Annotated in this window: 34 protein-coding genes (1 of these 34 only partly in view); 16 read left to right on the top strand and 18 right to left on the bottom strand. The window is 63.3% G+C overall.

Annotated features, from left to right (window positions below; genetic code table 11):
• The coding region (locus AC1RL5_RS31490; RefSeq protein ID WP_492590175.1) for an amino acid adenylation domain-containing protein at positions 1 to 11,457 on the top strand (11,457 nt) is incomplete at its 5' end.
• Between the two features lie 605 nt (positions 11,458 to 12,062).
• On the opposite strand, the gene AC1RL5_RS31485 is transcribed toward AC1RL5_RS31490, so the two are convergent.
• Positions 12,063 to 14,534 carry a TonB-dependent siderophore receptor gene (locus tag AC1RL5_RS31485; RefSeq protein ID WP_072452473.1) on the bottom strand — a complete coding sequence of 824 codons (2,472 nt, stop codon included), beginning with the start codon at positions 14,532 to 14,534 and terminating at the stop codon, positions 12,063 to 12,065.
• 95 nt (positions 14,535 to 14,629) lie between these two features.
• On the bottom strand, positions 14,630 to 16,282 hold the full coding sequence (locus tag AC1RL5_RS31480; protein WP_011062372.1) for a cyclic peptide export ABC transporter: 1,653 nt from the start codon (positions 16,280 to 16,282) through the stop codon (positions 14,630 to 14,632).
• A 200-nt stretch (positions 16,283 to 16,482) separates the two neighbouring features.
• Between AC1RL5_RS31480 and AC1RL5_RS31475 the strand changes: the two genes are divergently transcribed.
• A complete protein-coding gene (locus AC1RL5_RS31475) occupies positions 16,483 to 17,346 on the top strand; it encodes a formyltransferase family protein (RefSeq protein ID WP_011062371.1) in 864 nt (287 codons plus the stop codon).
• Positions 17,347 to 17,400: 54 nt separating this feature from the next.
• On the opposite strand, the gene pvdO is transcribed toward AC1RL5_RS31475, so the two are convergent.
• Genes pvdO through pvdM form a run of 3 tightly spaced genes read right to left on the bottom strand, consistent with a single transcriptional unit; the run spans position 17,401 to position 21,032 of the window.
• Positions 17,401 to 18,294, bottom strand: a complete 894-nt coding sequence (pvdO, locus tag AC1RL5_RS31470) for a dihydropyoverdine dehydrogenase (protein WP_072452477.1) — start codon at positions 18,292 to 18,294, stop codon at positions 17,401 to 17,403.
• 47 nt (positions 18,295 to 18,341) lie between these two features.
• Positions 18,342 to 19,637, bottom strand: a complete 1,296-nt coding sequence (gene pvdN / locus AC1RL5_RS31465; RefSeq protein WP_145714156.1) for a pyoverdine-tailoring periplasmic protein PvdN — start codon at positions 19,635 to 19,637, stop codon at positions 18,342 to 18,344.
• A 21-nt stretch (positions 19,638 to 19,658) separates the two neighbouring features.
• Positions 19,659 to 21,032, bottom strand: a complete 1,374-nt coding sequence (gene pvdM, locus AC1RL5_RS31460) for a pyoverdine-tailoring dipeptidase-like protein PvdM (protein WP_123430433.1) — start codon at positions 21,030 to 21,032, stop codon at positions 19,659 to 19,661.
• Between the two features lie 207 nt (positions 21,033 to 21,239).
• Between pvdM and pvdP the strand changes: the two genes are divergently transcribed.
• Positions 21,240 to 22,868 (top strand): pyoverdine maturation tyrosinase PvdP, encoded by a 1,629-nt coding sequence (gene pvdP, locus AC1RL5_RS31455; protein WP_492590177.1) that lies wholly within the window; start codon positions 21,240 to 21,242, stop codon positions 22,866 to 22,868.
• Positions 22,869 to 22,878: 10 nt separating this feature from the next.
• Here pvdP and AC1RL5_RS31450 read toward each other — a convergent pair whose 3' ends face one another.
• From AC1RL5_RS31450 to AC1RL5_RS31400, 11 genes are all read right to left on the bottom strand, one after another.
• Positions 22,879 to 23,316 carry an SMI1/KNR4 family protein gene (locus tag AC1RL5_RS31450; protein WP_072452483.1) on the bottom strand — a complete coding sequence of 146 codons (438 nt, stop codon included), beginning with the start codon at positions 23,314 to 23,316 and terminating at the stop codon, positions 22,879 to 22,881.
• An 18-nt stretch (positions 23,317 to 23,334) separates the two neighbouring features.
• Complete coding sequence (locus tag AC1RL5_RS31445) at positions 23,335 to 23,634, bottom strand: DUF3349 domain-containing protein (RefSeq protein ID WP_072452485.1); 300 nt, start codon at positions 23,632 to 23,634, stop codon at positions 23,335 to 23,337.
• 172 nt (positions 23,635 to 23,806) lie between these two features.
• Positions 23,807 to 24,544, bottom strand: coding sequence for a hypothetical protein (locus AC1RL5_RS31440; protein WP_083533744.1), 738 nt, complete (start codon positions 24,542 to 24,544; stop codon positions 23,807 to 23,809).
• A gap of 83 nt (positions 24,545 to 24,627) precedes the next feature.
• Positions 24,628 to 25,365 carry a hypothetical protein gene (locus AC1RL5_RS31435; RefSeq protein WP_083533745.1) on the bottom strand — a complete coding sequence of 246 codons (738 nt, stop codon included), beginning with the start codon at positions 25,363 to 25,365 and terminating at the stop codon, positions 24,628 to 24,630.
• A 2-nt stretch (positions 25,366 to 25,367) separates the two neighbouring features.
• The gene (locus AC1RL5_RS31430) at positions 25,368 to 28,724 is read right to left on the bottom strand and encodes a toxin VasX (protein WP_177191011.1); all 3,357 of its coding nucleotides are present in this window, start codon (positions 28,722 to 28,724) and stop codon (positions 25,368 to 25,370) included.
• Positions 28,717 to 29,604 carry a DUF4123 domain-containing protein gene (locus AC1RL5_RS31425; RefSeq protein ID WP_072452489.1) on the bottom strand — a complete coding sequence of 296 codons (888 nt, stop codon included), beginning with the start codon at positions 29,602 to 29,604 and terminating at the stop codon, positions 28,717 to 28,719. The genes AC1RL5_RS31430 and AC1RL5_RS31425 overlap by 8 nt, the downstream gene beginning before the upstream one ends.
• Complete coding sequence (locus AC1RL5_RS31420; protein ID WP_072452491.1) at positions 29,601 to 31,646, bottom strand: type VI secretion system Vgr family protein; 2,046 nt, start codon at positions 31,644 to 31,646, stop codon at positions 29,601 to 29,603. Before AC1RL5_RS31420 ends, AC1RL5_RS31425 begins: the two co-directional genes overlap by 4 nt.
• Positions 31,647 to 31,733: 87 nt before the next feature.
• Positions 31,734 to 32,252, bottom strand: coding sequence for an Hcp family type VI secretion system effector (locus tag AC1RL5_RS31415; RefSeq protein WP_072452493.1), 519 nt, complete (start codon positions 32,250 to 32,252; stop codon positions 31,734 to 31,736).
• A gap of 349 nt (positions 32,253 to 32,601) precedes the next feature.
• Entirely contained in the window at positions 32,602 to 34,011 is a 1,410-nt protein-coding gene (locus AC1RL5_RS31410) for an efflux transporter outer membrane subunit (protein ID WP_492590180.1), read from the bottom strand.
• Positions 34,012 to 34,018: 7 nt separating this feature from the next.
• Positions 34,019 to 35,992, bottom strand: a complete 1,974-nt coding sequence (locus tag AC1RL5_RS31405; protein WP_093409535.1) for a MacB family efflux pump subunit — start codon at positions 35,990 to 35,992, stop codon at positions 34,019 to 34,021.
• The gene (locus AC1RL5_RS31400; protein ID WP_015636412.1) at positions 35,993 to 37,165 is read right to left on the bottom strand and encodes an efflux RND transporter periplasmic adaptor subunit; all 1,173 of its coding nucleotides are present in this window, start codon (positions 37,163 to 37,165) and stop codon (positions 35,993 to 35,995) included.
• A 326-nt stretch (positions 37,166 to 37,491) separates the two neighbouring features.
• On the opposite strand from AC1RL5_RS31400, the gene AC1RL5_RS31395 reads away from it, so the two are divergent.
• From AC1RL5_RS31395 to AC1RL5_RS31375, 5 genes are all read left to right on the top strand, one after another.
• Positions 37,492 to 37,974 (top strand): sigma-70 family RNA polymerase sigma factor, encoded by a 483-nt coding sequence (locus tag AC1RL5_RS31395; RefSeq protein WP_026020154.1) that lies wholly within the window; start codon positions 37,492 to 37,494, stop codon positions 37,972 to 37,974.
• Between the two features lie 149 nt (positions 37,975 to 38,123).
• On the top strand, positions 38,124 to 39,461 hold the full coding sequence (locus AC1RL5_RS31390) for a lysine N(6)-hydroxylase/L-ornithine N(5)-oxygenase family protein (RefSeq protein ID WP_072452499.1): 1,338 nt from the start codon (positions 38,124 to 38,126) through the stop codon (positions 39,459 to 39,461).
• Between the two features lie 548 nt (positions 39,462 to 40,009).
• Positions 40,010 to 42,775 carry a magnesium-translocating P-type ATPase gene (mgtA, locus tag AC1RL5_RS31385; RefSeq protein ID WP_492590182.1) on the top strand — a complete coding sequence of 922 codons (2,766 nt, stop codon included), beginning with the start codon at positions 40,010 to 40,012 and terminating at the stop codon, positions 42,773 to 42,775.
• Between the two features lie 204 nt (positions 42,776 to 42,979).
• Positions 42,980 to 43,696 carry an MgtC/SapB family protein gene (locus AC1RL5_RS31380; protein ID WP_015636409.1) on the top strand — a complete coding sequence of 239 codons (717 nt, stop codon included), beginning with the start codon at positions 42,980 to 42,982 and terminating at the stop codon, positions 43,694 to 43,696.
• A 328-nt stretch (positions 43,697 to 44,024) separates the two neighbouring features.
• Positions 44,025 to 44,471 carry an ANTAR domain-containing protein gene (locus tag AC1RL5_RS31375; RefSeq protein WP_072452503.1) on the top strand — a complete coding sequence of 149 codons (447 nt, stop codon included), beginning with the start codon at positions 44,025 to 44,027 and terminating at the stop codon, positions 44,469 to 44,471.
• A 76-nt stretch (positions 44,472 to 44,547) separates the two neighbouring features.
• Here the strand turns inward: AC1RL5_RS31375 and dkgB are convergent, their stop codons facing one another.
• Complete coding sequence (gene dkgB, locus AC1RL5_RS31370) at positions 44,548 to 45,351, bottom strand: 2,5-didehydrogluconate reductase DkgB (protein ID WP_210693313.1); 804 nt, start codon at positions 45,349 to 45,351, stop codon at positions 44,548 to 44,550.
• Between the two features lie 221 nt (positions 45,352 to 45,572).
• Entirely contained in the window at positions 45,573 to 46,481 is a 909-nt protein-coding gene (locus AC1RL5_RS31365) for a LysR substrate-binding domain-containing protein (RefSeq protein ID WP_072452507.1), read from the bottom strand.
• Between the two features lie 97 nt (positions 46,482 to 46,578).
• Here AC1RL5_RS31365 and AC1RL5_RS31360 point away from each other — a divergent pair, with 97 nt between their 5' ends.
• From AC1RL5_RS31360 to AC1RL5_RS31325, 8 genes are all read left to right on the top strand, one after another.
• The gene (locus AC1RL5_RS31360) at positions 46,579 to 47,454 is read left to right on the top strand and encodes a pirin family protein (protein ID WP_072452509.1); all 876 of its coding nucleotides are present in this window, start codon (positions 46,579 to 46,581) and stop codon (positions 47,452 to 47,454) included.
• A 146-nt stretch (positions 47,455 to 47,600) separates the two neighbouring features.
• Positions 47,601 to 48,227, top strand: coding sequence for an isochorismate family cysteine hydrolase YcaC (ycaC, locus tag AC1RL5_RS31355; RefSeq protein WP_011062354.1), 627 nt, complete (start codon positions 47,601 to 47,603; stop codon positions 48,225 to 48,227).
• Positions 48,228 to 48,360: 133 nt separating this feature from the next.
• On the top strand, positions 48,361 to 49,803 hold the full coding sequence (locus AC1RL5_RS31350; RefSeq protein ID WP_492590184.1) for a mechanosensitive ion channel domain-containing protein: 1,443 nt from the start codon (positions 48,361 to 48,363) through the stop codon (positions 49,801 to 49,803).
• A gap of 346 nt (positions 49,804 to 50,149) precedes the next feature.
• Entirely contained in the window at positions 50,150 to 51,322 is a 1,173-nt protein-coding gene (locus AC1RL5_RS31345) for an acyl-CoA dehydrogenase family protein (protein ID WP_492590186.1), read from the top strand.
• Positions 51,319 to 52,512 carry an acyl-CoA dehydrogenase family protein gene (locus AC1RL5_RS31340; protein WP_262212547.1) on the top strand — a complete coding sequence of 398 codons (1,194 nt, stop codon included), beginning with the start codon at positions 51,319 to 51,321 and terminating at the stop codon, positions 52,510 to 52,512. The genes AC1RL5_RS31345 and AC1RL5_RS31340 overlap by 4 nt, the downstream gene beginning before the upstream one ends.
• Positions 52,513 to 52,527: 15 nt before the next feature.
• Entirely contained in the window at positions 52,528 to 53,310 is a 783-nt protein-coding gene (locus AC1RL5_RS31335; RefSeq protein WP_492590188.1) for an SDR family oxidoreductase, read from the top strand.
• Between the two features lie 2 nt (positions 53,311 to 53,312).
• Positions 53,313 to 53,771 (top strand): MaoC family dehydratase, encoded by a 459-nt coding sequence (locus AC1RL5_RS31330; protein WP_072452519.1) that lies wholly within the window; start codon positions 53,313 to 53,315, stop codon positions 53,769 to 53,771.
• A 31-nt stretch (positions 53,772 to 53,802) separates the two neighbouring features.
• Positions 53,803 to 54,212, top strand: partial view of an acetyl-CoA C-acyltransferase gene (locus AC1RL5_RS31325; protein WP_342402311.1) — the beginning only. It continues 793 nt past the right edge of the window; the window shows 410 of its 1,203 coding nt (coding positions 1-410); the start codon lies at positions 53,803 to 53,805; its stop codon lies off the right edge, out of view.

Genomic DNA, 54,212 nt, shown 5'->3' with positions numbered 1-54,212 from the left:
GCCCACATGCTGCGCGACAGTCAGGCGCAGATCCTGCTGACCGAAAGCGCCTTGCTGTCGCTGCTGCCGTCCGTGGAATCCCTGCAGACCCTGCAACTGGATGCCCAGCCGGGCTGGCTGGATGGCTACTCGACAGACGACCCGGCGCCACGCGCGACCCCGGACAATCTGGCCTATGTGATCTACACCTCCGGTTCCACCGGCCTGCCCAAGGGCGTGGCGATTGCCCATCGCAACGTGCTGGCGCTGATCGACTGGTCGAACCGGGTGTACAGCACTGCAGACCTGCAAGGGGTGCTGGCCTCGACTTCGATCTGCTTCGACCTGTCGGTGTGGGAGCTGTTTGTCACCCTGTCCAGTGGCGGTTCCATCGTCCTGGCCCGCAACGCCCTGGAACTGCCGGAGCTGGCGGATCGCGACCGGGTGCGCCTGATCAATACCGTGCCTTCGGCGATTGCCGCGCTGCACCGCAGCGGGCAGATTCCGCCTAGCGTGCGGATCATCAACCTGGCGGGTGAGCCGCTGAAACAGGCCCTGGTGGATAGCCTCTACCAGCAGCCCGGGCTGGTGCATGTCTACGACCTGTATGGCCCTTCGGAAGACACCACCTACTCGACCTACACCCGGCGCGAGGCGGGAGGGCAGGCCAATATCGGCCGGGCCATCAGCAACACCCAGAGCTACATCCTCAGCCCGGACCTGCAACCGGTGCCGGTGGGCAGTGCCGGCGAGCTGTACCTGGCCGGTGCCGGGGTGACTCGCGGCTATCTGGCGCGCCCAGGGCTGACCGCCGAGAAGTTCGTGCCCAATCCGTTTTCCAGCGACGGTGGCCGGTTGTACCGCACCGGCGACCTGACCCGCTATCGCGCCGATGGGGTGATCGAGTACATCGGCCGCATCGACCATCAGGTGAAGATCCGCGGTTTCCGTATCGAGCTGGGGGAAATCGAAGCGCGGCTGGTGCAGCAGGCGGCGGTGCGTGAAGCCTTCGTCCTGGCCCATGACGGCGAAAACGGCCAGCAACTGGTGGCCTATATCGTGCCGAGCGACGCCGCTATGGCGGTGGCAGGGGAAGCCCAGGCCGCCCTGCGCGAAAGCCTCAAGACGGCACTCAAGGAACACGTGCCGGACTACATGGTGCCGGCCTACCTGCTGTTCCTCGAAGCGTTGCCGCTGACCCCCAACGGCAAGCTCGATCGCAAGGCCCTGCCCAAGGTCGACGCCCAGCAGATGCAGCAGGTCTACGTGGCGCCGCAGAGCGAGCTGGAGCAGCAGATCGCGGCGATCTGGGCCGATGTGCTGAAGCTTGAGCAGGTCGGTGCCACCGACAACTTCTTCGAACTGGGCGGTGATTCGATCATCTCGATCCAGGTAGTCAGCCGCGCGCGGCAGGCCGGTATCCGCTTCACCCCGCGGGATCTGTTCCAGTACCAGACGGTACAGGGGCTGGCGGCAGTGGCCGAGCAGGGCGAGGGCGGGGTGCAGATCGACCAGGGCCCGGTGCGTGGCGCAACTGCGCTGCTGCCGGTGCAGCAGTGGTTCTTCGAGCTGCCCATGAGCGAACGCCATCACTGGAACCAGTCAGTGCTGCTCAAGCCGGCCCAGCCGCTGCGCGCCGAGGTGGTAGAGAACGCCTTGCAGGCCCTGTGGGTGCAGCATGACGCCTTGCGCTTGCAGTTCAGCCAGGAGGCGGATGGCTGGTCGGCGCGTTTTGCCGATGCAGGCCAGCGGCCGGAGCTGCTCTGGCAGGTCGCAGTGGATGGCGCCCAGGCCATGGAACAGTCGGCGATCGAGGCGCAGCGCAGCCTGAACCTGCAGGACGGGCCGCTGCTGCGGGCCGTGCTGTTCAGCCTGGAGGACGGCAGCCAGCGCCTGTTGCTGGTGATTCACCACCTGGTGGTGGACGGGGTGTCCTGGCGGATCCTGCTGGAGGATCTGCAACGGGCCCACACTCAACTCAGCGCCGGCCAGACCCTGGCGTTGCCGGCCAAGACCAGCTCGACCCAGGCCTGGGCCGAGCAGATGCAGGCCTATGCCCAAGGTGCGGCGCTGCAGGAAGAACTCAAGTACTGGCAGGCCCAGTTGCAGGGCGTCGAGTCGAACCTGCCGCTGGACCGCCCGGTGACCGAGTTGCAGAACCAGCACGCCAGCAGCCTCAGTTCACGTCTGGACAAGGCCCATACCCAGCGCCTGCTGCAGGATGCCCCGGCGGCCTACCGCACCCAGATCAATGATTTGCTGCTCACCGCCCTGGCCCGGGTCATCACCCGCTGGACCGGCGAAGCCAGTGCCCTGGTGCAACTGGAAGGCCACGGCCGCGAAGACCTGTTCGACAGCATCGACCTGACCCGCACCGTGGGCTGGTTCACCAGCATGTTCCCGGTGAAGCTCACGCCCCAGGCATCCCTGGCCGACTCGATCAAGTTCATCAAGGAACAACTGCGGGCGGTGCCGAACAAGGGCATCGGCTTTGGCGCCCTGCGTTACCTGGGGGATGCTCAGGCGCAGCAGGCCCTGGCAGCCTTGGCCGTGCCGCGTATCACCTTCAACTACCTGGGCCAGTTCGACGGCAGTTTCGACGAGCAGGATTCCCTGTTCAAACCCAGCGGTGAAGCCAAGGGCGACGACCAGAGCCCACTGGCCCCGCTGAGCAACTGGCTGAGCCTGGATGGCCAGGTCTATGGCGGCGAGTTGAGCCTGAACTGGACCTTCAGCCAGCAGATGTTCGATACCGCCACCGTGCAGCGGCTGGCCGACGACTATGCCGAGGAGCTCAAGGCGCTGGTGGCGCATTGCTGCACACCAGAGCTGGCGGGCGCGACCCCGTCGGACTTCCCACTGGCGGGCCTGAACCAGCAGCAACTGGATCGCCTGCCGGTGGCGATGGCCTCGGTCGAGGACCTCTACCCCCTGTCGCCGATGCAGCAGGGCATGCTGTTTCATACCCTCTACGAGCAGGCCGCGGGCGATTACATCAACCAACTGCGGGTAGACGTGGATGGCCTTGATCCGCTGCGCTTCCAGCAGGCCTGGCAGGCGGCCATCGATCGGCATGACATCCTGCGCACCGGCTTCATCTGGCAGGGCGAGGTGTCGACGCCGCTGCAAGTGGTGCACAAGCACATTGCCCTGGACTGCACCGAACATGACTGGCGCGGCCAGCCGCAGCAGCAGGAAGCCCTGGATACCCTGGCCACCGCCGAGCGCCAGCGTGGCTTCGAGCTGGATGCCGTGCCGTTGTTGCGCCTGACCCTGGTGCGTATCGACGAGCAGCGCTACCACCTGATCTACACCAACCATCACATCCTGATGGACGGCTGGAGCAACTCGCAGTTGCTCGGCGAAGTGCTGCAACGTTATGCCGGTCAGTTGCCCAGCCACGCTCCGGGCCGCTACCGGGACTACATCGCCTGGCTGCAACGCCAGGATGCCCAGGCCTGTGAAAGCTTCTGGAAAGAACAACTGCAGACGCTGGATGAACCGACCCGCCTGACCCAGGCGCTGTCCCGGGTCGCGGACATTGCGGCCGGCACCGGCCACGGCAAGCATCATCGCGAGCTGGACCTGGCACAGACGGCACGGCTTGGCGAATTTGCCCGGCAGCAGAAGGTCACGGTCAATACCCTGGTGCAGGCGGCGTGGCTGCTGTTGCTGCAACGTTGCACCGGGCAGGAAAGCGTGGTGTTCGGCGCCACGGTGGCGGGGCGCCCCGCGGAGCTCAAGGGCATAGAGCAGCAGGTGGGCTTGTTCATCAACACTTTGCCGGTGGTGGCCACGCCACGCCCGGACATGACCGTGAGCCAGTGGTTGCAGGCAGTGCAGAACCGCAACCTGGCGCTGCGCGACTATGAGTACACGCCGCTGTACGAAGTGCAGCGCTGGGCCGGGCTGGGCGGGGATGCGCTGTTCGACAACATCCTGGTGTTCGAGAACTACCCGGTGTCCGAAGCCCTGGAAAAAGGTGCTCCGGCGCAACTGCGCTTTGGCGCTGTGGGTAACCACGAGCAGACCAACTACCCCCTGACGGTCGCGGTCAACCTGGGGGCGAGCCTGTCGTTCGAGTTCATCTATGCCCGTGAATCCTTCTCCGAACCTTCGATGGTGCAGTTGGGCGGGCATTTGCAGGGCCTGTTGCTGAGCCTGATGGAGCATGCGCAAACCGGCCTGGGTGAGTTGCCATTACTGACGCAGGACGAGCAGCACCGTATCCGCCAGGATTGGGACCACACCGATGTGGTCTACCCGACCGAGCGTTTTGTTCACCAGCTGTTTGCCGATCAGGCGGCCAAGGCGCCGGATGCCCCGGCGGTGTTCTTCGCCGAGCAGCGCCTGAGCTATCGCGAGCTGGATACTCAAGCCAACCAGCTGGCGCACAAGTTGATCGAACTGGGCGTTGGCCCGGAAGTGCGGGTGGCCATCGCCATGCCGCGTTGCGCGGAAATCATGGTGGCCTTCCTGGCCGTGCTCAAGGCTGGTGGGGTCTATGTGCCGCTGGATATCGAGTACCCCCAGGACCGTCTGCGCTACATGATGCAGGACAGCGGCGCGTGGCTGCTGTTGACCCAGAACCATCTGCTGGATCGCTTGCCGATTCCTGAGGGGCTGCCGACTCTCAGCATCGAAGGCGCGGCTGATTTTGCGGCTTACCCTGTGACCAGTCCGCAGGTGGATCTGGCCGAGGAAAACCTCGCCTATGTGATCTACACCTCTGGGTCCACCGGCTTGCCCAAGGGCGTGGCGGTGTCCCACGGCCCGCTGGCCATGCACAGCCTGGCCACCGGCGAACGTTATGAAATGAGCCCGGCGGATTGCGAGTTGCACTTCATGTCCTTCGCCTTCGACGGCTCCCATGAAGGCTGGATGCACCCGCTGATCTACGGCGCCAGCGTGCTGATCCGTGATGACAGCCTGTGGTCGCCGGAATTCACCTACGAACAGATGCACCGCTACGGCGTCACCGTGGGCGTGTTCCCGCCGGTGTACCTGCAACAACTGGCAGTACACGCCGAGCGTGACGGCAATCCGCCGGCGGTGCGGGTCTACTGCTTCGGCGGCGATGCAGTGCCGCAGGCCAGTTACGATCTGGCGTGGCGAGTGCTGCGTCCGAAGTACATCTTCAACGGCTACGGCCCGACCGAAACTGTGGTCACTCCTTTGATCTGGAAGGCCCGTGTCGGTGATCCCTGTGACGCGGCCTACGCGCCTATCGGCAATATCGTTGGCAACCGCAGCGCCTACGTGGCCGATGCCAACCTCAACCTGTTGCCGGTTGGCGTGGCGGGTGAGTTGTACCTGGGTGGCCTGGGCGTGGCTCGGGGTTACCTGGATCGTCCGGGGCTGACGGCGGAACGCTTTATCCCTGACCCCTACAGCACCACCGGCGCCCGGCTGTACCGCAGCGGCGACCTGACCCGCTATCGCACCGATGGCTTGGTGGAGTACGTAGGCCGTGTCGACCATCAGGTGAAGGTGCGGGGCTTCCGTATCGAGCTGGGCGAGATCGAAGCGCGCTTGCTGGAGCAGGACCCGGTACTGGAAGTGGCGGTGATCGCCCAGCCAGGGCCGAGCGGCCAGCAACTGGTGGGTTATATCGTGCCGGTGGACGCCGAGGTGGCGTCGAGCAACGAGCGCCAGGCGCAGTTGCGCGAGAGCATCAAGGCACGCCTGCGCGAGAGCCTGCCGGACTACATGGTGCCGACCTACCTGCTGTTCCTCGAAGCGCTGCCGCTGACGCCGAACGGCAAGCTGGACCGCAAGTCGCTGCCGAAAGTCGATGCGCAGTTGATGCAGCAGACCTACGTGGCGCCGCAAAACGGCCTGGAACAACAGATCGCGGCGATCTGGGCCGATGTGCTGAAGCTTGAGCAGGTGGGCGTCACCGACAACTTCTTCGAGCTGGGTGGCGACTCGATCATCTCGATCCAGGTGGTCAGCCGTGCCCGGCAGGCGGGAATCCGCTTCACCCCCAAAGACCTGTTCCAGCACCAGACGGTGCAGGGGCTGGCCACGGTGGCGGAGCAGGGCGAGGGCGGTTTGCAGATCGACCAGGGCCCGGTGCGTGGGCAGATGGCGCTGCTGCCGATTCAGCAATGGTTCTTTGACACCCCGGTGCCGGAACGGCATCACTGGAACCAGTCGGTGCTGCTCAAGCCGCTACAGGCGCTGCAAGCCCAGCCCCTGGAAAGCGCATTGCAGGCCCTGACGGTGCAGCACGATGCCTTGCGCCTGCGCTTTACCGAACATCAGGGCACGTGGCGTGCAGCCTTTGCCGATGCCGAGGAGCCGGTGCAACTGCTGTGGCAGGCCAATGTCGCCGATGCCCAGGCGTTGCAGCAGTTTGCCGAGCAGGCCCAGAGCAGTCTCAACCTGCAGGAGGGCCCGTTGCTGCGGGCCGTGCTGTTCACCCTGGCCGACCAGAGCCAGCGCCTGTTGCTGATCGTTCATCACCTGGTGGTGGATGGGGTGTCCTGGCGGATTCTCCTGGAGGATCTGCAAGCCTTGCTGGGCGGCCAGGCACTGCCGGCCAAGTCCAGCTCGACCCAGGCCTGGGCCGGGCAGTTGCAGGCCTATGCCAGCAGCGCGGCGCTGCAGCAGGAGCTGGGTTACTGGCAGGCACAGTTGCAGGGTGTCGAATCGAACCTGCCTTGCGACCACGGCCACGACGGGTTGCAGAACCAGCACGCGAGCAGTGTCGAAACCCGGCTGAGCAAGGGTGATACCCAACGCCTGTTGCAGGACGCACCGGCAGCCTATCGCACCCAGATCAACGATCTGCTGCTCACCGCCCTGGCCCGGGTCATTACTCGCTGGACCGGCGACAGCAGCGCCCTGGTGCAGCTGGAAGGCCACGGCCGAGAAGAGCTGTTCGACAGCATCGACCTGAGTCGCACCGTGGGCTGGTTCACCAGCGTGTTCCCGGTGAAGCTGACGCCGCAGCCGGCCCTGGCCGACTCGATCAAGTTCATCAAGGAACAGCTGCGGGCGGTGCCGAACAAGGGCATCGGCTTCGGTGCCTTGCGCTACCTGGGGGATGCTCAAGCACAGGCAGCCCTCGCCGCACTGGCGGTGCCGCGCATCACCTTCAACTACCTGGGACAGTTCGACGGCAGTTTCGATGACCAGCAGGCATGGTTTGCCCCGGCCAATGAGGCCAAGGGCGACGACCAGAGCCTGCACGCCCCCCTGGGCAACTGGTTGACTCTCAATGGCCAGGTCTATGGCGGTGAGCTGAGCCTGGGCTGGAACTTCAGCCGGGCGATGTTCGATACCGCCACCATCGAGCACCTGGCGGATGACTACGCCCGGGAACTCAAGGCGCTGATCGAGCATTGCAGCCAGCCCGAGCACCGTGGCGCCACGCCATCGGACTTCCCGCTGGCCGGCCTGAGCCAGCAACAGCTGGACCGCTTGCCGCTGGCCCTGGCACAGGTCGAGGACCTTTATCCGCTGTCGCCGATGCAGCAAGGCATGCTATTTCACACCCTGTATCAAGAGGAGGGTGGCGACTACATCAACCAGCTACGAGTGGATGTGGACGGGCTCGATCCCGAGCGCTTCCGCCAGGCCTGGCAGGCAACCATCGAGCGTCATGACATCCTGCGCAGCGGTTTCCTCTGGCAGGGCGAACTGCCGGCGCCGATCCAGGTGGTGTACAAGCAGGTCAGTCTGGAGTGTGTCGAGCACGACTGGCGCTCGACGCAGCAGGCCCCGCAAGCCCTGGACACCCTGGCGGCGACCGAGCGTCAACGGGGCTTCGATCTGGCCGCTGCGCCCCTGCTGCGCCTGACCCTGGTGCGCACTGGCGAGCAGCGTTACCACCTGATCTACACCAACCACCACATCCTGATGGACGGCTGGAGCAACTCGCAGTTGCTCGGTGAAGTACTGCAGCGTTATGCCGGTCAATTGCCGCAGCACCTGACCGGGCGCTACCGCGACTACATCGCCTGGCTGCAACGCCAGGACGCCACCCTCAGTGAACATTTCTGGAAACAGCAACTGCAGGGGCTGGATGAGCCGACCCGTCTGGCCCAGGCCATTGTTGCCGGTGCACGAGCGCCGCTGGAGGAGGGCCATGGTAGCCATGGCTGCACCCTCGACGAAGCCCAGACCCGCAGCCTGGGCGAGTTTGCCCGCCAGCAGAAGGTCACGGTCAACACCCTGGTGCAGGCCGCCTGGCTGTTGCTGCTGCAACGCTGCACCGGGCAGGACACTGTGGTGTTCGGCGCCACGGTGTCCGGCCGGCCAGCGGAACTCAAGGGGGTGGAGCAGCAGATCGGGCTGTTCATCAACACCTTGCCGGTGGTGGCCGCGCCACGTCCGCAGTTGTCGGTCAGCGACTGGTTGCAGGCGGTGCAGGAACGCAACCTGGCCCTGCGTGACTTCGAACACACGCCGCTGTACGACGTGCAGCGTTGGGCCGGTCTGGGGGGCGAGGCGCTATTCGACAACATCCTGGTGTTCGAGAACTACCCGGTGTCCGAAGCCCTGGAAAAAGGCTCGCCGGCACAGCTGCAATTTGGCGCGGTAGGCAATCATGAGCAGACCAACTACCCGCTGACCCTGTCGGTGTTCGTCGCTGAGCGCCTGTCGTTCGACTACAGCTATTCGTGCCAGCACTTCAGTGCCGCGGTGATCCGGCAACTGGCCGAGGGCCTGCAACAGCTGCTGCTGGCCATGATCGGCAACCCCGGGCAGTGCCTGGGGGATCTTTCCCTGCTCAGCGACGGGCAACGGACGGCCGTTGAACAGGAGTCCCGCCGGGCGGCCGGGCAAGTGGGCCGGGGCCTGAATATCCACCAGTTGATCGAAGCCCAGGCCGCGCGCACTCCGGATGCCGTGGCGCTGCTGTGCGCCGGTGAGCAACTGAGCTATGGCCAGTTCAACCAGCGGGCCAACCAGTTGGCCCATAAGCTGATCGAGCAGGGTGTAGGCCCGGATGTGCGGGTGGGCATTGCCGTGGAGCGCGGGCTGGACATGATTGTCGGCCTGCTGGCGGTGCTCAAGGCCGGTGGCGCCTACGTGCCGCTGGACCCCGAGTACCCCCAGGAGCGCCTGCACTACATGATGCAGGACAGCGGCATCCAGTTGCTGCTGACCCAGTCGCCGCTGCTGGAGCGTTTGCAGGATGGCCTCGCGGTGCCGTACCTGTGCCTGGACCAGGCTCCCGTCTGGTTGGCCGGTATGGCGCAGGGCAACCCGCCTGAGCGCAGCAGCGCGGAAAACCTGGCCTATGTGATGTACACCTCCGGCTCCACCGGCCGACCCAAGGGCGTAGGTATTACCCACAACGCCCTGAGCCAGCACGCACGGGCCACCGCCAGCCATTTCAACATGACGGCTGCGGACCGTGGCTTGCAGTTCTCCACCTTCAACTTCGATGCCTTTGTCGAACAGCTGTACCCGGCGCTGATCCGTGGTGCTTCGGTGGTGATCCGCGGCAAGGCGCTGTGGGACAGCGAAACCTTCTACCGCGAGCTGATCGAGCAAGGCATCAGCATCGTCGACTTGAGCACCGCCTACTGGTTCATGCTGGGCAAGGACTTCGCCGCCAAGGGGCCGCGGGACTTTGGCCGCCTGCGTCAGCTCAACCTGGGGGGCGAGGCCATGCCGGCGGAAGGCGTGGCCGCCTGGAAGCAGGCCGGCCTGAAACACGCCTGCCTGCTCAACACCTACGGGCCCACCGAGGCCACCGTGAGTGCCACGGCCCATGACTGCGGTGCCTACCTGAAGGGGACCGAGCCGCTGCCGGCGGTGATTCCACTGGGCAAGGCCCTGCCGGGCCGTTCCATCTACCTGCTGGACAGCAGCGGCAACCTGCCGCTCAACGGTGTGATTGGCGAGCTGATGATCGGTGGCGACCTGCTGGCCCGGGGTTACCACGACCGCCCAGGCCTGACTGCCGAGCGTTTCATTCCCGATCCGTTCAGCAGCGATGGTGGGCGCCTGTATCGCTCCGGCGATCTGGCCCGCTATGACGCCGAAGGCGTGATCGAATACGCCGGGCGCATCGACCACCAGGTGAAGATCCGCGGTTTCCGTATCGAAATGGGCGAGATCGAAGCGCGGCTGCTGGAGCTGACGCCAGTACGCGAGGCGCTTGTACTGGCCCAGGACGGCGCGAGCGGGCCACAACTGGTGGCTTATGTCGTGCCAGCCGCGCAGGTGGCGGCCGATACGCCGCAGGCCCAGGCGCAACTGCGCGAGCAATTGAAAGCGGCCCTCAAGGAGGTGCTGCCGGACTACATGCTGCCGGCGCACCTGCTGTTCCTCGAAGCGCTGCCGTTGAGCCCCAATGGCAAGCTGGACCGCAAGGCCCTGCCCAAGGCCGAGGCCAGCCTTTTGCAGCAGGCCTACATCGCTCCACAGAGCGAGCTGGAACAGCAGGTCGCCGCCCTCTGGAGCCAGGTGCTGGGCGTCGATCAGGTGGGCCTGGACGACAACTTCTTCGAGTTGGGTGGGCACTCCCTGGATGCCTTGCGCCTGATCGGCGCCATCAACCAGGCACTGGCTGTGCAACTGAGCATCAATGCGCTGTTCACGGCGCCGACCGTGGGGCAACTGGCTGGTGTGATCGCAGCCGGTCAGCCCGACAGTGCACAGAATGTCATCGCCCTGGGCGGCTCCGGCCAGCCGCTGTTCTGCTTCCACCCGGCGGGGGGCAGCGTGTATGGCTACCTGCCGTTGGCGGCGCAGTTGCGCGACCGTTGCGCGGTGTATGGCGTGCTGCACCAGGCCTACCTGCAAACCGACTGGAGCGAGGTTTCATGGCAGGCCATGATCGAGCGCTATGTCGCCAGCATCCGCCAGGTGCAGCCGACAGGTCCTTACTACCTGGCAGGTTGGTCCCTGGGCGGGTCCATTGCCATGGACGTGGCCAGCGAACTGGAGGCGGCCGGAGAGACGGTGCGTTTCCTCGGTTTGCTCGACCCGACGCCGCCCCTGGGCGCCGGGGATGACCTGGTTCAAAGGCAGGAGGAGCCGGTCACCGTGACAGCCGAGTCCGAGTGGCAGGCGATCATCGACAAACTCTGCCAGCAGTTCCCGGGCAGCGCAGGGATGATCGAGAGCCGCTTGAGGCGCGAAGCCGAGCTCGACTGGCAGAGCATCCATGGCTGGGTGGCTGGCAATATCCCCCTGGCTCCCGGCGAGCTGGATCGGGTCGTGGGGCTGTTCAAGGCCGAGTTCGACGCCTCGCTGGTCAGCGCGGTGTTCAATGACTTGAGCGCCTTGTCTGCGGCCTATGCCTATCGCCCCCTGCGGGTTGCGCCGCGGCTATGGTGGTCCAGCGATTATGCCCGGGAGCGGATCCAGGTCATGGAGCAAACCATGGGTCGTGAGGTACAGGGTGGCGAGATAGCCGCTTCATATCATATCGAAGCCCGCCATGAAGCCATGGTGGACAGCCGAGCCTTGCTGGAGAGCTTCACAGAGCAGTTGTTGACCTGCTTGAACTGAGACACCGACAAAGGCCTGGACCGGCAACGGTCCAGGCCTTTGTCGTTTTCGTCATAAGCAAATCAACGGCTCGCCCTCGCTCTGTAGGAGCTGGCTTGCCAGCGAACGTGCGCAGGTCTTAAGGGCGCCTTCGCCGGCAAGCCGGTTCCTGCGGGGATCTGCACCGTGTATCTGACTGCTGTAGGAGCTGGCTTGCCAGCGTAGGCGTCACCCGGGGCGCTGCATGACTTGCGGGCGCCTTCGCTGGCAAGCCGGCTCCTGCGGGGATCTGCACCGTGCATCCGACTGTTGTAGGAGCTGGCTTGCCAGCGAAGACGTCACCCGGGGCGCTGCATGACTTGCGGGCGCCTTCGTCGGCAAGCCGGCTCCTGCGGGGATCTGCACCGTGCATCCGACTGTTGTAGGAGCTGGCTTGCCAGCGAAGACGTCACCCGGGGCGCTGCATGACTTGCGGGCGCCTTCGCCGGCAAGCCGGCTCCTACGGGGGCGTGTGTGGGAGGGGAGGGGAATTCATCGCGTTGCAGGATCTGGCTTGCCAGCGAAGGTGCGCGAGTCTTAAGGGCGCCTTCGCCGGCAAGCCGGCTCCTACAGGGGGAGGACGTGATTCACAGAGACCAACTGACCGTGACCATGGCGTTGCGCGGGTCGCCGTAGAGGCTGGTGCCGTAGTCGGTGTTGGTGCCGATGCTCTGGTAGTAGCGCTTGTCGAAGAGGTTGTTGACGTTGAGGCGAATGTTCACATTTTCCGAGGCCTTGTAGCTGGTCATCAGGTCCACCAGGGCGTAGGACTTCTGTTCGATGCGGTAGTCGAAGGTGCTCAGGTAGTCGTTGGTGCCCTTGTTGTAGATGGTGTTCTGGCCATAGATCCCGCCACCGATGGTCCAGCGGTTCAGGTCGCCGGGCAGTTGGTAGGTGGTGAAGGCCTTGAACACGCTGCGCGGGATGTCGGTGTCGAACAGGCGGCCGACGTTGGCTTCGTTGGAGTCCTTGGTGTACTTGACCGAGGCATAGGTGTAGCCCGCCCCCAGTTCCCAGCCCGGGGCCAGGGTGCCGTTGATTTCCAGCTCGATACCTTCGCTGCGCACCTGGCCCGCGGCTTCGTAGCAGGCGGTGCCGGGGCTGCACAGGTCGGGGTGGAGGGCCTTGGCACGGTTTTCCTGGTCGATGCGGAAGATCGCCGCACTGGCATTGAGTTTGCCGTCGAAGTACTCGCCCTTGATGCCCAGTTCGTAGTTCTTGCCTTCGATCGGCTTGAGCGCGCCGTTGGAGGCGTCGAGTTCGGTCTGCGGCTTGAAGATATCGGTGTAGCTGACATAGACCGAGTGGTTCTGGTCCAGGTCATAGATGGCCCCGGCATAGCGGGTCAGGTGCCGAGTCACTTTGTTCGGCAGGCTGGAGGCGGAGGCCTTGCCGTTCCAGGTGGTGGTTACGTCATAGTCGTACCAGTCCAGGCGGCCGCCCAGGATCAGCTTCAGGTCATCGGTGATGCTCAGACGGGTGGTGACGTAGGTGCCTTCCAGCTGGCTGGTACGGCGTTGTGTCCAGGGGTTGGCACTCATGTCCGGCTTGGGAATGCCGCTGGGCTTGTAGATGTTGGTGTGGGTCTCGAGGTCGATGGGCAGGCCCTTGCCTTTGAACGTCAGGTCGCGCCGGCTGGCGCCCACCACCAGTTCATGGGTACGCCCGAACAGGGAGAAGGGACCGGTGACGTAGCCGTCATAGCTGTTTTGCTGGTCTTCGTAGTCGTAGCGACCGATGTTCTGGCCGAACTCATCGTAGTTGGCGCCCATGCGTTCCGGAATGGAGCCGAGCATGTTCAGGTCCGACCAGCTCTTGCTGGCGGACAGGAGCATTTTCCAGCTGTCGGCGAAGCGATACTCCAGGCGGCTGAACGCCGTGGTGTTGTTCTGATCCCAGTACTCCCACTTGCTGCCCAGGTAGGTCGAGCGCTTGAGGTGCAGGTCGCTGCCGTCGGCTGCAACCGGCAGGCCACCCCAGGAAGTGTTGTTTCTGCCGCTCTGGTTGGAGACGCCAAAAGTGAAGGTGGTGTCTTCGTTCAGGTCGGCCTCGGTGATGCCGTAGAACACGTTGCGTTCACTGCTGACGAAGTCCTGGAAGCTGCCCTTGCTCTGATAGGCGGCGACCACCCGGCCGCGCAGGGTGCCGCTTTCGTTGAGGGCGTTGGAGGCGTCGATCTCGGTGCGGTAGTCGTCCCAGCTGCCGGCGCTGCCGGTGACGGTGACCCGCGGTGTGGCGGTGGGGCGCTTGCGCACCATGTTGATCGCTGCCGACGGGTTACCTGCGCCCTGCATCATCCCGGTGGCGCCACGCACCACTTCCACATGGTCGAAGATAGCCATGTCAGCCGAGGAGTTCATGTCCCGGCTCAGGTAGTGGGTCAAATCGTTGGGCAAGCCGTCGGTCATCAGGTTTTCGACGGCAAAACCACGGGAGTAGAAGGTCGGCCGCTGCGGACCGTCCTTGGTGATGGAAATGCCGGGGGTGGCCTTGAGCACATCCTCCAGGGACCTCATGTTCTGGTCATCCATGCGTTGGCGGGTGATGACCGTGACCGACTGCGGGGTTTCCCGGGCCGTCAGCGACAGCTTGCTGGCGGTCTGCATGGCCCCGGTGGTGTAGGAACCTGTGTCCTCGGTGGTGGTGCCCAGGCCCTGGCCGCTGATGGTGCTGGTCCCCAGTTCCAGCGAGCCGTTGCCACCATGGTTGCGGATAGTGACCGAGTTGTCCTTGAGGGTGTAGGCCACCCCCGTGCCATTGAGCATGGCCGCGATGGCCCGCTCCGGCGAATAGCTGCCGCTGAGGGCGTTGCTGCGCTTGCCTTGCACATCGTCAGGGTTGTAGAGCACCTGCATATTGGCCTGGCGCCCGAACTCCTGCAGGGCCGCAGACATGGACTGCGAGACGATGTTGAAATGGATTTCCTGGGCCTGGACCTGAGCCATCAGTGGCAGGGTCAGGGCCAGGCCCAGGGTGCGGGAAGCCAGTTTTGGCGAGAAGGCCTGGCGAAGCAGCGCTTTCGTCAAAGGGGTCAGTCGGTGTTGTGCGGGCATGCTCATATGCTCTTATAGATCCGGCAGATGTAGTGACTGTTAATGGTATTAATTCTCAGTTCTGTCTGTATGACGCATCAGCTGCCATAAACCGGAAACAATCACGCCGGTTGCAGTTCAGTCAGGACTCGTCCGGCCTTCATGCGCACCAACTGGTCGGCAATGTCGAAGTAGCGATCGTCGTGGCTGATCACGATGATGGTCTTGCCCAGGCGCTTGAGATCGGGCAGCAGCTCGGTGTAGAAAATCCGCCGGAAGGCCGGGTCCTGGTCGGCGGCCCATTCGTCGAACACCAGCACCGGGCGCTCTTCCAGCCAGGCATTGACCAGGGCCAGGCGCTTGCGTTGGCCGGTGGACAGGTCGGTGGTGGTGAAGGCGCCATCCTTGACGCTGACCTTGTGGGCGATTTCCAGGCGGTTCAGGTACTGGGTGGCGACGTCCAGCGACTTGCCGGCATTGCCCTGGACCAGGTCGTCGAACAGGTAGTAGTCGGCAAATACCGTGGTGAACAGCTGCCGGTAGTCATCCCGGGCCCGGTCGGTCACCGCTTCGCCATTGAGACGGATCTCCCCGGACTGGGGCTGGTACAGGCCCAGCAACAGCTTGATCAGGGTGGTCTTGCCGCAGCCGTTCTCGCCGACGATGAAGACGATGTCGCCCTGCTTGATGTTCAGGTTGATCGGGCCCAGGTGGAACGGTTCGCTGCCTTCCACCGGCGGCGGGCTGTAGCGCACCTCGCGCAGTTCCAGGCTGTGCACCACCGCTTGCGGCGCTTCGCTGTCGTCCATCAGCAGGTGCGGCTCGGGAGAGGAGAAGCGTTCGGATAGTTCGCTGATCCGGGCGAAGGCGATCTTGGCCTTGCCGACGATGGGCAGGTAGCCGACCACGTGTTCCAGCGGGCCCTTCATGTACAGCAGCACCAGCACGAAACCGGTGATCACCGCAGGATCCGGGTTCGGGTAGTAGGCCTGCATGGCCAGGGCCAGGCCGATGACCACGAAGAACAGCATCGAGCCGAAGCTCTTGGCCAGGATGTAGATGTTTACCGAGCGCACCTGGATATCGCTGATGCGATCCGCGGTTTTCTGGATGCGCTGGGTATTCATGCGAAAGCGCCGGGGCCGGTGAATGCGCAGCTCCTTGGCGCCGGAGGCAATCGCGTTGTAGTAGCGCTGCAGCTCGTCCTCATGGTCGCGAGCCTCATCGAAGCCCTTGATGCCCTTGCCGCCGGCCACCAGTTGCACACTGGTGCCGATGATGATGGCCACCACCATCATCAGGAACATCGGCACCGAGAGGTACGCCAGGTAGCCCAGGCAACCCAGGGTGACGGTGGTGGCGATGGCCAGGGGAGTGAAGGCGAAAGAGAAGTCGCTGATGGTGTCGACGTCGTGGGTCAGTACCGGGATCAGGCGGTGGGAGCGATAGCGTTCGATCTGGGTGATGGGCGCCGAGAGTACTTTTTCACCCAGGTCCTTGCGCAGGGCGGCAATGATCCGTTGTCCCACATAGTTGGTGCCGATGTCCGAGACGATGGAACTGACCAGGGCCAGCAGGCACAGGGCGGCGAAGGTCAGGACCACGCCCTGGGTCATACCAGTCGCCGAGTGCAGGGCGTTGTTGATGGTGGCCAGCAACAGGGTGATGGCCAGGCCGCCGGCCATGCCCAGGGCAACGGAGATCACCACGATGGTGCGAAAGGGCCTGAGCAATGCGAGCAGACCGTTGAAGGCGCCGCGCTTGGGGTCGGTCATAAGTACTTCCCAGAGAGTGGATAGAGGGTCGTAGCACGCAGACCCTTACCCCTGACAAACGAAGCGCCGACGCCAGTATTTAGCTCGGCATGCCAGCCCGGCGGGCACTGCGGATAAATTGCCCTGCCTGTGGTTCGTTCTTGTTCTGTGGGCGCACGTGTATCGACGCAGTGCCTGAACCATTGAGCGAGAGCGAGCAAATGACAAAGAAGAATCTGGTGTATGTCTGGTCCCTGCGAAATGCCGCCGCCGACAAGGCCGGGCAGCCGGTGGCTTACAAGGACCACGAGCGCTACATGAAATCGGTGCTGGAATTTCTGGTCCAGACGCTGAACCAGACGCCCCTGGGCGAGGCCTACGAACTGGTGGGCGTGGTCTACGACGATGACGAGCAGTCGCCACGGGACCAGCAGTTGGTCAGTGACTACGGCTTTGCCTACCAGCCGGGCCGCCAGTGGCTGTACCCGGCGGACCTGGAAGTGCAGGGCAAGCGGGTCAACGACTTGCTGCTGAGCGTGCCGTCCACCTATCGCCGCCATCCCCGCGGCAGTGCCGAACACATCGCCGGCAAGCAGGATTTCGAACGCCGCCTGCACGACACCCTGGTGGAGCTCAAAGCCGATATCGTGGTGCTCGACGGCCTGCTGGTGATCCTCGATGAACTGGTGCGCCCGGGAGCGCCTTTCGCCCGGCGGATCATGAACATCCACCCGGGCATCACCCGCATCGAATCGCCCTATGAGCGTCGCGGGGCCTATGCCACCTGGAATGCCCTGTACGGCGCCCGTGGGCAGAAAGTAGTGGATTGGGCGACGAAGGAAACCGAGCCGACCGCGCCGCTATACCTGACCGGTGCCTCGTTCCACTACGTGGACAACGGTATCGACTCCGGCGAGGTGCTGCATGACGTGCTCAACACCGAAATCGGCCCCGAGGACACCATCCTCGAACTGCGCTGGAACAACTTCAACAACAGCCTGTTCCCGGCCTTGCGCCAGGGCCTGTGGCTGATGCTGGAGAACCTTCGCCAGGCTCAGGCCGGCAAGGCCCGGGACGTCGCCTGATACTGCCAGTGGCCCGGTGCGGTTGTTGCCCCGGGCTGCTGTTCATCGGGGTGTCTACTTGTGGCTGGCGCCGGGCTGCTCCAGCTCGCGCACGACCCGGAAGCTCAGCCAGTCCCCGCGCACTTCGCGCTTGCGGCTGTTGCGGTTGCCCGAACGCGAGAATACCGGTGCCTCGCCCCAGTCGTTGCCGCGAATCTGGGCATCCAGGCACACCCCTTCCGACTCTTCCATCCAGGCCCGGCCATCGGCAGGTGCGCCCACGTAGTCGGGGTGCCAGCAGTCGGCGACCCATTCATAGGTATTGCCGTGCATGTCATACATGCCGAAGGCATTGGGCGGATAGCTGCCCACCGGGGCGGTGAAGCTGAAGCCGTCCTTGGGGCCGTAGGTGTTGGCGTGCTTGGTGATCTGGTACTGGCCTTCTTCATCGAAAGGGAAGGGGAAGGAACCGGTGCTGCCGGCGCGTGCGGCGTATTCGCGTTCCGCCTCGCTGACCATCCGGTAGTGCTTGCCGGTTTTCTTCGACAGCCACTGGGTATAGGCCTGCACGTCGGCGTAGTCGACGCAGACCGCCGGCTGGCGCGGCCCCTGTTCATAGCGTGGCTTGCTGGCCTGGCACAGGCGGCCGGGGCGGTCGTCGCCGTCCTTGATCACGGTGCCGGTTTCGCGGATGTAGGCATCAAGCTCGGCGGCAGTGACATGGAAGCGGCTCATGGCGAAGGCATTCTTGAAGGTCACGGTGTGCTGCGGGCCTTCATCGGGCTCGCGGCCCACTTCGTCTTCCGGGGTGCCCATGACAAAGCTGCCGGCCGGCAGGACCACCATTTCCGGGCAGTTCTTGCAGTCCTTGAACACGCTGCCGGGCTTGGGCGGTTCTACCGCGTGTGCGTTGAGGCTGATCAGGCAACCGGCCAGGGCGGCCAAGGAGGAATAGGCGATGGGTTTCATCAGTCAATAGCCTTGTGCAATGTGAGTTCAGGGGGCGTGGCAACGGCTCAGGCGGTCTTGCTGCTGCGCAGGCGCTTGCCCAGCAGGTCCATGGTCCGGTCGATATCCGCCTCGCTGTTGAGCAGGCCGGGGGCCATGCGCACTACCGGCCCGGCATCGCGGTCCACCGCGTCCACCAGGATGCGGTTCTCGATCAGCCAGGCGGCGGTGGCGTCGGTGTCCAGGTTCTGGCCGCGGAAGAAGGTGAAGCCGGCGGAGTGCTCCGGGCTCAGGGGTGTTACCAGCTCGATGCCCGGGTGCTCCTGCAGGCGCTGCTTGAGGTAGCTGTTGAGTTCATGGATGCGCGACTGGATGTTGGCCTTGCCCAGCTGCATGTGCAGGTCGAAGGCCTGGTCCACGGCCCAGCGGTGCTCGAAGCTGTGGTAGCCGCCGGGGGTCATGGTGGTGGCGAAGTTCTGGTTTTCGGAGAAGGTCGCCACCATCGGCGTCAGGTGTTCGAGTTGTTCCGAGCGCGAGCAGAAGATCCCGGTGCCCCGCGGGCCGAACATCCATTTGTGGGTGCCGGCGACGAAGAAGTCGCAGTTCAGGTCGGCAAAGGTGATGTCCTCCACCCCCAGCCCGTGCACACCATCGACGCAGTAGAGAATCCGCTCGTGCTCATCGCGATTGCGGTTGTGCTGGTCCACCAGCTTGCCGATCTCGCCGATCGGCAGTTTCACGCCGCTGCCCGACTGCACCCAGGTCATGCCCAGTACGCGGGTGTTGGCGCGGATGTTGCGGTCGATGTTGCCCAGCACTTCGTCGGTGGACATCCGGTGGGGCGACTTGAACAGTTCGATGGTGCGCACCTGGGTGCCGTCGCGCTGGGTGCGGTACTTCAGCGCGTTGCGGGTCGAGTAGTGCTCGTGAACCGTGGTCAGGATCTCCTGTCCGGGGCGCACGTGGATGCCGCCATACATCAGGGCCAGGCCTTCGGTGGTGCTGCCGGTCAGGGCCACCTGGCCGGGCTTGATCTGCAGGTAGCGGCCGACACTTTCGCGCACCTGGGCCTCGCGCTTCCAGGTGTACTGGGTGTCGTAGTCCATGGCCATGGCCGGGTTGCGGTCGAGCACTGCGCGGTATTTTTCGATGGCCTCGCGCACCGGCCTCGGGTGCGAGGTGATGAGGAAATTGGCCAGGTGCACGTAGTCCGGGTCGAGGTCGAACAACTGGCGCAATTGGATCCACTGCGAAGCACTGGCGGTGGCACTGTCGGCCCGGGCCTGGCTGATGGCGAGGTTGCCCAGGGGCAGGGCGGCGGCCAACAGGCCTGCTTGTTTGAGGAATGTCCGACGGTTGGTCACAGGAAGGCTCGTGGTCATGGGTTAGCCGGCGATGGCGGGTTGAGGGGCGGGTTTTGCAGGCTTGGCCAGTTTCTGCACCTGTTCCCAGACGCGCAGATAGTTCTCGCCCCAGAGCTTGGCGATCTCGATATCGCTGTAGCCACGCTGGATCAGCTCGGCGGTGACGTTGCGGTTGTCCGCCACGCTCATCCAGCCATTGACGCCACCGCCCTCGTTGAAGTCCGAGCTGATGCCGACGTGGTCGATGCCGACTTTCTTCACCGTGTAATCGATGGCGTCGACATAGTCCTTGAGGCTGGCCTTGGGTTCCTCATCGAGGATGCCGTACAGGGAGCTGGCGTATTCGCCAAAGCGCTGTTCCGGCCAGATGGTGATCACGGCGTCGCCGGGCATCAGTGCGTTCTCCAGGCCTTGCAGTGGCCCGAGGTCGAAGCGCTTGCGCAAGGCATTGAGCTTGTCCAGGGTCGGCTGGCTGAGGGGGCGCAGGTAGGTGGAGAAGCCCACGACCTGGATCACCCCGCCGGTGGCCTTGATCTGTTGCATTTCCTGGTCGCTGAGGTTGCGCGGGATATCCACCAGCGCCCTGGGGGCGGAGTGGGAAGCCACCACCGGTGCCCGGGTCAGGCTCGCAACGTCGTCCAGGGCCTTGCTCGACATCTGCGAGACGTCGATCACCACCCCCAGGTCATTGAGCCGCTGCACCGCCTGCTTGCCGACGGGCGAGAGGCCGCCGAGGGCGTCCCGGGTGTCATTGAAGAAGGGCAGCGGGCGCGACGAGTCGGCCCAGTCGTTGTTGCCCACATAGCTGAAGCCGAACAGGCGCATGCCCCGTGCGGCCCACTGGTCCAGCTGGTCCAGGTCGTCGCCCATGGCGTAGGCGTTGAGCAGGCTGATCACCACCGCCACCTTGCCTTCGGAGGCAATGCGGCGCAGGTCGGCGGGGGTGTAGGCGATGGCGGCCTGGTTGGGGAAGTCACGCACCATGCCCTGGATGATCCGGTAGCGGGTCTCGCGCTGGTGGCGGGCTTCCTCGACGAAGCCAGCGGTGGGGCGGTGCGGCGCGTTGGCGCCGTTCCACATCTCCGGCCAGGCCAGGATGCTCAGGGCGGCGCCGGACATGCGGCCGCGACCGGCCTTGACCAGGTCGAACTGGCGAGAGGTGTCCTTGTCCGCTTCGCTGCCTTCGGTGCCGAAATCCAGGGGCACGGTGATGTGGCTGTCGAAGGAAATGATGCGCTCCTGCAGGTCGTTGGCGTGCTTGACGATTTCGTTGGGGTAGGACACCCGATCCTTCCAGTAGTAGTGCCAGGCCGCGCCGGCACCGACGCCGAGGGCGGCGATGATAAGTATCAGCAGGCTCAGATAGAGGGTTTTCTTACCAGATATTTTGATCATTGCTATCCCAGTCGCAGGCGGGCTGATGACGGGGTCGGGCCCTGGGGTTCAGTGCTGCCGGGTCCGACCTTTTGTGCACATCTATCCGCGATAAACGAGCTGGCCGAGAGCAAATTTAGCGTCGCGGCAATCGCTGGCCGGTAAATTTCCCTGCAAATCCAACGTTCTAGCTAGATGCGTGACGCGCCACTGGATAAAGGTAGAGCGATGAGGTTTTCGAGAAGAGGATTTTTGACCGGTCTGGCGGTGACGGGAGCGGCTATCCCTGTGGCGTTCTACACCCAGAAGGAGTTGCTGCGTCAGGATGTACGCCGCAAGGAAGAGCAGGAGATCACCCCCGGGGAAGCCAAGCTGGAGGTGGCCCTGGACCCTGGCGTGCGCCTTGCCGATCACCTGCGGGGCATCTGGGATATCGAGTTTCTCGACGCCAACGGACCGCAATCCCTGCCTCGTAAAGGTTGTGAGTTGTTACTGGATGCCGGCCCCACCGGGCGCGGCTTGCGTGGCCTCCTGGGGCGTGCGCAGAGCCTGCGAGGCGACGGCCCGGTGGAGTTCATGGTGCAGGGCGACCTGGCGTCGTTGGACGCCGCCAGGTTGCGCTGGCGCTTGTTTGCCGGTGGCCGCATCGCCGGTGCCCCCAGCCATGAATGCCAGGTGGTGCTCGATGAGGTCTGGGCCAGTTGGGGCAATGCCGGCAGCGGCACCCTCAGTGGCAGCCTGCAGTCGCTGCAGGCGTCGCCACTGGCGCCGGTATCCGCGGCGCGTTTTGTGGCGCGCAAGCGAGTCTTTCCTGCCGCCCGGGACCAGAGCGGGCTGAGCCCCGCCTTGCTGGCGTGGCTGGTATCGCCGCAGCACCGCCTGTTCCATCAGCTCTGGCACGCTTCGCGGGACCGTTGGCACACCCTGCCCAAGGACAAGCGCAACAGCCTGCGGGGGCTCGGCTGGCAGCCGGGCCCGGTCAAGCATGAACGTGACGCCCGTGGGCGGCGCAAGCACCGCAATGCCTCGGGCATCGATTTTCTGTTCATGCACCGGCACATGCTCCTGCACGCCCGCTCGTTGCAGCCGGACCTGGTGTCCTGGCAGCAGTTGCCGCAGCCCTGTGCCCGCCTTGAGCAGGATCGGCAGGCCTTTATCCGCTATTACGAAAACCGTGACGGCTGCTCGGTGCCGCCGGCCTGGGTGGCCGACGACGATGAAGAGTTCACCCAATGGCTGCACGGGCTGAAAAGCGATGCGGCGTTCTATGGCAATTTCCAGGTCTGGGAGTCGCAGTACCAGGACCCCGAGTACCTCCGCCGCCTGACCCTGGGCCAGTTCGGGTCCGAGGTCGAGCTGGGCCTGCACGACTGGCTGCACATGCGCTGGGCGGATGTCGCCCGCGATCCTTCCAACGGCATGCCGGTGATGGAAGCGCGCCTGTCCTCGGACTTCGCCGGGCGCTGGTACCAGCCGCAGAACGACTTTCTCGGCGATCCCTTCTCGTCTCACGTGCACCCCATGTTCTGGAAATTCCATGGCTGGATCGATGACCGGATCGACGACTGGTTCCGGGCCCACGAGCGCTACCACCCCGGCGAAGTGTTGCGCCGTGAGGTCAATGGCGTGCCCTGGTTCGCCCCCGGGCGCTGGGTCGAGATCGACGATCCGTGGCTGGGGGCCTCGACCCATGGCTGCGGCCCCCTGGGCAATGCCCCGGGGGAAATGTCCCTGGAGATGGATCAGGAGGTCATGAAACTGGCCTTGCGCATCGCCCTGAGCCGCGACGAAGAGGTGCCGGACCTGCTCAAGCGGGCGCCGCGCCGGCCCTGGTATGCCCAGCACTTGAAGCTCTGAGGCGCGGGATTCAGTTGCTCAGGGCCACTTCGGCGAGGAAGTTGAAAAGCCCGCGGTATCGGCTGGCCTGCCATTGCCCGGTGCTGTGGTCGAAGAACTCGACGGGCGCCAGACAGTGCCGGTTCTCGATCCTGAACCCGTAGAAGTCACCGCAGCCGTTTTCTGAAAACAGCAGGTGAGCCTTGGCGATGGTCGGGTGCGCCCGGTTGATCTCGACCAGATGGAAATCACTGCCGCTGTCCAGCGAGTAGAGCGTGCTCAGGGCAAAGTAGCCGCCACCGCACTCCTTGAGGAACCAGGCGTAGTCGGCCGGCAGTTGCAGCCCCAAGGCCTGCTGCGCCTCCAGGATCTGGGCTTGGCTGGCAGGGCGGTCCGACGGCAGTTCGAACCAGATCGGATGGCTGCGCTTGCGTTCGTCCAGCAGTTGCTTGAAGTCCTCGACGTTCATTTTTTGCTCCTTGTGCAGTCAGTCGTCCGTCAGGATGGACCAGGCGCCGTGTTGCTCCAGTAAGTCCTGCAGCGCCTGCAGCTCTGCGGCGGGCGGCGGCTGGCCGGTCACGGCGGCGTAGAGGTCGTTGAGAATGAGGTCTGCGTCCCTGTGGGTGAGCTGAGCCATCAGCTGTGCCAGATTGCGGTCGCACCAGTGCGGGTACAGCAGCACCAGAAGATGGTTGTAGTCGCGGCTGTCGAGCCCGTTGGGGTAGACCTTGCGCAGTAGGGTCAGCAGGCCTGCCAGTGGCTCGTGCGGCGCTTTTTCGAGGGGCATGGGCTCTGTTCGCGGTGGGGCGGGAGGGGATTCTAAGCGATTGCACGCTCGGCCACTCCCGCCTTGTCATTGGCTCCAGCCGCCTCCCAGGGCCTTGTACAGGGTGATGCTCGATTGCAGGCGCGACAGCCGCAGTATGGGGCTGGTGTCAGTGGATATGAATGATCTTCCTTCAGTACTCCCAGTGCGCTTCAGTGAACGCTGCTGTTACAGGCAGCAAGCGGTGAAGTAACGCCAGATATTGTTCAAATAGTTCTTTGTTTTGGAATCGAGCTTTAAAGCCAAAGGGTAGTTCGCTTTTAAGGGCGACTATTATCAAGCGCTTGCGATCTACAGTGACGAAGTTATATTCGTTCCAGGGAAGACTCTGTTCTTGTTTTATTTCGTTTTTCCACCCCAGGATAAACTTGGCTGCGCCAAGCGCAATAGCGCCGGGGCCAATTAAAAAAAGCAGGGATTGGGTGTATATAGCAGCGCCAATGAAGAGAAGAAAAGCGGCGATGGCTATGCCCTTGAAAAAAATCTTCGCGCCGTTTGAGAAGTAGGGATGATACTCAATATATCCGTTGTCGCGGGTTATAGAATAGTTAAACAGGGTTTTCTGCCTGACTCCAAGCATGATGAAGTAAAAAATCAGGCCGTAACCTACGAAGCACAAGACAAATAGGTCAAAAACTTGATCAGGCAAGTTGCCCCACATACTCCAAGTGATAAAAACGTTTGCGAGTGTTGCCATCAGCAAAAGACCGAGCTGCGTCTTCATGATTTCTTTCGGAGAAAACGGGATGGCTTTGGTGGTCCAGCTCATCAGTATCTCGGGCTTTAGTGAGATATCTTGCTGTTTATCTTGGGGCGTGTCTTCACCGGACTGTTGAGCAAGGGGGGAAGTGTTTTCTTTTAGGCTAGTCATTTTTATTCGTCCTTGATAACCAGTAGCATTGCGTCCTTTCAAATATCTTATGAGCGCTGTTCTCTGGCATAAAAAATTTTCAATCAATACTCCCAGTGCGCCTCAATAAATTCTGCTGTTATAGGCAACAAGCGGTGAAGTAACGCCAGATATTGTTCGAATAGCTCTTTGTTTGGAAGTCGCACTTCAAAGCCGAGTGTTTCATGTGTGTGCTGGGTGGCGATAACCAATCGCTTGTGATCTACAGTGACCACGTTGTATTCGCTCCAAGGAAGGCTTTCTACTTGTTTTATTTCGTTTTCCCATCCCAGGAGAAATTTGGCTGCGCCAAGCGCAATAGCGCCGGGGCCAATTAAAAAAAGCAGAGATTGGGTGTAAATAGCAACGCCAATGAAGAAAATAAATGCGGCGATGGCAATGCCTTTGAAAAAAATCTTCGATGCAGTTGAATAGTCCACGCAATACTTTATATGCCCATTGTCACGGGTTATAGAGTAGTTGAATCGGGTCTTCTGTCTGAGGGGGAATATAATGAAATAGATATACAATCCATAAGCAAAGCTGCAATTGCGAATCAACTCAAAAAATGCTCCAGGTAAGCGATCCCACATTATCGCGGCTCCTAAGGCAGTTAGCATTATAGGACCTAATAAAAGACCAAATTGCGTTTTCATGATCTCTTTCGGTGGGAACGGGGTGGCTTTGGTGGTCCAGCTCATCAGTACTTCAGGTTTCAATAGGGTTTCTTGTTGTTTATCTTTGAACGTGTCTTCACTGTTTTGCTGGGCAACGGATGGAGTATTTTCTTTTAGGTTAGTCATTTTCATTGGTCCGCGATGGCCAGCAGCATGGCATTGGCGCGGCTGGATGCTTTGACTTGCAATGTGGTAAGGGCCAATCCATCGACCGCAGTCTCGCCTTGTCTTTCTAACTTCAACTGGTACAGGTAGCCTCTGTCCGTTTCACCTGTATCGAGTATTTGGCTGGGGTACCAGATTTGCAGTTCAATATAGTCCGCATTTTCAGCTAGGGGCACCCATGTTTGCCAGACGATATCTTCTCCAGGTGGTGGGAGTACCGGGAATCGAGCCAATGAAACCTGGTTGTGAGGTCGGTTGTTGACCTGCGTAAAATGATTGCTGTTGGTGAAGTGACCTTTATCAATGAAGGGATCTTGAACCGGCTTATCCATTGCTTTCACAGGTAATATATTCAGGGGGCGATAGCTGGCAATCACATTAAATGGCACCAGTTCGCCTCTAAGGGCACTGGGTAGCAAGATCTGCACCCAGGCGCCATTCTGAACCGTCATGGGAAGCGGAGTTCCTTTTAGGGTGTAGACTGTCTTTTGTTCAACGGTACTCTTGACGAACACTTGTGGGCTTAGCTGTATCTCCAGTAAAGAGCGCTTTTCTTCGGCATGACCGATAAAGGTGTCCGGGTGGCGCTCGCTCTGCGTAAGTGACCAACAGCACCGGCGTAACCACCAACCTACGCCATCGTGCTTGGCGCTGTTCAACATAAAAGTAGCAGCAAGATAAATAACACCTAGCACCAGTATAGCGACAGCAAACCAAGGGTTCATAACGAATGTAACTGCGCTACTCGACACACTCAATCCAGCCCAAAGTTGGGCCGCCCCACCGAGAAGCATACCGAATACCGCTATTCTCTTGAGCTTTAACGCTTTTTGCTCTTCCGAATTTTTTGCTGTCGCCAATTCATTATTTATATCTAAGATTTCTAAAGAGGCAGCAATGACCGTAAACGCCCCCATACCAATCATGCGTACGCTAAAGGAGCGAATCGTAGCTCCCCATGCACTATTGCCTGCTTTATCCCACTGCGCCGCAGTTTGACCGAGAATACCCACCGGCTCACCGTTAATCAAAACCGGCTTCGCTGCTTTTATAATCGACCACGGAGTTCCAACATAAATGGCCATCACCATACTAAAGTTATAACTCATGGAGTAGGCGATTTTAATTGTGTCTTGTGGTTCGAACTTGTTTTTGCCCTTGCTCAGGTCGCGGTAAATGAGCGCGGTGTTGATGAAGTTGAGCATGACCACGCCCCAGGTAATTGCCCCCGCATTTGCTCCCCACTTCATGTTCCAGGCTTTGACCTTGGCTCCCCAGCCTTTTGCAACATCGACCCCTGACTGAGCAAAACTATAAATTTCCTTACGCATCAGTTCAGCATATTTATTATTTTGGTAGTCAAGGATGCCGGGGGCCTTCAGTGCGTGTATTCGTAATTTTTTTTGTAGAGCCTCGACGCTATGTGCCAGTTGTTTGCGTACGCCGTATTTATCCGGGTAGACCCATCGTCTGCTGATCTTTTTGAGTTGTACGTTTAGCAGTAGCCATTCACGCTTCCAAGTGCGCAGTCTTTTTCCAACCTCGGCATCGATGACCGCACGCTCCGCTGAGTTAATCAGCACATGGCCGATCAGCAGGTTGCGCATCAGGGCCACCAGGTTGGGCTGCTTACCCATGGCCAAGCGGCTGTCAGAGGGAATCAGGGCCAGCAGGATGGCTTGCGCGGCATTTTTACCCTCCTTGCTGGCCAGTTCGCGTAGGGCCTTGAAGGTGTCCTTCACGGGCTGCTTCAGCTCTCTCATCCAGGCCTTGTCGGCAAAGCCATCGTGGTTGAGTGCGCTGTTGAGCTCGCCTGCGCGACTGGACAAGTTCGTGAGGTCGCCCAGGCCATTGAGCAGAAGATCAGCTTGTTTATTCAGGGCTTCTTTCAAACCGGCCGAAAACCCATAGCGCACGAGGCCGAACAGGCTGGTGGCCTTAGTATCTTGTTTGGCTAACCAGGCACTGGCCAATGCGTCTTGTCCATAGATCAACAACAAGTCAGCCATGAGCATTTGCAGGTAGTGCAGGGTCTTGGGATTGCCGGTGTCGATAAACAACTTGAGCGGCTCGGTGCCGATATGCACGGCCCAGGTCTGGAAGTCGAGCTGGCTGTTGCGCACGTTGTCCAGGAGGATTTCGCCGGTTTTTTGATGGGCCTGGATATAGGCGTGGGCACCGTCCAGGTCGATTTCGCGACGCCATTTCCCGCGGGCGCTCCAGGCTTCGTAGTCGGCGTTGGAGGGCACTGTGCCGTACTTTTTCTTGAACGCGTGCTCTTTCTCGATGGCGCCGGTCTGCACTGGGGTGAAGCCCCCTCGGTTCATGCTGCCGAGCACCGCTATTGTCGCATCGGCTTGACGCTGTCTGAAACAGTCATCCAGATCGCGTTGATATTCCCGGGTTTTCTCGGCATCACCGCGCACTGAGGCGGGCAATTTGGCCGGGTCGATGCTGGCGCCACACAGTGTCTCAACGGTCTGTGCAATCTGGATCTTGTGTTCGTGCTGTTCTTGCCATTGTTGATAGGCGGCTTGATCGGCGGCCAGTTGCGCGCCCAGGTCGTTGAGCACCGACAAGGGTTCTTCAAGGGCGATGATCAGGGCGCTGTCCTTGTCCGGTACCGCGCCGGTCCAGAAAACATCGGCAGCTTTGGCCGCATAGGGCGCCTCCAGGGGAATGGCCGAGTCGGCAAGACGTTGGTCGTCCTTGACGCCATTGGGATCGACATCGGCCAACGCCTCGGCCATCAAGGTCAGTGGCAAGGTGTCGGGGGCCGACTGTGTCTGGCAGTAGCGCGGCAGGTCCAGTGCTTTCATCCACAATGCCCGGCTGCCAGGATTGGAGCGCATGTGCTCGCACACGCGCCAGGTCCATTGCAGGGGGGAACAACCGATGTGCAAGGAGCTGGTACGTGGGTACAGCAGGTAACGGCTGGTCGCACCGAGGCTGCTGCGTTCATCCTGGCCGATATCGGCATCGCTCCAGGGAATGCGGGTCAGCGTTCCATCGAGCCCGGAGTGCAGGTATTCATGGAGGGTCTTGGCGCTTTCGTCGTACACGTAAACATACACATCGTGCAGTTGGCGCAGGGTGTAGTGACGGGTTAGCAGCGAGGGTAAAGCGGCCCATTTCCCCAACTTCAGCAGCGGCTTGAGCCGTGTCGGGTTTTCATCGAAGCGCGAGCGATCCAGAGCGTAGCGCACAGGAACGATCGCCACCTCTGGGCCTGTGAGCGGGCAGGTGGCGGTGGCGTTTGCCGGGCGTTTGGAAAATCGGTCATTACGCTGGTCTTGGAGGGTCCCGCTCTTGTCAGTCATGTGCAGTGTCCTTTGCTCCCAGCCTGTGCTGGCGATAATCATCCAGTGCTTCGATGCGCAGTTCCGGTGCCAGGCTCGCGTGTTCCGGGTTCAGGTCCAGCCAGTCCTGGTAGGGGCCTTGGGGGCGTGTCGCGAAGTCTTTGCCCCAGTCGACGCAGGTCTCTGCCCAAATGACCAGCGCTCGTTCACTGACCAAACCCCAGGCGTTGCCGCTGCTTAGTACGTACTCCAGCCAGCGTTCGATTTGCTCACTGCTCAATCGTGTAAACGTCAGTGGGTCTCGCTGGTTCAGCCATTCATACAACTGCTCTTTGAATTGCCAGTGGTAGGCCTGTTCAAGGGCGGTGAGCTGCTCTTCACTCAATGTGGCCAAAGGTATGTTCCGGGGCTCGGACAAGTCGCTATGGCTGAAGCTTGTCAGGCACGGGCTATCGAATGGATTCCAGCTGTGGGGCGGTGTGTTGATCCACATCCGCTCCACGGGGCCCATTACCTGACTGAGTTGCTCTGATGGGTAGCTGGAGAGCCAGTGGTGCATCACCCGTGGGTCGGCAAAGCGCAACAGGCCGTTACCACCCAGCACATCAGGCGGTGCGATAAAACGCCGCCAATGCTCTGCCACCTGGCGCAACGGAGCGCGACTGAACAGCAGACAGGTATCTGCCTGCCAGATCGGACTCTGCTGCCACTCACTGATCAGATTCGAAGCATGCTGAGCGGACACCAGAATGGGCCCCAAGTCCTTCAACTCGTCCCAGCGTGTCCCAAGGTACAGCGGCTCGATCTCCAGTGCTTCGCCGCGTTGATACAGACTCACAAGAGCATCAGGACGCAGTGCACCATCGATCAGTAGGTAGTTGGCCTGGGAGGGGCTGTTCATTGGGCCTTCTCCTTGGCGAGTTTTTCGCAGATTTCACAACGTGGCGTTTTGCGCATCAAGGCTTGGCGTTGCGCCGCGATCAACAGTTCTCCGGGCTTATCCCCATCCGCCTGCTGCAACGGCCCCGGCAACAACGGCGCCGCGCCACTGCCGCTGCCCGGGCTGCCGCCGCCGTTGATCTTGACCTCGGCACCGCCGAAGACCACGCCGCTGCCGTCGATCTTTATCCAGCTGCCGCCGCCCTTGAGGGTCAGTTCGCTGCCGGCTTCGAGCACCACCTTCAGGCCGCTGGCCAGGTGGATTTCCTGCCCGGCTTCGACGAACAGGCCGCTGCCGATCTTCAGGTGCTGGCTGCCGGCGATGCTCAGGTGGTCGCCGGTGCGGGCCTCGACTTTGCGGTCGCGGTGCACGGTGTGGTGTTCTTCGGTCTTGAACTCGCTGTAGCTGTTGGCTTGCACCGTGTCGTGGCGTTCGTTGCCGACGCGGACTTTCTGGTCGTGCTCGATGTGTTCGTCCCAGTCGCGCTGGGCGTGGATGAAGATCTGTTCCGCGCCTTTTTTGTCTTCGATGCGCAGCTCGTTGAAGCCGCCGCCTCCTGGAGAACTCAGGGTCTTGAAGGTGCTGCGGGTCTTGTGCGCCGGCAGCGGGTAGGGGACGACGTTTTCCTTGTGGTACAGGCAGCCGGTGATCAGGGGCTGGTCGGGGTCGCCTTCGAGGAAGGTCACCAGCACTTCCATGCCCACCCGAGGGATGGCGACGCCACCGTACCAGGCGCCGGCCCAGGCCGAGGATACCCGCAGCCAGCAACTGCTTTTGTCGTCTCCCTGGCCGTCGCGGTCCCAGTGAAACTGCGCCTTGATCCGGCCGTAGGCGTCGGTGTGGATTTCCTCATTTTTCGGACCGGTGACCTTGGCGCTCTGGCTGCCGAGAATGCGTGGCTTGGGGTGTTCCAGGGGCGGGCGATGGGGGACGTCCCAGGGCGTGGCGGTGAAGCGGTTGCGGTAGCCCTGATGAAAGCCGTCCCGTGGCGCCGTATCGCTGGTGATGGACTCTTCCAGCACCTGCGGTTGACGGCCTTCATGGGTGATTTCCGTCAGCAGCCAGAGGTCGTTCCAGGCCGGATTGGGGTGCCCGGCCAGGGCCAGGAAATGGCCGCTGACCAGGCTGGGCTGGTCGCTGCGGCCGCAGGCCAGGCGGTAGTCGCTGCGGTGGCGCTCCAAGGCGCGCTTGGCCAGGTGCTTGCCGCGCTCGCGGTCGGTGAAGCGGCCCGGGTAGTCGTAGTCTTCGAGGTCGGGCTCGTTGCTCTTGCCTTCGGGTTTGCGGGCCGCCTCCATTTGCAATCGCGGCTTTTCGAAGTCGTAGTCGCGGCGGGTGACGCGCCGGGTGCGGGTTTCGAAACGCAGTTCGAAGCTCTTGATCACCGGGTCGCTGGCCACCAGCCCGGAGTCTTGGCGGTACGCCACCGGAGCCAGTTTCGGGAACACCGTCTGGTCGTCGCCGAACACCAGCAGGTGCCCGTCACGGCTGTGCTGGAAGTGGTAATGGATACCTTCTTCCTCGCACAGGCGCTGGATGAAATGCAGGTCCGATTCGTCGTATTGCACGCAGTACAGGCGCTCGGGGTAGTTCGTTCCCAATTGGAAGTGGTGGTCGTCGCCAAGGATGCCGTGCTCCTCCAGCACCTGGGCGATGATCTGCGGCACGCTCAGGTGCTGGAAGATCCGTTGGTTGATGCACTGTTCCAGGTAGGCCAGGCGTGGGCGCAGGCTGACCTGGTAGTGGGTCAGGCGCCGGCCGCTGTCGCCCTGGGCGATGCGTAGCACCTGCCCGTGAATGCCGCTGCCATCGGTGGCCAGTTGCAGGAAGGCAGGGGTGTGCAACAAGGCGTCGAGGTCCAGGTTGGCATGTTCGCTGACCAGTTCCAGGTCGAAGACGAAGGGCTGGCTGATGCGTTCCCGGCCTTTCAGGCTCAGCACCTGGAAGCCCGGGTCGCGACCTTCCAGGGTCAGGCTGAAATGCGTCTGGTCGGCGGCTGCGAACATTCCCTGTTCCTCGAAATCGGTGGCACAAACCTGAAGAAATGACCTGGGCCAGCAGAGCTGGCCCAGGGGTGCAACGCTCGCGCGACCTTAGCCGGCGACCGGAGTACGCCAGTCGTCGGAGCCGGAAGTGCCGGAGACTTCGTGGGTCCAGGTGATCTTGCGGTAGGTGAAATGCACGTCTTCCAGGTGGGTGAAGTGGGAATTGCCCGGGTCCTGGCAGTTGTGCATGTAGTCCTTGATGTCGACGATGATCGCGTCCTCAAGGGTGGTGGTGTAGTAGTGCTCCTGGGTGCCGGCGGCGGAGGTGCGGTACCACTGGATGACGATTTCGGTCAGGCGCTCACCCGAGGTCAGGGCCGCCAGCAACAGCGGCGAAGCCTTGTCGAAGACCTTGGTGATGATCACCGGCTTGTGTACCCGCTGGCCGGTGGGCTGGCCGGACTGCGGGTCGCGGGGGATGATTACTTCGTGCTGGAAACCCTGGACCATGACCTGGTCCTCGTGGCCTTCCTGGTAGGTGTTGCCCACCGAATCGGCGGTAAAGGCCCCGGCGGTGATCAGGCCTTGTTTGGTGCCGGTGACCGACATGTACGCTGGCGTTGCCATGAATGCTCTCCTTGCGAATCACTGAGAAATGCCCCGGGCAGAATGGCCGGAGGGGCGAGGCAGTGGGTACAAGGTTTGTGCCAGCATTTGATTAGTGTTTGTTAATCAGCTGGTTACGAGTTTTCATGAGTATTTTCAGCGCGTTTTTCGAGGAAATACCGTAAAAAGTGCGCAAGATGTTGCGCAGTGCTGTGCAACATCTTGCGCACCTTAATGCAGGCCTTGTACTGCGCGGCTTACAGCGATCTGTGTACTGGATTATCAACAGACGGGTGCGCAAGATGTTGCGCGGTTGGGGTGTTGTACACAGGCCGCTGTTTTGCGGGTTACCCAGGGCCTGTCTCTGCCGTCACTGCACCTTCGCCTCAGGCACCCGCCAGCCGCCCCCCAGGGCCTTGTACAGGGCAATGCTCGACTGCAGCCGTGACAGCCGCAGTTGCACGTTCTGATCCTGGGCGGCGTACAGGGTGCGCTGGGTTTCCAGCACGGTCAGCAGGTCTTCGGCGCCTGCCTGGTAGCGGCTCTGGGCAATCTCGAAGGCCCGTTGCGCCTGGTTCAACTCCTCGCTCTGCCACTGGCGTTGCTGGTCCAGGCCGCGAATGCTGTTGAGGGCTTTCTCGACATCGGCAAAACCATTGATGATCGCCCCGCGATAAGTCTCCAGCAGCTCTTGCTGGCGCGCCGTGGCCCTGTCCCGTTCGGCGCCCAGGCGCCCGTTGTTGAAGATCGGCGCCACCAGCCCGGAGGCGAGGTTGTAGAAGGGATTGCGCAAGACCTCGCCCAGCTTGTCGGCGTTCGAACCCAGGTTGGCGGTCAGGGTCAGGGTCGGCAGCATGGCCGCCCGCGCCACTTTGACATCGGCCCGGGCCGCCGCCAGCCGGGCCTCGGCACCGGCGATATCGGGACGGCGGGTCAGCAGTTCGCTGGGCACCCCGGCATCGATGGTCGGCCAGTTCAATTGGGCAAAGGGCTGGTCGTTCAGTTTCAGGCTCTGTACCGGCCGGCCCAGCAGGGTGGCGAGGGTGATCTGCGCCTCTTCGGCTTGCTGTTGTACCAGGGGCACCTGGCGTTGCTGGGCGGCCACCAGGCTTGTCTGCTGGGCCAGTTCCAGGGCGGTGGCCGAGCCGGAGTCATAGCGGGTCTGCACCAGTTGCAACACGTTCTGCGCATTGGCCAGGTTGAGTTCGGCGATACGGCTCTGTTCGCGCAGGGACAGGACCTGGGCATAGCTGTTGGCCACGCCGCTGAGCAGGGTCAGCTCAACGGTGGCCTGGTCGAACTCGCTGGCCTGGACTCCGAGCAGGGCGCTGTCGTAGGCGGCGCGGCGACCGCCCCAGAAGTCGACTTCATAGGTGGCACTCAGGCCCGCGTCGAACGAGTTCGTGACCGTGCTGTTGCTGCTGGAATCGAGCTGGCTGGAGTTGTTGCCGCGCAACTGTTTTCTGCGGCTGGCGTTGAAGGTGCCATTGACGCTGGGCAGCAGCGGAGCCCCGGCGACGATGGCACTGGCCTGGGCCTGGCGGACCCGGGCCATGGCGGCGGCCAGGTCATGGCTGCCGGCCCGGGCTTCGGCGATCAGTTGGTCCAGCTCCGGGCTGCCGAAACGGGTCCACCAGCGCAGGTCTTGCTGCCGGTCGCCCTGGCTGGCGGGAGAGTGCCAGGACGCCGGTGCTTGCAGGCCGCTTTCCGGGCGCGGCGCCGGGCTGCTGCAGGCCGCCAGCAAGACGCTGGCGGCCAGGAGGGTCAGGTGCACTTTCATAGATCGATCATTCACTGGTAAGGGCCGTGACCGGGTCGAGCCGGGCAGCTTTGCGGGCCGGCATGAAGCCGAAGATGACGCCGGTGACCAGGGCGCAGGCGAAGGCGCCGAGCACCGCGGCCAGGGAGAAGGCCACCGCCACTTCGCTGAGGATCAGGATGCCGCCGATGATCAGGGCCACGCCGATGCCGGCCAGGCCGCCGACCACCGAAAGCATCACCGCTTCGGTGAGGAACTGGCGCAGGATGTCGCGCTGGCGGGCACCGGTGGCCATGCGGATACCGATTTCCCGGGTGCGTTCGCGCACGGTCATGAGCATGATGTTCATCACCCCGATGCCGCCCACCAGCAGCGAGATCGCGGCGATGGCGCCGAGCATCAGCGACAGGGTGTTCTGGGTCCGGGCCTCGGCCTGGATCATCGCGGCGTTGTTGGTCAGTTCGAAATCGCGCTTGCCGCCGTGCATGCGCAGCATCAGTTCATCGATCTCCTGTTCGGTCTGCTTGACCCGGCTGGCATCGGCGGCGGCGATCGCCACGTATTGCGGGTTGTGGTCGCCGAACAGGCGGATGCTGGCGGCGGAGTAGGGCACGGCGATGCGGTCGTCACTGTCGCTGTCGCCGGAGCTGGCGCCTTTTTCCGAGAGTACGCCGACCACCTGGAACGGCACGTTTTCGATGAGGATGTACTGGCCGATGGGGTTGGCCACGTCCTTGAGGAGCTTTTCCCGGACCTTGTGGCCAATCACCGCCACTGCCGCCGCCGAGCGTTCGTCGGCCTCGCTGAAGTAGCTGCCCTGGGCCACGGGCCAGTTGAAGATTTCCGGGAAGTTGGTGTCGTTGCCGCCCACGTAGCTCATGTAGTCGGCGTTGCCGAAACGCACCCCGGCCTTGGCGCCGTTGACCGCCATGATCCGTTTCACCTGGGGCAGGTTGGCCAGGGCGGCGACGTCATCCAGGGTGACGATGCCTTCCGGGGTGCGCGGGTTGGGCGAGTAGCCGCTCAGGTAAATGATGTTCGAGCCAAACGCCCCCATCTGCGCCATCACCTGGCGCTTGCTGCCTTCGCCCACCGCCAGCATCACCACCACCGAGGCCACGCCGATGATGATCCCCAGCAGGGTCAGGGCGGTGCGGAAGCGGTTGATCCACATCACCCGCCAGGCGGCCTGTATGGCTTCCAGCAGTTCGCCTTTCCAGGCGCCGGTGGCTTCGCTGCCGTCGGCCAGGCGCTGGCGCAGGTCCACGGCTTGCAGGGCGCCGGCGTTGGCGCTCAGTTGTACCGAGGGATCGCTGGTGGCGGTGTCGCTGATGATCTCGCCGTCGCGGATCTCGATGATGCGCTTGGCCCGGGCCGCCACTTCGCGGTCGTGGGTGATGAGGATCACCACGTGGCCCTGGCTGGCCAGTTCGTCCAGCAGGGCCATGACTTCGGCGCCGCTGTGGCTGTCCAGGGCGCCGGTGGGTTCGTCGGCGAGGATGATGTGGCCGCCGTTCATCAGGGCGCGGGCGATGGATACCCGTTGCTGCTGGCCACCGGACAATTGATGCGGGCGGTTGCCGCTGCGGCTGGCCAGGCCCAGGCGGTCCAGCAGGGCGGCGGCGCGGGCGTGGCGTTCGGCGGCCGGGGTGCCGGCGTAGATGGCCGGCATCTCGACGTTTTCCTGGGCCGAGCCGGATGGGATCAGGTGGTAGCCCTGGAACACGAAGCCGAAGGCCTCGCGGCGCAGCCAGGCCAGTTCGTCGCTGTCCAGGTGAGCTACGTTCTCCCCGGCGAACAGGTACTCGCCCGAGGTCGGGCGGTCCAGGCAACCGAGGATGTTCATCAGCGTCGACTTGCCGGAGCCGGAGGCACCAACGATGGCGACGAACTCGCCGGCGTGGATCGACAGGTCGATGCCCCGCAGGACATCGACCTGCGGGCTGTCGCCGCCGCCGTAGGATTTGCGGATGTTCCTGAGGTCGATCAGAGGCGTCTGCATTCAACCCCCGCTGCTGTTGGCCGGGCCGATCAGCAGATGATCACCTTCGTTCAAGCCGTCGAGGATCTGGATGCGCAGGCGGTCGCTGATGCCGACCCGGACCTTGCGTTCGTCGATCGAGCCGTTCTTGGCCACTACCCGAGCCATCTGCAGGTCCGGCTCGGTACTGCCGTGCAGGGCGGCGATGGGGGCGGTGAGCACATTTTTTGCCTGGTTGGCGACGAAGAACACCTGGGTGGTCATTTCCGCCATCAGGGCGTTGTCGGCGTTGTCCACGTCCAGCAGCACGGTGTAGAGCACCACCCGGCCGCTGCCGCTCTTGCTGGTGCTGTTGGGGCTGCCGCTACCCTGGCTGGATTCGTTGAGGGGCTTGGGCGGGATCGGCAGGATCTGCCGCACAGTGCTGGTCCAGCGTCGGTTGCCGCCACTCAGGGTGGTGAAGTAGGCGTGCATGCCGGGTTTGACGTGGCCGATATCGGCTTCCGAGACTTCGGCCCAGACGGTCATGGGCGAGAGCTTGGCGATGCGCAGGATCAGCGGGGTCTGCTGCTGGGCGTTGAGGGTCTGGCCCTCGCGGGCGTCCACCGCGACCACGGTGCCGGACATGGGGGCATAGATGCGCGTGTAGCCCAGTTCGGCCTGGTCGCTGCGCAGGCTGGCCTGGGCCTGGCGGATCTGCGCCTTGTACATGTCGATCCGCGCCTGGGTGGCCTTGAGTTCGGCCTGGGCGGTCTGTACGTCTTCCTCGCGGGTGGCGCCGCCGGCCGCCAGGTTCTGCTGGCGCTGGTACTTCTGCCGGGCCAGCTGGTTCTGGGCGTACTGCTCCTGCAACTGGGCCTGCAGGTTCTCGATGGAGAAACGGCTGGCGTCGAGTTTCGCCTGCTGGGTGGAGGGGTCGATCTCCACCAGCAACTGGCCTTCCTTGACCTGATCGCCGGATTCGACGTGGATCTTGCGGATCTGCCCGGACGCCTGGGCGCCCACATCCACGTAGCGGCGTGGTTGCAAGGTGCCCAGGGCGGTGACGCTGCTTTCTATATCGCCGCGGCTCACCTGCACGGTGGTGAACTGGTCACGGCCCGCCGGGATGAACTTCCAGGCAGCGATGGCAACAACGGGGATCACACACAGTGCGGCAAGCAGGGCGCGTCGGGTAGGGCGAGGACGTTTCATGCAGGGTTCCGGCCAGGGGATATCGGCCCGTCACAACGGCCAGCTGCACAAGGGGCAGCCAGGCTTGCGGCTGCCGCAGGAACGGCAGAGACGGGGAGCTGTCAGGTAAACGAGATGCCGGGGGGGGAATTTAACTGCCGACACATGGCGTTACAGCTGTCGGAACACTGAAAATAAACCCACCGCGGTGCTGCGCTACTTTAAATCTATATGAGAATTACTATAAATTACGCCGCTACTAAACAGCCATCACGAATTACCGGGTGCAATCGGCCATGGCCGGACGTGCTCAAGGACAGAACCGCCCCAGTGGGCGCTCGGGAGCCCTGTTGGAAAACTACTATCGCGAGCTGATGTGCTTCCTCAACGCCAAGCTGGGCAATCGCCAGGTGGCCGAGGATGTGGTGCATGACGCTTATGTGCGGGTCCTGGAGCGCTCCAGCGATACCCCCATCGAGCAGCCGCGGGCGTTTCTCTATCGCACGGCCCTGAACCTGGTGATCGACGGCCATCGGCGCAATGCCTTGCGCCAGTCCGAGCCCCTGGAGGTGCTGGACAACGAAGAGCGTTACTTCAACCCTTCGCCGCAGACCAGCCTGGATCACGGCCAGCGCCTGGAAATGCTGCAACGGGCCCTGGCCGAGCTGCCCCGGCTGTGTCGCGAGAGCTTCCTGCTGCGCAAGCTCGAAGGCCTGTCCCACCCGCAGATCGCCGAACAGCTGGGGATTTCCCGCAGCCTGGTGGAGAAACACATCGTCAATGCCATGAAGCATTGCCGGTCGCGCCTGCGCCAGTGGGATGCTCAATAACGCGTTGCCGTTGAGACGTATTTAGTTAAATTTTTTTTCATTGTCCTCGTCCCTACTCAACAGACGATCTGCTGTCCTGCATGGGCCAGTCGGGTCACCGTGACACTTTATCCCCCGCGTTGAGGCGGTTTATCCAGAGGACACTGGAAATGACACAGGCAATTGCATCGGCCCACGTTCACGATTTGATCGGTATCGGTTTCGGCCCCTCGAACCTGGCGCTGGCCATTGCGCTGGAGGAGCGCGGGCAGGAGCACGGTCCGCTGGACGCGTTGTTCCTCGACAAGCAGGCTGACTATCGCTGGCACGGCAATACCCTGGTAACCCAGAGCGAACTGCAGATTTCCTTCCTCAAGGACTTGGTGACCCTGCGCAACCCCACCAGCCCCTATTCCTTCGTCAACTACCTCAAGCACCACGGGCGCCTGGTGGACTTCATCAACCTGGGCACCTTCTATCCATGCCGCATGGAGTTCAACGACTACCTGCGCTGGGTGGCCGGGCACTTCCAGGAACACAGCCGCTACGGAGAAGAAGTGCTGGCCATCGAGCCAGTGCTGCACAACCAGCAGGTCGAGGCGTTGCGGGTGATTTCCCGGGATGCCCAGGGCAGCGAACTGGTGCGCACCACCCGTTCGGTGGTGGTCAGTGCCGGCGGCACGGCGCGGGTTCCGGAAACCTTCAAGGCGCTCAAGGGCGATGCGCGGGTGTTCCACCATTCCCAGTACCTGGAACGCATGGCCAGCCAGCCCTGTGTCAGTGGCAAACCGATGAACATCGCCATCATCGGCGGCGGGCAGAGCGCGGCAGAAGCCTTCATCGACCTCAACGACAGTTTCCCTTCGGTGCAGGCCGACATCATCATGCGCGGTTCGGCACTCAAGCCGGCGGATGACAGCCCGTTCGTCAACGAAGTGTTCTCCCCGGCCTTCACCGACCTGGTGTTCCAGCAGACTGGCAGCGAGCGCGAGCGCCTGGTCAGCGAATATCAGAACACCAACTATTCGGTGGTGGACATCGACCTGATCGAGCGCATTTACGGGATTTTCTACCGGCAGAAGGTTTCCGGCATCGCGCGCCACACCTTCCGCACCATGACCACGGTGGAGAAGGCCACCGCTACCGACCTGGGCATCGAACTGATCCTGCGCAACAGTGCCAGCGGCGAGCGCGAAGTGCGTCACTACGATGCGGTGGTGCTGGCCACCGGCTACGAGCGGCAGATGCATCGTCAACTGCTGGCGCCGCTGCAGGCCTACCTGGGTGACTTCGAGGTGGACCGCAATTACCGCCTGGTGACCGACGAACGCTGCAAGGCCGGCGTCTACATGCAGGGCTTCAGCCAGGCCAGCCATGGCCTGAGCGACACCTTGCTGTCGGTGTTGCCGATCCGTGCCCAGGAGATTGCCGATTCGCTCTACGAACACGGCAAGAGCCGCGGTCACAGCCGTTCGGTGCGTGACATGCTGCTGGCCACCGCCAGCTGATCGGCGCCACCTCCGTTCTTGCGGACCTCTTCGCCGGCAAGCCGGCTCCTGCCATTCGGGGTTATCCCGGGTGTTTTTTGTAGGAGCCGGCTTGCCGGCGAAGGCATTCCTGAACCTTGGCTGAAGAACTTTTCGATTCCCTCTGCCAGGGTTTCCCTCCGGTTTACTCTGCAAATAGTGCGGCGTAAGCTGCGCGCGTTTTCAATCAGTGGAGGCCCAGTGTGGGTACTTGTTCGAGTGACAGGAGTCGGCCGGTTTCAGTAACCGGCGCAGTCCCGGCAAGATAGCGCGCAGCCTTTTTCCTGCCGCTGTCTCGCTGTCCAGCGAGATGCGGCATCCCGATCGTGAACCTCTGTGGTTCGCTTCCCGACGCCACTTCCTGGCGACTTCTATTTCCCCTTCGACCCGGCCGGCTGCCGTGTCGTGGAGGCATCGACGCGCAGGTCCAGGACCTGCGGATCAGGCATGCATGGAGGATTACCCTCCGGCAACGCCCGATCGTACCTGCCTGCGGTTTTCCCTACGCCGTTGCTGCAGGAGTCATCACCATGAAGCTCACCCTGTTGAAAGAGTTCTTTGCCGGCTTCCTGCGAACCCGGCATTTCGCCCGGCACTTCCGCCGCCTGGCGCTGCTGGAAAGTTTCAGCGACGCCAGCGTCAGCCGCGACGTGCCGCCGACCCTGGCGCAAACCCTGGTGGCCGCGGCCAACAGCGACGCCGCGCAACTGCTCGACCGGCTCGGCAGCCACACCGACGGCCTGAGCACCGAGGAGGCCGATGCCCTGCGTGAGCGTCACGGCCTCAACGAGGTCGAGCACGAGCAGGCGCTGCCCTGGTGGACCCACCTGTGGCACTGCTACAAGAACCCCTTCAACCTGCTGCTGACCCTGCTGGCGGTGATTTCCTGGCTGACCGAAGACATGAAGGCGGCCACGGTGATCTTCTCCATGGTGGTGCTTTCGACCCTGCTGCGCTTCTGGCAGGAGGCCAAGTCGAACAAGGCTGCCGATGCCCTCAAGGCCATGGTCAGCAATACCGCCACGGTCATGCGCCCAGGGTCGGCGCCCCAGGCCGCGCCGATGCTCGGCCGCCTGCTGGGGGCCGCCGCCGAGGTCAAGGGCGCTCAGCGCATCGAGTTGCCGATCAAGCAACTGGTGCCCGGCGACCTGATCGTGCTCTCGGCCGGCGACATGATTCCCGCCGACTGCCGGGTGCTCAGCGCCAAGGACTTGTTCGTCAGCCAGGCGGCCATGACCGGCGAATCCATGCCGGTGGAGAAATTCCCCCGCCAGCAGGACGCCGACACCAGCAACCCCCTGGACCTGGACAACATCCTGTTCATGGGCACCAACGTGGTCTCCGGTTCCGCCACGGCGGTGATCCTGACCACCGGCAACAGCACCTATTTCGGCGCCCTGGCCCAGCGTGTCAGCGCCACCGACCGCGCGCCCACCTCGTTCCAGAGCGGGGTCAACAAGGTCAGCTGGCTGCTGATCCGCTTCATGTTCGTCATGGCGCCCCTGGTGCTGTTCATCAACGGCTTCACCAAGGGCGACTGGATGGAGGCGCTGCTGTTCGCCCTGTCGATCGCCGTCGGCCTGACCCCGGAAATGCTGCCGATGATCGTCACCTCGACCCTGGCCAAGGGCGCGGTGTTCCTGTCGCGCAAGAAGGTCATCGTCAAGCGCCTGGACGCGATCCAGAACTTCGGTGCCATGGACGTGCTGTGCACCGACAAGACCGGCACCCTGACCCAGGACAAGATCTTCCTGGCGCGGCACGTGGACGTCTGGGGCGAGGATTCCGACGACGTGCTGGAAATGGCCTACCTCAACAGCTACTACCAGACCGGGCTGAAGAACCTGCTGGACGTGGCGGTACTGGAGCACGTCGAGGTGCACCGCGAGCTCAAGGTCGGCACGGCATTCCAGAAGGTCGATGAAATTCCCTTCGATTTCACCCGTCGGCGCATGTCGGTAGTGGTGGCGGAACAGGACCGGCCGCACCTGCTGATCTGCAAGGGGGCGGTGGAGGAAGTGCTGGCGGTGTGCCGCAACGTACGCCATGGCGAAGCCGAGGAAGCCCTGACCGAGAGCCTGCTGGCGCGGATCCGCCAGGTGACCGCCGACCTCAACGAAGAGGGGCTGCGGGTGGTGGCGGTGGCCGCGCGGCCGATGATCGACGGGCGCGATACCTACAGCCTGGCGGACGAGTGCGAGCTGACCCTGATCGGCTACGTGGCGTTCCTCGACCCGCCCAAGGAAAGTACCGCGCCGGCCCTCAAGGCCCTGGCCGAACATGGCGTGGCGGTGAAAGTGCTGACCGGTGACAACGAACTGGTGACGGCGAAGATCTGCCGCGAAGTGGGCCTGGAGCAGCAGGGCCTGCTGATGGGCAACGACATCGAGCGCATGAGCGACGAGCAACTGGCCCAGGCGGTGGAAACCACCAACGTGTTCGCCAAGCTGACCCCGACCCACAAGGAGCGCATTGTCCGCCTGCTCAAGGCCAACGGCCACGTGGTGGGCTTCATGGGCGACGGCATCAACGACGCCCCGGCGTTGCGAACCGCCGACATCGGCATTTCCGTGGACAGCGCGGTGGACATCGCCAAGGAAGCGGCGGACATCATCCTCCTGGAAAAGAGCCTGATGGTGCTGGAGGAGGGCGTGCTGGAAGGGCGCCGGACCTTCGCCAACATGCTCAAGTACATCAAGATGACCGCCAGCTCGAACTTCGGCAACGTGTTCTCGGTGCTGGTGGCCAGTGCCTTCATTCCGTTCCTGCCGATGCTGCCGATGCACCTGCTGGTGCAGAACCTGCTGTACGACATTTCCCAGATCGCCATTCCCTTCGATAACGTCGATGAGGAAATGCTGAAAAAACCCCAGCGCTGGCAGCCGGCGGATGTGGGGCGGTTCATGCTGTTCTTCGGGCCTATCAGCTCGATCTTCGACATCACCACCTTTGCCCTGATGTGGTACGTGTTCGACGCCAATACCCCGGACCACCAGACGCTGTTCCAGTCCGGCTGGTTCGTGGTGGGGCTGCTGACCCAGACCCTGATCGTGCACATGATCCGCACGCCGAAGATTCCGTTTTTGCAGAGCCGCGCGGCCATGCCGTTGATGGTGATGACCGGCGTCATCATGGCGGTGGGGATCTTCCTGCCGATGGGCCCGCTGGCGCACTACGTCAAGCTGCAGGCGCTGCCGTCGCTGTACTTCGTGTTCCTGCCGCTGATCCTGCTGGCCTACATGGCCCTGACCCAGGCGGTGAAGGGCTTCTACGTGCGGCGCTTCGGCTGGCAGTAACGCTGCCCTGTAGGAGCCAGCTCGCTGGCGAAGGCTGTCTTGCCAGCGAAAGCTCCCCGGCGGGCTAAGGCGTCCTCACGGGCCTCTTCGCTGGCAAGCCAGCTCCTACGGTCAGCCGTGCATCACGGCAGGCCATGAGACGTTCATGGACCGCTGCTAGAGTCCTCTGGTGCCATTCATGCCCTTCGCTCAAGGACAGTCGCCATGCAAGCCCTGCACAACATCAACCTGGACTCGCTGATCGATACCCTGGTCAGCCTCAGCGCCGCCTTTATCCTCGGTGGCCTGATCGGCTTCGAACGCCAGTACCGCCAGCGCACCGCGGGTTTGCGCACCAATGTGCTGGTGGCGGTGGGGGCCGCGATCTTCGTCGATATGGCCAACCGCCTGGGGGGCGCCGAAGGGGCGGTGCGGGTGGTGGCCTACGTGGTCTCCGGTATCGGCTTTCTCGGCGCCGGGGTGATCATGCGCGAGGAGGGTAACGTCCGTGGGCTGAATACCGCCGCCACCCTCTGGGCCTCGGCGGCGGTGGGGGCCTGCGCCGGTGCCGACCTGATCCTCGAGGCACTGCTGGGCACCCTGTTCGTGCTGGCCGCCAATACCCTGCTGCGGCCCATCGTCAACAACATCAACCGCCAGCCCCTGGACGTGGTGTCCGCCGAGGTCACCAATATCGTCTACGTGATCGCCCATCGCTCGAAGCAGAAGGCAGTGTTCGCCCTGCTGGAAGCGGAGCTGGCGCGCTGCAACTACCCAGCCAGCGACGTTGATGTGCACGCCTTCGGTACGGAGGATGTGGAGATCGAGGCGACCCTGGCGACCACCTCGGTGGACGGTGACGAACTGGATGCGCTGGTGGCCCGGCTGTCCACATCGCCCTGGGTGCAGCAGGCGTTCTGGAGCCCGAGCACCACCGAATGAGCATTTTTCGCCTCCGCCCAGGGGAGGCATGAGATACGGCTCGGTTTCTCTCGGAAGGGGCTTACCGGACAACAAGACTTTTCCGCGGGCTGGCCCCTGCTAAAAACCGTGGCCGGTGGTTATGGTAGGGCACGGTTGCACAGCGGGGCTTGAGGACGAGCCGCGAGCGCCAGGCGTCCGGGGTAGAGCGCCGTCCACCGGGGCGCCCTCGGCAGCGACTTTCAGGTTGTTCCTAGAGCCAACCTCCACGCACTGGCTTAGCCTTCCAGCGGCCCGGGAGTAGGGCCGGTATTCGCAGTGCCGAAGTCTTGTCAGCAGGATCAGAAAAATGTCCAACAGAGCATTGCGCATATTGATTGCCGATGATCAGCACTTTCGTCGCATGCAGATCGAAAGAGCCCTGAATCAACTGAACTATTACCGAGTGGCCCCGGTGCACAGGCTGGAGGAACTGCTGACGCTGGTGGAGTATTCCTGCGAGTCGTTCGACCTGCTGATCATCAACGCCAACCTGGCTGTCCGCAGCGATTTCGACTTGCTGGCTTTCTGCCTGGACCACCCGCATATCGAGCAAGCCCTGATCTACGGCAGCCAGCATCTTGCCGCCACTTCCGGCAGCCGGTGGTGCAAGGTGCATGTCAGCCCGGCCGAATGGCCGGACAGCGCGGCGATCAAGCGCCTGATGCTGTGGGTGGACCCGCCATTGCCCGATGCCGCCGGGCCTTCCCGGCAGCGGCTGGCGCAATTGCATGGCCATTGGGGCAGCCCGAACTGACCGAGGTTTGCGCACCCCACGCCAAACGGCATCCCGAGGGATGCCGTTTGGCGTTTTTGTCAGCGCCGTTCGCGTTTCAGTCCCACTGCGGGGCAATGCCTGCCGGGCTGGTCAGGCGCTGGCCGCGCTCCAGGCCGGCGATGCTCTCAAGCTCCGCGCTGCTCAGGGTCAAGGCGCAGGCTGCGAGGTTGCCTTGCAGGTTGGCCCGGCGGGTGGAGGAGGGGATCACCGCATAGCCCGACTGCATGGCCCAGGCCAGCACCACCTGGGCCGGGGTGGCCTGGCGTGCCTGGGCGATCTGCAGGATCAGTGGGTCCTTGAGCACTTCGCCATAGGCCAGGGTCATGTAGGAGGTGATGTGAATGCCCTGGCTGCGGGCGAATTCCACCACCTTGCGGTTCTGCAGGTAGGGGTGCAATTCCACCTGGTGGCTGGCGATCTGCTCGGCCCCGACGGCATCAATGGCTTGCTGCAGCAAGGCATTGTTGAAGTTGGACACGCCGATCTGCCGGGTCAGGCCCTGGGTCTTGGCTTCCAGCAGCGCCTGCATGAACTCCGCCACCGGCACCTGGTTGTCTGGCGAGGGCCAGTGGATCAGGGTCAGGTCCAGGTAATCGGTGCGCAGCTTGTGCAGGCTTTCCTTGAGGCTGGGGATCAGGCGCTCCCGGGACAGGTTGGCGATCCAGATCTTGCTGGTGATGAACAGCTGGTCGCGGGGAATGCCGCTGGCGGCCACCGCGGCGCCGACATCGGCTTCGTTGTCGTAGATCTGCGCGGTATCGATGGCGCGATAGCCCAGTTCCAGGGCGCTGCTCAGGGAATCGATGAGCACCTGGCCCTGAAGGCGGAAGGTGCCGAGGCCAAAGGCGGGTACAGACATGGGTCACTCCGGGCATTGCAGTGGGATTGGCCGGCAGTATCCGTACCTGCGTCGCTGCGAAAAACCGCCGTCGGCACAAAGGAATATTGCCCCGCGTTCACGAATCCACCTGCCCCTGTAGGAACCCGCTTGCCGGCGAATCGCGCAACCCAGGCACGAACCCCACAGGGAGGCTGCCCAACCGCCACCGCCTGGCCGCTCCAGGCGCTTGCTTCTGAGCCTCAGGCCATGTCGCTGTGGCTGAATTCCTCCCCGAGAAAGTCGATCAGGCTGCGTACCGAAGGCAGCAGCCCTCGGCGTGAGGGGAAGATCGCATGCACGATGCCGCACCTTGGCGCCCAGTCGGGCACCAGTTCCAGCAGTCGCCCGGTCTCCAGGTCTTCACGCACCACCACCTTGGGCAGGTGGGCGATGCCGATGCCCGCCAGTACTGCATGGCGCAGCGCCAGCAGGTCGTCGGTGACCATCCGCGGTCGGTGGCGGATCAGCGCCTCGGCGCCGTCCGGGCCCAGCAATTGCCATTGATATTCACGTTGTGCCGCCCCCCAGTGCACGCTCGGCAAACCGCTGAGGTCGGCCGGTGTTGCCGGGCCCGACAGGCGCTGGAGAAAATCCGGGTGGCCCACCAGGCACTGGGTGCTGTTGCCCAGCACCTTCATCACCAGGTCGGTGTTTTCCAGGGGCGGGAAGCGCACCCGCAGGGCGATGTCGAAGCCCTCGTGGATCAGGTCGACCCGGCGGTTGGTGCTCTCGATGAACAGTTCCACCAGGGGGTACTTGAGCATGAAGCGGGTAAGCATCGGCCCCACCCAGGAATTGAGCAGGGCAGTGGGGCAGGCCACGCGTACCAGCCCCTGGGGTTCGGAGCGGTTGCGTTCTATGACTTCCGCCGCGCCCTCGGCTTCCACCCGCATGGCCAGGCAGCGCTGGTAGTACTCCTGGCCGATCTCGGTCAGCGAACAGTGGCGGCTGGTGCGATGGATCAGGCGCACTCCAAGGCGTTCCTCCAACTGGGAAATCCGCCGGCTGAGCTTGGACTTGGGCATGTCCAGGGCCCGTCCCGCGGCGGCAAAGCCACGGTGCTCCACCACCTGGGTGAAGTAGTAGAGGGTGTTCAGATCTTCCAAGATCGTTCTCCAGATAGAACGCTAAGGGTGATTTTTGCAGTCTAGCGCGGCAAAGGTCTGAGTTTTAAGGTGTGTCCATCAGATAGTTCTGGAGGACGACATGAAAAACATCATCGGCATCTACACCAGTCCACGGCCCCATTGGGTCGGTGACGGCTTCCCGGTCCGTACCCTGTTTTCCTACGACAACCTGGGCCAGCACATCAGCCCGTTCCTGCTGCTGGATCACGCCGGCCCCGCGCAGTTCAGCCCCACCAGCGCCCGGCGCGGCGTCGGCCAGCACCCCCATCGCGGTTTCGAAACCGTAACCATCGTCTATGACGGCGAGGTGGAACACCGGGATTCCACCGGCAGCGGCGGCAAGATCGGCCCTGGCGATGTGCAGTGGATGACCGCGGCCTCGGGGATCCTCCATGAGGAGTTTCATTCCACGGACTTCGCCCAACGTGGCGGCAACCTGGAAATGGTCCAGTTGTGGGTCAACCTGCCGGCGAAGGACAAGCTCGCGGCGCCCGGTTACCAGACCATCGTTGCGGCGGACATCCCGCAGGTCCCGCTGCCGGGCAATGCCGGCAGCCTGCGCCTGATCGCCGGCGAGTTCGATGGCCACCGGGGCCCTGCACGGACCTTCACCCCGATCGACGTCTGGGACATCCGCCTGCAAGCCGGCAAGCACCTGGACCTGCCTCTGCATTCGGGGCGTAACAGCGCCCTGGTGGTATTGCGCGGCACGGTGCAGGTCAATGGCCAGGAGCTGGTGCGCGAAGGTCAGCTGGCGCTGCTGGAGCGTGACGGCCAGGACATCAGCCTGGAGGCCAACAACGACGCGATCGTGCTGTTGCTCAGCGGCGAGCCCATCGACGAACCCATCGTCGGCCACGGCCCGTTCGTGATGAACAGCGAAGAAGAGATTCATCAGGCTTTCGTCGATTTCCAATCGGGACGCTTCGGCCAGATGGACGCAACCGGTCACTGACCGGTTGCACTGGCGCGGCGGGCATCGGCCACCAGGCTTTGCCAGTCGTGCGCAACTCCCCGGCGCCCGCCGTTACCCCGGCGGAGCGTGCCACGGGTTTCATCCAAGCCGGGTCTTCCGGCATCGATCATTAGCGAGGACTTCACATGACCACTGCATACAAGCGTCTGGACAAGGATAACGCCGCCGTACTGCTGGTAGACCACCAGGCCGGCCTGCTGTCGCTGGTCCGCGATATCGAGCCCGATCGTTTCAAGAACAACGTGCTGGCCCTGGCCGACCTGGCCAAGTACTTCAAGTTGCCGACCATCCTCACCACCAGTTTCGAAACCGGCCCCAACGGCCCGCTGGTGCCGGAGCTCAAGGCGCTGTTCCCCGACGCGCCGTACATCGCCCGCCCGGGCCAGATCAATGCCTGGGACAACGAGGACTTCGTCAAGGCGATCAAGGCCACCGGCAAGAAGCAACTGATCATCGCCGGCGTGGTTACCGAAGTGTGCGTGGCGTTCCCGGCGCTCTCGGCCCTGGAAGAAGGCTTTGAAGTCTTCGTGGTCACCGACGCTTCCGGCACCTTCAATGCCCTGACTCGCGATTCGGCCTGGAACCGCATGTCCAATGCCGGCGCCCAGTTGATGACCTGGTTCGGCCTGGCCTGCGAGCTGCACCGCGACTGGCGCAACGACATCGAGGGCCTGGGCACCCTGTTCTCCAACCACATCCCCGACTACCGCAACCTGATGACCAGCTACAACACCCTGACCCAGGGCCAGTAATCCCTGAGTCGCGGCGGGCCCTGCGCCCGTCGCCCGATCCCGGCCCGGGGCGCACGCCCCGGGCTTTTCCAGCTATACCTGCTCCTGCGTCTTTCGTGCGATCGTGCCGTCTTCGTCATGCCGGAGTGCCTCGATGTCTTCCCTGTTCAGCGATCATCCGTTGTTGGCCGCGCTGTTCCTGCTGTTCCTGGATATGCTGCTCTGGCGCCTGATCGGCAGCCGTGGCGACTACTGGAAGCTGGCGGTACGGGTGCTGATCTTTTCCCTCTACAGCCTGATGCTGTTCAACCAGGGCATGAACCCGATGCAGGCCGCGCCCTGGCCCGACGACGTGCCCCTGCACCTGGCCGCCACCGGCCTGGAAATTGGCTGGTGGCTGTTTGGCGCGCGGACCCTGACGGTGTTGCTGGGCACCCTGATGATGCAGCGGGTGGGGCATACCGGGCGCCTGCTGCAGGACCTGATGGGCGCGGTGATCTTCCTCATCGCCATCATCGCCGCCCTGGCCTATGTGCTGGAACTGCCGGTCAAGGGCGTGCTGGCCACCTCCGGGGCCTTGGCGATCATCGTCGGCCTGGCCCTGCAAAGCACCCTCAGCGACCTGTTTTCCGGGATCGTCCTCAACACCACCAAGCCCTACCAGATCGATGACTGGATCGCCATCGACGGCACCGAGGGGCGGGTGCTGGACATCGACTGGCGCGCCACTCGGCTGCAGACCTCCCAAGGCAGCATGGTGGTGATCCCCAACTCCCTGGCGTCCAAGGCCAAGATCACCAATTTCAGCCGGCCGGTGGATGTTCATGGCCTGTCGGTGAGCTTGCAGGTCAGCCCCCACGCGCGCCCGCAGAAAGTCATCGAGGCCCTGGAGCGGGCCACCCTGGGCTGCCGCCTGCTGTTGAGTACCCCGGCGGCCAGCGTGGCGATGAAGAGCACCAGCAGCAGTGGCGCGGAATACGAGATCAGCGGTTTTGTCGCCGACATGGGGCACAAGCGCGAGGTGCGCAACCAGCTGTTCGACCTGGCCTTCCGCCATTTGCAGGCCAGCGGCATCGGCCTGCTGTCCGCCGCCGAGCCGGCCCAGGCGGCGACCCTGTCGCGGCCCCGGGTACTGCTGGACGCCTCGAGCATCTTTTCCACCCTGCGCCAGGATGAGAAGGACACCTTCAGCCAGAACATGCACCTGCAGACCTACCGTGCCGGCGAGACCATCCTGGCCCAGGGCGAGGTCAGCGATCACCTGTTCATCATCGAATCCGGAGTGGTTTCGGTGACCATGCAACGCGACGGCAAGCCCTTCGAGGCCGGGCGCATGGGGCCGGGTGAGGTCATCGGCGAAGCCGGCGTGGTGGCCGAGCAAGCCACAGTGGCTCAGTTTGCGGCCAAGACCTTCTGCAGCCTCTACCGCATCGACAACGAGTTCATCAAGCCCTGCCTGGATGCGCGCCACGACATCAACGAGGCCATGAAGAACCTCCTGGATTTTCGCCGGCACATGGCCCAGACCCTGTCCCAGGCTGCGCCCAAGCCAGTGCCCAGGAAGGGTTTCCTGCAATGGCTGCGCAGCCGCACCTGAGGCGCCGGCCACCCCAAGCCCCGACCCGGCCCTGGCCTGACAATATCCCTGACATCGCCGCGTCTGCGCGCAGCCGTTCGCCGCCTGCGGCAGCGGCTACAAAAATCGCCGATCGGCCCTGGCCCTGTAGCCGCTGCTGAGCCTGCGAAGCTGCGAAAAGGCCCGCAGGGCCTTGCCTGGCGATGGCCTGGACCGAAGTCATGAGCCGGCATGCCTGGATAGCCTGTTCGCGCATCGTCCATTCGGACTAGGCAAGGCTGACGATTATTCCTCGAGCGCGACTCGCCATAGTGGCTTGCGGCGCGGGTGTTGCCACCCGCCACCTTCAGCAAGCAAGGCGTGAGCGATGGACTTTGCATTCAGCGACGAGCAGGAAATGATTCGTGCGTCGGCCGAGGAGTTTCTCGCCGACGTTTCCACCACCGGCGCCGTGCGTGCGGCCATGGCCAGCGAGCTGGGATATGACCCGGCGCTGTGGCAACGCCTGTGCCGGGACCTGTGCTGGCCGGCAATTCATATTCCCGAAGAGTACGGCGGCCTGGGGCTGGGGTTCGTCGAGCTGGCGATCCTCCTGGAGCAGATGGGGCGCCGGCTGTTGTGCTCGCCATTCTTCGCCACCGCCTGCCTGGCCACTCCGGCCCTGCTTCTGGGAGCCTCGGCGGCGCAGAAGCAACGCTGGCTGCCGCGGATCGCCGAAGGTTCGCTTACCGCGACACTGGCCAGCAGCAGCGGCAATGGCTGGGGCGCAGGGCAGGTACAGGTCAGTGCGCTGGCCGAAGGCGATGGCTACCTCCTCGATGGGGTGCTCGAACATGTGCCCGATGGCCACAGCGCGCAGCTGTTGATCATTGCCGCGCGCCACCCGCACAGCGTGGGCACCGACGGGATCAGCCTGTTCGCGGTGGAGGCCGGGCACCTGGCGATCCAGCGCCGGAGCCTGCCGACCCTGGACCAGACCCGGCGCCTGGGGCGCATCGAGCTGCGTCAGCTGTACCTGCCCGCAGAGCACCTGCTGGGGGACTACGGCACGGCCTGGCCGGTACTCGAACGGGTCTTGCAACTGGCCTGCATTGTCCAGGCGGCAGAGCAGGTCGGTGGTGCCCAGCAGGTCCTCGACCTGACTTTGGCTTACATGCAGGAGCGTCGCCAGTTTGGCCGTCCGATCGCCAGCTTCCAGGCCCTCAAACACCGCGCCGCCGACCTGATGCTGCAACTGGAGTGTGCCCGTTCGGCCAGCTACTACGCCGCTTGCGTGGGGCAAGAGGTGCTGGCCCCGGCAGGCGACGCCAAGGTGGCGGAGGAGTTGCCATTGGCCGCGGCCCTGGCCAAGGCCCAGTGCTCGGAAAGCTATTACCAGTGCGCTGCCGAATCGATCCAGTTGCACGGCGGCGTCGGTTTCACCTGGGAATACGATCCGCACCTGTACTTCAAGCGTGCCCGGGCCAGCGAGGCCTTTCTTGGCTCACCGGCGCTGCACCGCGAACTGATCGCCACACGGATTTTGGGGGAACAGCCATGAAGATCGGTTTCAGCCAAGAGGACGAGGCGTTTCGCCAGGAGGTGGCGCAGTGGCTGGCGGCCAACCTGTGCGGTGAGTTTGCCGCCCTGCGTTTTCGCGGCGGTCCGGGGGACGAGCACAGTTTTCCCGAGGCGCGCAAAGCCTGGGAGCGGCGCCTTGCCGAGGGGCGCTGGACCTGTGTCGGCTGGGCCGCGGAGCATGGCGGGCGCGGCCTGTCCATCAGCCGGCAGGTGATCTTCCATGAAGAATATGCCCGCGCCGGAGGGCCCGGACGCATGGGCCATATCGGCGAGGGCCTGGCGGGGCCGACCATCGCCGCCTTCGGCAACGAAGAACAGCAGCGCCGCCTGTTGCCGGGTATCCGCAATGGCACAACGTTCTGGTGCCAGGGCTATTCAGAGCCCGATGCCGGCTCCGATCTGGCCAACGTCAAGACTCGGGCCAGCCAGGACCCGGCGAGCGGCGACTGGTTGATCAAGGGGCAAAAGGTCTGGACCTCCCTGGCTCACGAAGCGGATTGGTGCTTTGTCCTGGCCCGCACCGAAGCCGGCAGCGTCGGCCATCAAGGGTTGTCGTTCCTGCTGGTGCCCATGGCTCAGCCCGGCGTGCTGGTACGCCCCATCGAACAGATGACCGGCACCTCGGAGTTCAACGAGGTGTTTTTCGATGACGCCCGTACCGCAGCCCAGAACATCGTCGGCCGTCCGGGCGAGGGCTGGAAGATCGCCATGGCTCTGCTGGGCTTCGAGCGCGGGGTTTCCACCCTGGGCCAGCAGATGCAGTTCCACAACGAATTGCAGCGGATCATCGATATTGCCCGCGGCAATGGCGCGGCCCGCGATCCGTTGCTGCGCCAGCGCCTGGCCGAGGCCTGGTGCGGCCTGCGGACCATGCGCTACAACTCGCTGCGCATGCTCAGCGGCCCCCAGGACGGCAGCCTGAGCCGCGAGGCCAGCATCTACAAACTGTTCTGGTCCACCTGGCATGCGCGCCTCGGCAAACTGGCGATGGACGTGCTCGGCGCCGACGCCGAACTGCTACCGGGAGCGCCTTATGCGCTGAGCCCCGAGCAAGCGCTGTTCCTGTTCTCCCGTGCCGACATGCTTTACGGCGGCAGCAATGAAATCCAGCGCAACATCATCGCCGAGCGCGCCCTGGGCATGCCCCGGGAACCGCGCGCGGGTTCTTGATCGAGGAGTGTGTTCATGGCGGTTCCTGAATATGTAAAGGGCCACGGCCTGCTGCGGGGCAAGTCGGTGCTGATCACCGCGGCCGCCGGTGCCGGCATCGGCTATGCCGCGGCGTTGCGGGCGGCGGAGGAGGGCTGTCGGGCGTTGATGCTCAGTGACATTCATCCGGGGCGGCTGGCCGAGGCAGTGGCGGGCATTCGCCAGGCCACCGGGCTTGAGGCGGTGCACGGCGAGTTGTGCGACGTTGCCGACGAAGCCCAGGTCCGGCATCTGGTGGCCTGCGGCGAGCGCGAACTGGGCGGGGTCGACGTGCTGATCAACAACGCCGGCCTTGGCGGCTCGCGACGCTTGCTGGACATGCCTGACGCGGAGTGGCAGCGGGTGCTGGATGTGACCCTCACCGGGACCATGCGCATGACCCGGGCGATCCTCCCGGGGATGATCCACCGTGGTGCCGGGGTCATCGTAAACAACGCATCGGTGCTGGGGTGGCGGGCCCAGAAAGAACAGTCCCACTACGCCGCGGCCAAGGCCGGGGTCATGGCCCTGACCCGCTGCGCGGCGCTGGAAGCGGCTGAACACGGGATTCGTATCAACGCCGTCAGCCCGAGCATCGCCATGCACGACTTCCTGCGCCGCAGCGCACCGGCGGCGGTGCTTGAGCACCTGGCCGCCGGCGAAGCTTTCGGCCGCGCCGCCGAGGTCTGGGAAGTGGCCAACGTGATGATGTTCCTGGCCAGCGACTACAGCTCCTACATGACCGGGGAAGTGCTCTCGGTCTCCAGCCAGAGGGCCTGAACATGCCGCGGATCTTTGCCACTCCCGCTGCCCTTGCCGATGCCGTCGGCGAGGAGTTGGGCGTCAGTGACTGGCTGCTGCTGGAGCAGGGGCGCATTGACCTGTTCGCCGATGCCACCGGCGATCACCAATGGATTCACGTCGATCCGGTGCGGGCCGCCAGCGGGCCTTTTGGTGCCTGCATTGCACATGGCTACCTGAGCCTGGCCCTGGTCAACCTGTTCCTGCCGCAAATCGTCGAAGTCCGCGGGCTGGCGATGGGGGTCAATTATGGTTGCGATCGGGTGCGCTTCCCCGCGGTGATCAGCGTCGGCTCGCGGGTGCGCGGCAGTGCCCGGCTGGTGGCCGTGGAGCAGGTCAAGGGCGGGGTCCAGGCGACCCTGCGGGTCAGCGTCGAGATCCAGGGCCAGGAACGTCCTGGCTGCGTGGTCGACACCATCAGTCGTTACTACCCGGCCTGAACCGGCCAGTTGTCTATTCGAGGATCAGAGCATGAACCAAGCCGTCATCGTTTCCACCGCTCGCACACCGATCGGCAAGGCCTTTCGCGGTGCCTTCAACGACACCGAGGCACCTCGCATGGGTGGCCATGTGGTGCGCGAAGCGCTGCGCCGCGCCGGGGTCGAGCCCGGTGAAGTGGATGATGTGTTGATGGGCGCTGCTGCCCAGCAAGGCACTCAGGGCTACAACCTGGGACGCCTGTGCGCCATGGCCGCCGGCCTGCCCGCGACGGTGGCCGGGATGGCTCTGGATCGCCAGTGCGGCTCGGGGCTGATGAGCATCGCCACAGCGGCCAAGGGCATCATCTGCGATGAAATCGAGATTGCCGTGGCCGGTGGCCTGGAGTCGATTTCCCTGGTGCAGAACAGCCACAAGAACACCTACCGCAATCAGAGCGTGGC

It is taken from the genome of Pseudomonas sp. GW822-FHT06D10 (assembly GCF_058799535.1).
This window is presented reverse-complemented; position numbering and strand designations above follow the sequence as displayed.

What these genes read in the sequence shown, in the direction of transcription:
- AC1RL5_RS31485 (WP_072452473.1), bottom strand. Translation starts at nt 14,534, where the DNA reads ATGAGCATGCCCGCACAACACCGACTGACCCCTTTGACGAAAGCGCTG.
- AC1RL5_RS31480 (WP_011062372.1), bottom strand. Translation starts at nt 16,282, where the DNA reads ATGACCGACCCCAAGCGCGGCGCCTTCAACGGTCTGCTCGCATTGCTC.
- AC1RL5_RS31475 (WP_011062371.1), top strand. Translation starts at nt 16,483, where the DNA reads ATGACAAAGAAGAATCTGGTGTATGTCTGGTCCCTGCGAAATGCCGCC.
- pvdO (WP_072452477.1), bottom strand. Translation starts at nt 18,294, where the DNA reads ATGAAACCCATCGCCTATTCCTCCTTGGCCGCCCTGGCCGGTTGCCTG.
- pvdM (WP_123430433.1), bottom strand. Translation starts at nt 21,032, where the DNA reads ATGATCAAAATATCTGGTAAGAAAACCCTCTATCTGAGCCTGCTGATA.
- pvdP (WP_492590177.1), top strand. Translation starts at nt 21,240, where the DNA reads ATGAGGTTTTCGAGAAGAGGATTTTTGACCGGTCTGGCGGTGACGGGA.
- AC1RL5_RS31450 (WP_072452483.1), bottom strand. Translation starts at nt 23,316, where the DNA reads ATGAACGTCGAGGACTTCAAGCAACTGCTGGACGAACGCAAGCGCAGC.
- AC1RL5_RS31445 (WP_072452485.1), bottom strand. Translation starts at nt 23,634, where the DNA reads ATGCCCCTCGAAAAAGCGCCGCACGAGCCACTGGCAGGCCTGCTGACC.
- AC1RL5_RS31440 (WP_083533744.1), bottom strand. Translation starts at nt 24,544, where the DNA reads ATGACTAGCCTAAAAGAAAACACTTCCCCCCTTGCTCAACAGTCCGGT.
- AC1RL5_RS31435 (WP_083533745.1), bottom strand. Translation starts at nt 25,365, where the DNA reads ATGACTAACCTAAAAGAAAATACTCCATCCGTTGCCCAGCAAAACAGT.
- AC1RL5_RS31430 (WP_177191011.1), bottom strand. Translation starts at nt 28,724, where the DNA reads ATGACTGACAAGAGCGGGACCCTCCAAGACCAGCGTAATGACCGATTT.
- AC1RL5_RS31425 (WP_072452489.1), bottom strand. Translation starts at nt 29,604, where the DNA reads ATGAACAGCCCCTCCCAGGCCAACTACCTACTGATCGATGGTGCACTG.
- AC1RL5_RS31420 (WP_072452491.1), bottom strand. Translation starts at nt 31,646, where the DNA reads ATGTTCGCAGCCGCCGACCAGACGCATTTCAGCCTGACCCTGGAAGGT.
- AC1RL5_RS31415 (WP_072452493.1), bottom strand. Translation starts at nt 32,252, where the DNA reads ATGGCAACGCCAGCGTACATGTCGGTCACCGGCACCAAACAAGGCCTG.
- AC1RL5_RS31410 (WP_492590180.1), bottom strand. Translation starts at nt 34,011, where the DNA reads ATGAAAGTGCACCTGACCCTCCTGGCCGCCAGCGTCTTGCTGGCGGCC.
- AC1RL5_RS31405 (WP_093409535.1), bottom strand. Translation starts at nt 35,992, where the DNA reads ATGCAGACGCCTCTGATCGACCTCAGGAACATCCGCAAATCCTACGGC.
- AC1RL5_RS31400 (WP_015636412.1), bottom strand. Translation starts at nt 37,165, where the DNA reads ATGAAACGTCCTCGCCCTACCCGACGCGCCCTGCTTGCCGCACTGTGT.
- AC1RL5_RS31390 (WP_072452499.1), top strand. Translation starts at nt 38,124, where the DNA reads ATGACACAGGCAATTGCATCGGCCCACGTTCACGATTTGATCGGTATC.
- mgtA (WP_492590182.1), top strand. Translation starts at nt 40,010, where the DNA reads ATGAAGCTCACCCTGTTGAAAGAGTTCTTTGCCGGCTTCCTGCGAACC.
- AC1RL5_RS31380 (WP_015636409.1), top strand. Translation starts at nt 42,980, where the DNA reads ATGCAAGCCCTGCACAACATCAACCTGGACTCGCTGATCGATACCCTG.
- AC1RL5_RS31375 (WP_072452503.1), top strand. Translation starts at nt 44,025, where the DNA reads ATGTCCAACAGAGCATTGCGCATATTGATTGCCGATGATCAGCACTTT.
- dkgB (WP_210693313.1), bottom strand. Translation starts at nt 45,351, where the DNA reads ATGTCTGTACCCGCCTTTGGCCTCGGCACCTTCCGCCTTCAGGGCCAG.
- AC1RL5_RS31360 (WP_072452509.1), top strand. Translation starts at nt 46,579, where the DNA reads ATGAAAAACATCATCGGCATCTACACCAGTCCACGGCCCCATTGGGTC.
- ycaC (WP_011062354.1), top strand. Translation starts at nt 47,601, where the DNA reads ATGACCACTGCATACAAGCGTCTGGACAAGGATAACGCCGCCGTACTG.
- AC1RL5_RS31350 (WP_492590184.1), top strand. Translation starts at nt 48,361, where the DNA reads ATGTCTTCCCTGTTCAGCGATCATCCGTTGTTGGCCGCGCTGTTCCTG.
- AC1RL5_RS31345 (WP_492590186.1), top strand. Translation starts at nt 50,150, where the DNA reads ATGGACTTTGCATTCAGCGACGAGCAGGAAATGATTCGTGCGTCGGCC.
- AC1RL5_RS31340 (WP_262212547.1), top strand. Translation starts at nt 51,319, where the DNA reads ATGAAGATCGGTTTCAGCCAAGAGGACGAGGCGTTTCGCCAGGAGGTG.
- AC1RL5_RS31335 (WP_492590188.1), top strand. Translation starts at nt 52,528, where the DNA reads ATGGCGGTTCCTGAATATGTAAAGGGCCACGGCCTGCTGCGGGGCAAG.
- AC1RL5_RS31330 (WP_072452519.1), top strand. Translation starts at nt 53,313, where the DNA reads ATGCCGCGGATCTTTGCCACTCCCGCTGCCCTTGCCGATGCCGTCGGC.